The organism is Terriglobia bacterium (assembly GCA_020072845.1).
Taxonomy (GTDB): Bacteria; Acidobacteriota; Terriglobia; order Terriglobales; family Acidobacteriaceae; genus JAIQGF01.
Genome location: JAIQGF010000012.1, coordinates 57,338 through 105,974, shown reverse-complemented (window position 1 = coordinate 105,974; position 48,637 = coordinate 57,338). Strand labels below are relative to the sequence as shown.

The 48,637-nt window shown below is 61.7% G+C and carries 46 protein-coding genes and 1 pseudogene (1 of these 47 only partly in view); 20 read left to right on the top strand and 27 right to left on the bottom strand.

The annotated features are described in order from the left end of the window. The 3 genes from LAN70_14085 to LAN70_14075 all read right to left on the bottom strand — a co-directional run. Positions 1-461: GAF domain-containing protein (locus LAN70_14085; GenBank protein MBZ5512280.1), on the bottom strand; the 461-nt coding region annotated here is incomplete at its 3' end. A gap of 108 nt (positions 462-569) precedes the next feature. Further along, the gene (tatC, locus tag LAN70_14080) at positions 570-1,394 is read right to left on the bottom strand and encodes a twin-arginine translocase subunit TatC (protein ID MBZ5512279.1); all 825 of its coding nucleotides are present in this window, start codon (positions 1,392-1,394) and stop codon (positions 570-572) included. Beyond that, positions 1,387-1,803 (bottom strand): TatA/E family twin arginine-targeting protein translocase, encoded by a 417-nt coding sequence (locus LAN70_14075; protein MBZ5512278.1) that lies wholly within the window; start codon positions 1,801-1,803, stop codon positions 1,387-1,389. Before LAN70_14075 ends, tatC begins: the two co-directional genes overlap by 8 nt. 194 nt (positions 1,804-1,997) lie before the next feature. Here LAN70_14075 and LAN70_14070 point away from each other — a divergent pair, with 194 nt between their 5' ends. Then, positions 1,998-2,663, top strand: a complete 666-nt coding sequence (locus tag LAN70_14070; protein ID MBZ5512277.1) for a hypothetical protein — start codon at positions 1,998-2,000, stop codon at positions 2,661-2,663. A gap of 2 nt (positions 2,664-2,665) precedes the next feature. On the opposite strand, the gene LAN70_14065 is transcribed toward LAN70_14070, so the two are convergent. Beyond that, entirely contained in the window at positions 2,666-3,715 is a 1,050-nt protein-coding gene (locus tag LAN70_14065; GenBank protein ID MBZ5512276.1) for a site-specific DNA-methyltransferase, read from the bottom strand. A gap of 426 nt (positions 3,716-4,141) precedes the next feature. Between LAN70_14065 and LAN70_14060 the strand changes: the two genes are divergently transcribed. Further along, positions 4,142-4,786: a hypothetical protein gene (locus tag LAN70_14060; protein ID MBZ5512275.1), complete on the top strand. Its 645-nt coding sequence runs from the start codon at positions 4,142-4,144 to the stop codon at positions 4,784-4,786. 216 nt (positions 4,787-5,002) lie between these two features. Next, a complete protein-coding gene (locus tag LAN70_14055; GenBank protein ID MBZ5512274.1) occupies positions 5,003-6,610 on the top strand; it encodes a S41 family peptidase in 1,608 nt (535 codons plus the stop codon). Positions 6,611-6,739: 129 nt separating this feature from the next. Here the strand turns inward: LAN70_14055 and LAN70_14050 are convergent, their stop codons facing one another. After that, the gene (locus LAN70_14050) at positions 6,740-7,270 is read right to left on the bottom strand and encodes a response regulator (protein ID MBZ5512273.1); all 531 of its coding nucleotides are present in this window, start codon (positions 7,268-7,270) and stop codon (positions 6,740-6,742) included. A gap of 215 nt (positions 7,271-7,485) precedes the next feature. Here LAN70_14050 and LAN70_14045 point away from each other — a divergent pair. Beyond that, positions 7,486-8,550: pseudogene (locus LAN70_14045) on the top strand (NADH:flavin oxidoreductase/NADH oxidase). A 196-nt stretch (positions 8,551-8,746) separates the two neighbouring features. On the opposite strand, the gene LAN70_14040 reads toward LAN70_14045, so the two are convergent. From LAN70_14040 to LAN70_14020, 5 genes are all read right to left on the bottom strand, one after another. Next, positions 8,747-11,902, bottom strand: a complete 3,156-nt coding sequence (locus LAN70_14040) for an efflux RND transporter permease subunit (protein ID MBZ5512272.1) — start codon at positions 11,900-11,902, stop codon at positions 8,747-8,749. After that, positions 11,899-13,074, bottom strand: coding sequence for an efflux RND transporter periplasmic adaptor subunit (locus LAN70_14035; protein ID MBZ5512271.1), 1,176 nt, complete (start codon positions 13,072-13,074; stop codon positions 11,899-11,901). The genes LAN70_14040 and LAN70_14035 overlap by 4 nt, the downstream gene beginning before the upstream one ends. Positions 13,075-13,262: 188 nt before the next feature. Next, complete coding sequence (locus LAN70_14030; GenBank protein MBZ5512270.1) at positions 13,263-13,871, bottom strand: TetR/AcrR family transcriptional regulator; 609 nt, start codon at positions 13,869-13,871, stop codon at positions 13,263-13,265. A 112-nt stretch (positions 13,872-13,983) separates the two neighbouring features. Beyond that, complete coding sequence (locus LAN70_14025) at positions 13,984-14,241, bottom strand: hypothetical protein (protein ID MBZ5512269.1); 258 nt, start codon at positions 14,239-14,241, stop codon at positions 13,984-13,986. 133 nt (positions 14,242-14,374) lie between these two features. Further along, a complete protein-coding gene (locus LAN70_14020; protein ID MBZ5512268.1) occupies positions 14,375-15,004 on the bottom strand; it encodes a CPBP family intramembrane metalloprotease in 630 nt (209 codons plus the stop codon). 185 nt (positions 15,005-15,189) lie between these two features. Here LAN70_14020 and LAN70_14015 point away from each other — a divergent pair, with 185 nt between their 5' ends. Together LAN70_14015 and LAN70_14010 are read left to right on the top strand one after the other, a co-directional pair. Continuing rightward, positions 15,190-16,794, top strand: a complete 1,605-nt coding sequence (locus tag LAN70_14015; protein MBZ5512267.1) for a tetratricopeptide repeat protein — start codon at positions 15,190-15,192, stop codon at positions 16,792-16,794. Positions 16,795-16,796: 2 nt separating this feature from the next. Then, positions 16,797-18,185 carry a nodulation protein NfeD gene (locus LAN70_14010; GenBank protein MBZ5512266.1) on the top strand — a complete coding sequence of 463 codons (1,389 nt, stop codon included), beginning with the start codon at positions 16,797-16,799 and terminating at the stop codon, positions 18,183-18,185. Here the strand turns inward: LAN70_14010 and LAN70_14005 are convergent, their stop codons facing one another. Genes LAN70_14005 through LAN70_13995 form a run of 3 tightly spaced genes read right to left on the bottom strand, consistent with a single transcriptional unit; the run spans position 18,186 to position 18,953 of the window. After that, positions 18,186-18,350: a hypothetical protein gene (locus tag LAN70_14005; protein ID MBZ5512265.1), complete on the bottom strand. Its 165-nt coding sequence runs from the start codon at positions 18,348-18,350 to the stop codon at positions 18,186-18,188. It lies immediately after the preceding gene. Beyond that, on the bottom strand, positions 18,351-18,548 hold the full coding sequence (locus LAN70_14000) for a hypothetical protein (protein MBZ5512264.1): 198 nt from the start codon (positions 18,546-18,548) through the stop codon (positions 18,351-18,353). It abuts the gene before it with no gap. A 27-nt stretch (positions 18,549-18,575) separates the two neighbouring features. Next, positions 18,576-18,953 (bottom strand): hypothetical protein, encoded by a 378-nt coding sequence (locus LAN70_13995; protein ID MBZ5512263.1) that lies wholly within the window; start codon positions 18,951-18,953, stop codon positions 18,576-18,578. An 84-nt stretch (positions 18,954-19,037) separates the two neighbouring features. Here LAN70_13995 and LAN70_13990 point away from each other — a divergent pair, with 84 nt between their 5' ends. After that, on the top strand, positions 19,038-19,307 hold the full coding sequence (locus LAN70_13990) for a hypothetical protein (GenBank protein ID MBZ5512262.1): 270 nt from the start codon (positions 19,038-19,040) through the stop codon (positions 19,305-19,307). 25 nt (positions 19,308-19,332) lie between these two features. On the opposite strand, the gene LAN70_13985 is transcribed toward LAN70_13990, so the two are convergent. Then, on the bottom strand, positions 19,333-20,232 hold the full coding sequence (locus LAN70_13985; GenBank protein ID MBZ5512261.1) for a phosphatidylinositol kinase: 900 nt from the start codon (positions 20,230-20,232) through the stop codon (positions 19,333-19,335). Positions 20,233-20,488: 256 nt separating this feature from the next. On the opposite strand from LAN70_13985, the gene LAN70_13980 reads away from it, so the two are divergent. The 3 genes from LAN70_13980 (at position 20,489) to LAN70_13970 (ending at position 22,359) form a co-directional block, all read left to right on the top strand. After that, the gene (locus tag LAN70_13980; protein MBZ5512260.1) at positions 20,489-20,824 is read left to right on the top strand and encodes a hypothetical protein; all 336 of its coding nucleotides are present in this window, start codon (positions 20,489-20,491) and stop codon (positions 20,822-20,824) included. Between the two features lie 37 nt (positions 20,825-20,861). Further along, positions 20,862-21,647 carry a slipin family protein gene (locus LAN70_13975; protein ID MBZ5512259.1) on the top strand — a complete coding sequence of 262 codons (786 nt, stop codon included), beginning with the start codon at positions 20,862-20,864 and terminating at the stop codon, positions 21,645-21,647. A gap of 79 nt (positions 21,648-21,726) precedes the next feature. Continuing rightward, positions 21,727-22,359, top strand: a complete 633-nt coding sequence (locus LAN70_13970; GenBank protein MBZ5512258.1) for an SPOR domain-containing protein — start codon at positions 21,727-21,729, stop codon at positions 22,357-22,359. Between the two features lie 197 nt (positions 22,360-22,556). Here the strand turns inward: LAN70_13970 and LAN70_13965 are convergent, their stop codons facing one another. Next, positions 22,557-23,489 (bottom strand): hypothetical protein, encoded by a 933-nt coding sequence (locus LAN70_13965; GenBank protein MBZ5512257.1) that lies wholly within the window; start codon positions 23,487-23,489, stop codon positions 22,557-22,559. Positions 23,490-23,751: 262 nt separating this feature from the next. Between LAN70_13965 and ftcD the strand changes: the two genes are divergently transcribed. The 3 genes from ftcD (at position 23,752) to LAN70_13950 (ending at position 27,359) form a co-directional block, all read left to right on the top strand. Continuing rightward, positions 23,752-25,236, top strand: coding sequence for a glutamate formimidoyltransferase (ftcD, locus tag LAN70_13960; GenBank protein MBZ5512256.1), 1,485 nt, complete (start codon positions 23,752-23,754; stop codon positions 25,234-25,236). Between the two features lie 145 nt (positions 25,237-25,381). Next, entirely contained in the window at positions 25,382-25,627 is a 246-nt protein-coding gene (locus LAN70_13955; GenBank protein ID MBZ5512255.1) for a glutaredoxin family protein, read from the top strand. Between the two features lie 130 nt (positions 25,628-25,757). Then, positions 25,758-27,359, top strand: a complete 1,602-nt coding sequence (locus tag LAN70_13950; protein ID MBZ5512254.1) for an AMP-binding protein — start codon at positions 25,758-25,760, stop codon at positions 27,357-27,359. A 325-nt stretch (positions 27,360-27,684) separates the two neighbouring features. On the opposite strand, the gene LAN70_13945 is transcribed toward LAN70_13950, so the two are convergent. Continuing rightward, positions 27,685-28,089 carry a carboxypeptidase-like regulatory domain-containing protein gene (locus LAN70_13945; GenBank protein MBZ5512253.1) on the bottom strand — a complete coding sequence of 135 codons (405 nt, stop codon included), beginning with the start codon at positions 28,087-28,089 and terminating at the stop codon, positions 27,685-27,687. A gap of 89 nt (positions 28,090-28,178) precedes the next feature. Beyond that, a complete protein-coding gene (locus tag LAN70_13940) occupies positions 28,179-28,643 on the bottom strand; it encodes a RidA family protein (protein ID MBZ5512252.1) in 465 nt (154 codons plus the stop codon). 205 nt (positions 28,644-28,848) lie between these two features. On the opposite strand from LAN70_13940, the gene LAN70_13935 reads away from it, so the two are divergent. After that, on the top strand, positions 28,849-29,418 hold the full coding sequence (locus tag LAN70_13935; protein MBZ5512251.1) for a class IV adenylate cyclase: 570 nt from the start codon (positions 28,849-28,851) through the stop codon (positions 29,416-29,418). A 141-nt stretch (positions 29,419-29,559) separates the two neighbouring features. On the opposite strand, the gene ahcY is transcribed toward LAN70_13935, so the two are convergent. The 3 genes from ahcY to LAN70_13920 form a co-directional block, all read right to left on the bottom strand. After that, positions 29,560-30,837 carry an adenosylhomocysteinase gene (ahcY, locus tag LAN70_13930; protein MBZ5512250.1) on the bottom strand — a complete coding sequence of 426 codons (1,278 nt, stop codon included), beginning with the start codon at positions 30,835-30,837 and terminating at the stop codon, positions 29,560-29,562. A 93-nt stretch (positions 30,838-30,930) separates the two neighbouring features. Then, positions 30,931-32,118 (bottom strand): methionine adenosyltransferase, encoded by a 1,188-nt coding sequence (metK, locus tag LAN70_13925; protein MBZ5512249.1) that lies wholly within the window; start codon positions 32,116-32,118, stop codon positions 30,931-30,933. Positions 32,119-32,332: 214 nt separating this feature from the next. Further along, on the bottom strand, positions 32,333-33,118 hold the full coding sequence (locus LAN70_13920) for a helix-turn-helix domain-containing protein (GenBank protein ID MBZ5512248.1): 786 nt from the start codon (positions 33,116-33,118) through the stop codon (positions 32,333-32,335). A 237-nt stretch (positions 33,119-33,355) separates the two neighbouring features. Here LAN70_13920 and LAN70_13915 point away from each other — a divergent pair, with 237 nt between their 5' ends. The 3 genes from LAN70_13915 to LAN70_13905 all read left to right on the top strand — a co-directional run bounded on the left by LAN70_13915 (position 33,356) and on the right by LAN70_13905 (position 38,030). Next, positions 33,356-34,408, top strand: coding sequence for a sensor domain-containing diguanylate cyclase (locus LAN70_13915; protein ID MBZ5512247.1), 1,053 nt, complete (start codon positions 33,356-33,358; stop codon positions 34,406-34,408). Between the two features lie 383 nt (positions 34,409-34,791). Further along, the gene (locus LAN70_13910) at positions 34,792-35,286 is read left to right on the top strand and encodes a hypothetical protein (protein ID MBZ5512246.1); all 495 of its coding nucleotides are present in this window, start codon (positions 34,792-34,794) and stop codon (positions 35,284-35,286) included. Continuing rightward, positions 35,283-38,030, top strand: a complete 2,748-nt coding sequence (locus LAN70_13905; protein MBZ5512245.1) for a VWA domain-containing protein — start codon at positions 35,283-35,285, stop codon at positions 38,028-38,030. Before LAN70_13910 ends, LAN70_13905 begins: the two co-directional genes overlap by 4 nt. 182 nt (positions 38,031-38,212) lie before the next feature. Here LAN70_13905 and LAN70_13900 read toward each other — a convergent pair whose 3' ends face one another. The 3 genes from LAN70_13900 to mtaB form a co-directional block, all read right to left on the bottom strand. Then, positions 38,213-39,619 (bottom strand): DUF4412 domain-containing protein, encoded by a 1,407-nt coding sequence (locus LAN70_13900; GenBank protein MBZ5512244.1) that lies wholly within the window; start codon positions 39,617-39,619, stop codon positions 38,213-38,215. Between the two features lie 149 nt (positions 39,620-39,768). Then, complete coding sequence (locus LAN70_13895) at positions 39,769-40,293, bottom strand: hypothetical protein (GenBank protein MBZ5512243.1); 525 nt, start codon at positions 40,291-40,293, stop codon at positions 39,769-39,771. Positions 40,294-40,362: 69 nt separating this feature from the next. After that, positions 40,363-41,706 carry a tRNA (N(6)-L-threonylcarbamoyladenosine(37)-C(2))-methylthiotransferase MtaB gene (gene mtaB, locus LAN70_13890; protein ID MBZ5512242.1) on the bottom strand — a complete coding sequence of 448 codons (1,344 nt, stop codon included), beginning with the start codon at positions 41,704-41,706 and terminating at the stop codon, positions 40,363-40,365. Between the two features lie 116 nt (positions 41,707-41,822). Here mtaB and LAN70_13885 point away from each other — a divergent pair, with 116 nt between their 5' ends. After that, positions 41,823-42,272, top strand: coding sequence for a response regulator (locus tag LAN70_13885; protein MBZ5512241.1), 450 nt, complete (start codon positions 41,823-41,825; stop codon positions 42,270-42,272). A 140-nt stretch (positions 42,273-42,412) separates the two neighbouring features. On the opposite strand, the gene LAN70_13880 is transcribed toward LAN70_13885, so the two are convergent. The 4 genes from LAN70_13880 to LAN70_13865 all read right to left on the bottom strand — a co-directional run bounded on the left by LAN70_13880 (position 42,413) and on the right by LAN70_13865 (position 47,004). Continuing rightward, positions 42,413-42,724 carry a zinc-ribbon domain containing protein gene (locus tag LAN70_13880; protein MBZ5512240.1) on the bottom strand — a complete coding sequence of 104 codons (312 nt, stop codon included), beginning with the start codon at positions 42,722-42,724 and terminating at the stop codon, positions 42,413-42,415. A gap of 248 nt (positions 42,725-42,972) precedes the next feature. Further along, a complete protein-coding gene (gene rpsU / locus LAN70_13875; GenBank protein ID MBZ5512239.1) occupies positions 42,973-43,170 on the bottom strand; it encodes a 30S ribosomal protein S21 in 198 nt (65 codons plus the stop codon). Positions 43,171-43,364: 194 nt separating this feature from the next. Then, positions 43,365-46,472, bottom strand: a complete 3,108-nt coding sequence (locus LAN70_13870) for a TonB-dependent receptor (protein ID MBZ5512238.1) — start codon at positions 46,470-46,472, stop codon at positions 43,365-43,367. A 289-nt stretch (positions 46,473-46,761) separates the two neighbouring features. Continuing rightward, the gene (locus tag LAN70_13865) at positions 46,762-47,004 is read right to left on the bottom strand and encodes a hypothetical protein (protein ID MBZ5512237.1); all 243 of its coding nucleotides are present in this window, start codon (positions 47,002-47,004) and stop codon (positions 46,762-46,764) included. A gap of 292 nt (positions 47,005-47,296) precedes the next feature. Here LAN70_13865 and LAN70_13860 point away from each other — a divergent pair, with 292 nt between their 5' ends. After that, positions 47,297-47,812 carry a gamma carbonic anhydrase family protein gene (locus LAN70_13860; protein ID MBZ5512236.1) on the top strand — a complete coding sequence of 172 codons (516 nt, stop codon included), beginning with the start codon at positions 47,297-47,299 and terminating at the stop codon, positions 47,810-47,812. Between the two features lie 82 nt (positions 47,813-47,894). Continuing rightward, a protein-coding gene (gene hisS / locus LAN70_13855) for a histidine--tRNA ligase (GenBank protein ID MBZ5512235.1) crosses the window boundary here: on the top strand, positions 47,895-48,637 show its 5' portion. It continues 622 nt past the right edge of the window; only the first 743 of its 1,365 coding nucleotides appear in the window; it begins with the start codon at positions 47,895-47,897; its stop codon lies off the right edge, out of view.

Here is a 48,637-nt window from a genome sequence, read left to right as displayed (position 1 = left end):
CTGCAAATCAGGGCGCCGATTACATCGGCCACTCGCTTTAGCACTTCAACATCGTCTTCCATGAAGTTGTAGGCTAGGGCGGAGTGCATTTCCAGCACGCCCACCGGTCTGCCTGCCACGCACACCGGAGCGGCCACCACCGCAGCGATTTTCGCCCGCCCGCAGGCTTCGGCATTGATGATGCCGCGCGCATCGGAAGCAGTGTCTTCGCAATCCACCACCGCGCCGCTGCGCAGACATTCCTCGCGGATCGCGGCAGCGGGGTGAGGCGCGCTGTCGGGTGGCGGCGTGTTTCCGACGCTGGCCTGCAACACATTGGCGCGGCCGTGGTTCAGGGTGACGGCACATCCGTCGGCACGGGTCGCCGTACACACGTATTCCAGCATTAGCTGCAATGCCTTGCGGTCTTGCTCAGCCTGCAAGCTTTCCGCGGCCTCCGCCTTGGCGCCACCGGCTTCCATGCGGCTCAGGGTAGGTCATTGGACGTTTATTATCAATATCAATGACCTCCTGGCTTCAGCCACAACGTAGCTCTTCCTGCGCCTTGTTCCTTGAGCCTTGCGCCTTGCCTACTCGCTGCTGGCAGCTTCCGCTTCCTTTTCCTTTTCCTTGCGGGCTTTCCGCCGCGCCGGACTCACCAGCCAGGCGATCAGGATGCTCACGACATAGAGCACCACCATGGGCGCCGCGAACAGGCACATGTTCAGGATGTCGGTGGTCGGCGTCACGATGGCCGCGATGATGAAGATCACCAGGATCGAGTAGCGCAGGTTGCGCCACATCCACCCTGCGCTGATCACGCCCATCAGCGAGAGGAAGAACACCAGGATCGGCATCTCGAAAATGATGCCCAGCCCGAGGATGATGGTCAGGAACAGGTCGGTATATTCGCCGATCGTGATCATCGGCTGGAATTGCGCGCCGTAGCCGATCAGGAAATCCAGCGCCGCCGGGTACACCATTTTGTAGCCGAACAATCCGCCGGCGATGAACAGGCCCACCGACGAAATCATGAAGGGCGTCACGTAGGTCTTTTCGTGCCGGTACAGGCCGGGCGCGATGAACGCCCACACCTGGTAGAGCACGAAGGGCGAGGCGAGGAACACGCCGGCAATGAAGCCGACCTTCAGGTACATGTTGAAGGGCTCGGTCGGATTCAGGTACACCAGCTTCTGGTCGAGATGATGGTTGCGCAGCGCCTCCATGATCGGCACCTGCATGTAGCCGTAAATCTTTTCGGCGTAGCCGAAGCAGATGCCGAAGCCGGCGGCCACGAACACCAGCGACCAGATGATGCGCCGGCGCAGCTCCTCGAGGTGATCGAGGAAGCTCATGCTCGCCATTTTTTCGGAGACGGCCTTGCGCGCCGCGGCGGCGGGATCGAACTCAGACATCGGCGGCCTTGGCGGGATGATCGGCGGGCGCAGGCGCAGCGCCCTGCGCAGTGGCCGCATCGTGCACCGAGGCGGCATCGGGCGCGGGCGTCACAGCGGCGTCGAGCGTCGTCGGGGCATCGAGCGCGGGCGCGGGGTCGTGCAGAGCGACGGCGGCGACCGTGGGCGCGGTGTTGGCCACGCTTCCTTGCGGCGGCAGGATCTGCGGCTCGGACGCGCGTTTCACGGTCTCTTCCAGCTCCAAATTCCTGATTTCGCCTTCGATTTGCGACTTGAACTCGTTGCTGGCCTTCTTGAATTCGCCCATGGCTTTCCCGATCTGCCTTCCGATTTCGGGCAGCTTCCGCGGCCCGAAGATAATCAGGGCCAGCAGGAAGATGAAAATCATTTCGGGTAAGCCGAGGTTCATGGCTCACATAATACTGCGCGCTGTGTCTTTCGGTCTATCGGTCAGTCGGTGTTTCGGCGGTCGGCGGTTGGCAATCCGTGCCCAATCCGCCTCTTGGCGCTAAATACAAGTCAACCTCTTAGTAAACATCGAGATAGGGGATGGCAGCTTAACATTGTCGCAACTTGCTCGCGCCGCAGGCATATGTCGAGTGGATGAACGCGCATCTCGGTTTCAACCCGAGATCGCAGGGGCACTCGAATGCCCTCGCCGACTTCGTCGTTGCCGATCTCCGGGAATCGTGCCGCGCACTGGCAAAAGACCTTGCTTCGGAAAAGTTAAAGCCCGTCAAGAACGCCGATGTCCGCACTCGGGTTGCGTCACGAAACGTCGATCTGACATTTGTTGAACCGAGTTTGGGTCCGGGAACCGTTCGGGCCGCTGTCGAGAACAAGACGATTATGACGGCGCACGGAAAGGCGAGATGGAATCGCTACGGCGATTTAATCGCTTACTGTAATCATGTCCACAATCACCGGCCCGATTGCATTGCCGCCGCCATCGTGATCGTCAACTGCTGCCCAGTGTATGAAAATCCCGATGCATCTGCGAAGGGCTTGGTGCGTCCGCGGTTCGACATGCAAAAGGTGGTGAAGGACACAATAAAGATATTTGCGGACATTCCGCTCCGCTCATCGGCCGATGATCCGAATGACCAACCGGAAGCCCTGGCCGTGATAGTCGTGAACTACGATGGAAAGAACCCCGCCAAGCTCATAACAGACGAACTCTCGCCGAAACCGGACAGTCCAATTCGCTACGAAGCATTTCTGCAAACGTTTTGCAGTTTGTATAGGAAGCGATTCGGTACGGGCCGCTAATTTCAGTGTGTCGGCTGTTCCCGTCGCTTAGACGAGGATGATTTTCCTCGCAAGTGGGTGTTGACCTGAACGGCCCCGAACAGCCGGTCGGTACCGTTTGCCAGCCGTGTGACGGCCATGTCGAAATAATGTTCGTCCACTTCGACGCCGATGCTATTGCGGCCCGTCAGAGCTGATGCAAGGCTGGTTGTTCCAGTGCCAAGAAATGGGTCGAGCACCGTGTCACCAACAAAGCTGAACATTCTGACTAGTCGAGTCGCTAACTCAAGCGGAAACGGCGCAGGGTGATCTCTAGTCGAAGCGCCTGTGACGTCTGTCCATATCTGCTGGAACCATTTCTGATGGTTCGCGGCGGAGATGACGCTTAGTATCCTGGTGCTGACGGACGGTTTGCGGTATGCGCCATACTTCCGCTGCATGAGTACAAACTCAACATCATTCTTCACGACAGCGTTGGGTTCATACGGTTTTCCCAGAAACCCGGAGGAACCATTCTCGACCTCGTGCTTGGCGTTAGCGATCTTGTACCAGAAGATCGGTGCGAGATTATCGAAGCCGATGGCACGGCAATGCTCTTGAATGGAAGCATGCAGCGGCACGACCATATGACGACCGCCGTTATTGCGGCGCGACAAGCAAACATCACCAACTACTACGATGAGCCGACCGCCGGGTACGAGTACGCGCCGACATTCCTGCCAGACTTTGTCGAGTTCCAAAACAAACTTCTCGTAGTCGTTTATGAAACCGAGCTGGCCTTCTGACTGGCGGTATTCCTTCAACGTCCAGTAGGGAGGCGATGTTACGACCAGGTGCACGGACTCGGACGCAACCTCCGCAAGTCGCCGGCGTGCATCGCCCCGGTGGAGATCGTGAACGGTCGGAATTCGCGGAATGATGGAATCTATCAAGGCCGTCAGCCTTGGATTTTTTGCAATGCGTGGGAGGTCGGTTTGCGGGTCTCGGATGTTGTTCAGTTCTAATGGGAGGAATCTTTCGTGGGCGCCGCTGCCGCCACAATCGTGCGGGTGTATTGGCGTGGTCGTGATCATGGGGGAGCGCTGACCCACTTTAGCACTTCCTAAGTACACAGCAGGAAGCCAGAGGCTATGTCAGCTTTAGCTTACGCCCAAGAATCTCCCGTGCGCACCGATTTGATGCTCTCTTACTCATCCGCCGCTTTCTTGTCAAGCCCCCAAAACCCGAAGTTTCCCCGCAAGCTATTGAAAACGCCTGAGAAATATCGCCGCCGTATGTGGCGGGTTTTCCCTCCCAATTTGCTACGCTTAAAGTAGGGACTACTATGTCCGGCTCTTTGACATCGTGGCTTCCACCGCAGGTTGGTCGCACATCCATCGCCGACCACCAAGCACCAGCCGCTGACCACCCGCTCCCCCAGGTTACCTGCCGATTCCCCAGGTTACCTGGAGCTAACTCATTGATTCCACACACCATCCCCCGGGAGGGGGGTATAACCTATGCCCGTTGCCAAACTCGATAACGCTCCCCGCTGCCAGCACACCAAGCTCAACGGCGCCCCCTGCGCCGCACCTGCCCGCCGCGGACGCAACTATTGCGTCTTCCACGACGCCGCCCACGCCAAGCAGCCCGACGACACCCTCCGCATGGTCGAGGACGCCATGAGCCTGCAATACGCCCTCTTCCAGGTCATGCGCCTCCTCACCGACAAGGCCGTGGACACCAAGCGCGTCGCCCTCATGCTCTACGCCCTGCAGATCGCTGCCTGCAACCTCAAGCGCCTCCATGAGGAAACGCAGGAAATCGCCAACTCCGCCGACATGGCCGGCGAAAAATCGCTAATGAAGGAATTACTCGAGGTATTGCAAATCCCGGAAACCGAAGCCGAACGCATGGCGGAAGAGTCGGCCGCCGAGCAGGAGCGTGAGAATCCGTCGTCTCAGACCCACACCATCAAGGCCTGCGCCTGCGACACTGGTCAACCAACCGCTAATTCTAGAGACGTGTCATTCCGAGCGAGGACGCGCCGGCAGGCCCGCGCGCCCGGTGGAGCCTGTCCTGAGCGCAGCGAAGGAGCGACGCGGGCTGCCGCCGCGCGTCCGAGTCGAGGAACCTGCTTTTCAGTGGCACGCATGAGCTCTTGAAAAAGCAGATTCCTCGCTCCGCTCGGAATGACACTCCTTTGCGGTTGTGCCTGGCGCCTGAAACTTGCCGCCTGGAACCTTGCGCCTCTGGTACTTTCGTACCTTTCGGGGGACAAAATGCCCGTAAATGCCCCGAAAAGCCCGTGTTATACTGCGAACAGCTCACGGTGAGGACATCGTTCGCGTCTTCGTCGCACCGGAAGGATTTCTATCAACATGCTCCGTGGCGCTCGCCGATCCCTTCTCCTGGTCGTCCTGGTCATCCTGGTATGTGGCTTCCTGGGCGCGCTGTTTGGTCAGCGTGTCAGCCCCTCGCAGCCGTCCTCCGACACCGACGTGCGCGACAGCCTGCGCTCGTTCTCCCAGGTCTATGACGTGGTCGAGCAGAACTACGCCGAGCCGGTGAACGCCGACAAAGCCATCTTCAACGGCGCCATTCCCGGCATGCTGCGGGTGCTCGATCCGCACTCCAACTTCTTCGATCCCAAGTCGTACTCGCTGCTGCGCGAAGAGCAGCGCGGCAAGTACTACGGCGTGGGCATGTCGGTGGGACCGCGCAACAACAAAGTCATCGTGCTGATGCCGTTCGTGGGCACGCCGGCATATAAAGTCGGCATCCATCCCGGCGACGTGATCGCCGCCGTGGACGGCAAGCCCACCGACAACCTGAGCACCAGCGAAGTCGCCGACCTGCTCAAGGGACCCAAGGGCACGCAGGTGCGCATCACCATCCTGCGCGAGGGCGCCCCCAAGCCGATGGAGTTCACCGTCACGCGCGACGAGATTCCGCGCTACAGCGTGGACCTGCATTTCCTGATCCGCCCGGGCATCGGATACCTGCACGTCACCGGCTTCCAGGAGACGACCGACAAGGAAGTCCAGGACGCACTCGATCAATTCGGCGAGTTGAAGGGCCTGATCCTCGATCTCCGCCAGAACCCCGGCGGGCTGCTGAGCGAGGGCGTCGGCGTGGCCGACAAGTTCCTGCCCAAGGGCGCGGTGATCGTGTCACACCACGGGCGCTCGTCGCCGGAGAAGGTGTATCGCGCCAGCCACGGCAACGGCGGACGCAACTACCCGATCGTCGTGCTGGTAAACAAGGGCACGGCGTCGGCCGCCGAGATCGTCGCCGGCGCCATTCAGGACCACGACCGCGGGCTCGTCGTCGGCGAGAACACCTTCGGCAAGGGCCTGGTGCAGACCGTTTATCCGCTGTCGGAGAACACCGGCCTGGCGCTGACCACCGCCAAGTACTACACCCCCAGCGGGCGGCTCATCCAGCGCGATTACAGCAGCGTCTCCCTGTATGACTACTACTACAACCGCGACAACGGCGAGAACGGCAGCGCCAATCGCGAAGTCAAGATGACCGACAGCGGCCGCGCGGTGTACGGCGGCGGCGGCATCACCCCCGACGTCAAGGTCCCGGCCATCAAGACCAATCACTTCCAGGACACGCTGCTGCAGCACTACGCGTTCTTCAATTTCGCCAAGCACTACCTCATCAACCGCCACATCCCCAAGACCTTCGAAGTGGATGACCAGGTGATGCTGGAATTCCGCAGCTTCCTCACCGACCAGAAAATTGCCTGGTCGGAAGCGGAGCTGGCGCCGGTGAACGATTGGATCCGCGCCGGCATCAAGAGCGAAATGTTCATTGACGAGTTCGGCCAGGTCGAGGGCCTGAAGGTCCGCGCGGAAGCTGATCCGCAGGTGCAGAAAGCGCTCGACCTGCTGCCCAGGGCAAAAGAACTCGCCGACAACGCGCGCCGCACCATCGCCGAACGCAACAGCGCGCGCAACAATCCGCCCAGCAATCGGTAGGAAAACAGTTGCCAGTTGCTAGTTTCTAGTTGTTAGGCAAAACGAGATCAATGAAGAAAGGGCACGCAAAAATCCATGCCCTTTTCGTTTTTCTGTTTTTTTCTCCGCGTCTCGGTGGTGAAATGCTGGTCAGGCTGCGACGTGAAGATCGGCCACGCACTTCCTGACCTCCTCCAATACCTCCTTGTCGTTCCACTTGCATGCCACTCCGTGCGCGCCCAGATACTGCAGGTACTGCTCCGAGAAAGGATGCCGCGCCGCCGAATGCATCACCACGCAGGGCGTCCACAACTGCCCTCGGCGCAGCAGCTTCAACAAGCGCTCGCAGTTCAGATCGGGCGGATGATCGCCCACCAGCAGGACATCAAAGCGGCTGGCGTCCATCAATTTCAGGGCCTCGTTCAGCTCCCATGCGGTGGTAGTTTCATATCCTTGTTCCTCCAGTACACGTTCCAGGGCGATGAGTACGGATTCATCACTGTCCACGATGAGAATTTTCTTGTTCTGCGTGCGCATGGCACTTGCCTCCTGTTCAGGGAGTTCACACACGTAGCGGGCAGCAGAAAGCAGAACCGGGACCCGCAGAAGCGGCCCGCATAGCACACAAGGATTACGGGAGATGGCGCAACTGAGACAATCGCGCTGAAAGATGGTGCTCATGGGAACTTCTATCCCAAGCTGCAGGACAGGTACCCGGCTAGGGTTAGCTTACTCCCCCCGGCCGCCGTTTTCAGCCATTACTTTGGTACCGGCAAGGGGCGCCATTCCCAAATTAGTGACGCGGTTCCGGCTTGGTTTTCGGTTGTCGTTTTCGGCTTTCCCTTTCCAATTCCCCGATTCCGCGGTCCGGCAATTCCGCAATTTACAATGCTTCCATGTCCGACCTGTTCGCGCCTTTCTCGCTTCGCGGAGTCACGCTGCGCAACCGCATCGTCGTTTCCCCCATGTGCCAGTACTCGAGCCACGACGGATTTGCCAACGACTGGCATTTCGTCCACCTCGGAAGCCGTGCCGTCGGCGGCGCCGCGCTGATCTTCACTGAAGCCTCCGCGGTCACGCCCGACGGGCGCATCAGCCCCGACGATCTCGGCATTTACCAAGACGGACACGTCGAATTTCTCTCCCGAATCGTCAAGTTCATCCATGCCCAGGGCGCGCTTGCCGGCCTGCAATTGGCGCACGCCGGGCGCAAGGCCTCGACCGACGCACCCTGGCGCGGGGGCAAGCCGCTGGACGAAGCGCATCGCGGCTGGCGTCCCATCCTGGCGCCCAGCGCGATTCCGTTCGGCGACGGCTACCAGGTTCCCAAAGCGATGGACGAATCCGACATCCGCGCCGTCGTCAGCGCCTTTGCCGCCTCGGCGAAACGCGCTCTGGACGCCGGTTTCGACGTGATCGAAATTCACGCCGCGCACGGATACCTGCTGCACTCGTTCCTCTCGCCGCTCTCGAACCAGCGCGCCGACCGCTACGGCGGCTCATTCGCGAATCGCATCCGCCTGCTATGCGAGGTGGTGTCGGCGGCGCGCGGAGTGTGGCCGCAAGACAAGCCGCTGTTTGTGCGAATTTCGTGTACCGATTGGGAGGAAGGCGCCTGGGACATCGCGCAGTCGGTGGAACTGGCGCGCCAGTTGAAGCCGCTGGGCGTGGACCTGATTGATTGTTCCAGCGGCGGCATCGCGCCGCACATCAAGATTCCCGTAGGAGCGGGATACTAGGTGGAATTTGCCGAGCGCATCCGCCGCGAAGCGCCGATCGCCACCGGCGCGGTGGGCATGATCACCTCCGCGCAGCAGGCGGACACCATCGTGCGCAGCGGCCAGGCCGACGTGGTGGTGATGGCGAGGGAATTTCTGCGGCAGCCGTACTGGCCCTTGCGCGCGGCCAAGGAACTCGGCCACGACTTCCCGTGGCCAAAGCAGTATGAGAGAGCGAAATAGGCGTTGGCCAATCGGCTCGCGATTTCAGCCGTCCCTACGGGACTCTGATCTGAAGCCGCATGGTTCCCGGCGCTGAAGCGCCGGGCTACTGTCATTCGCCCCTGCGGGGCTGGCGAGTCTTTGACCTCAGTTTGAAAAACCAGAGCCAAAGCACAGCCGCTGATTTTCCTGAAGCCTGACGCCTGAAGCCTGGAGCCTAATCCGCCATCACCGGTTCCTCGCGCTCGTCGGCCGCCGCTTCCGCTTCCGGTTTCTTGAATTTCCTGCGCGACCACTGCTGCGCCCGGTCGAGGTAGATGTAGAACACGGGCGTGATGTACAGCGTCAACAACTGCGAGAATACCAGCCCGCCGACCACGGCCAGCCCCAGCGGCCGGCGCGACTCCGCCCCCGCGCCGATACCCAACGCGATGGGCAACGTGCCCATGAGCGCGGCCATGGTGGTCATCATGATCGGGCGGAAGCGCACCAGGCAGCCATAGTAGATGGCGTCGGCCGCCGTCTTGCCGGCATTGCGCTGCGCGTCGAGCGCAAAGTCGATCATCATGATGGCGTTCTTCTTCACGATGCCCACCAGCATGATGATTCCCACAAACCCGTACAGATTCAGGTCGAGGTGAAAGAGCTTGAGCGTGAGCAGCGCGCCCACGCCCGCCGCCGGCAGACCGGACAAAATCGTGATCGGGTGAATAAAGCTCTCGTACAAAATCCCCAGCACGATGTAGATGACCAGGATGGCCATGATGAGCAGGATGCCCATGCCCTTGAACGACGACTCAAACGCCTGCGCCGCGCCCTGGAAACTGGTGGTGATCGAGTCGGGCAGCACGCGGCGCGAAACGCGGTTGATCTCATCGACCGCGTCGCCCAGCGCCACGCCCGGCTTCAGGTCGAAGGAAACCGTGACCGCCGGCAACTGCCCGAGGTGATTGATCGCCATCGGCCCCAAGTCGCGCCGCAGGTGGGCCAGCTCCGACAGCGGAACCAGTTGCGGGGTGCAGCCGGTCTGGGTTTGGCAAGAGCGCACGTAGAGCAGCGACAGCGCCGAAGGATCCATCTGGTATTCGGGCTTCAATTCCATGACCACGCGATAGGCATTGTTGGGCGCGTAGATGGTGGAAATCTGGCGCGAGCTGTACGCGGTGTAGAGTGCGTCCTCGATCTGCGTGGCGGTCACGTTCATGGTGGCAGCCTTGTCGCGATCGATCACGAGGTTCACCTGCGGATTTTTCATCAGCAGGTCGCTGGTCACGTCCTGCAGGATGGGGCTCTTGCGCAGCTCGGCTTCCAGCTTGGGGGCGTAGTCGTACAAGTCCTTGGTGTCGGGGCTCTGCAGGGTGTACTGGTACTGGCTCTTGGTGAGCTGGCCGCCGATGCGGATGAGCGGCGGATTCTGCAGGAAGCTCTGGATGCCGGGAATTTTCGCCACGATCGGACGCCAGCGCTGCATCATGGCGTCCACGCCCGGGCGCTCGCCGAGCGGCACAAAGCGCGCCACCATGAATCCCTGGTTGGTGGCGCCGCGCGGCACCGCCGCGAAAAACGTGCTCACGTACTTGCCGTCGGGCGAGTCCAGGATGGCGCGCGCCACCGCCACCTGGTGCGCCTTCATGTCTTCGAAGGAAATGCCCTGCACCGCCTCCGTCATGATGTAGATCTGGCCCTGGTCCTCGCTGGCGAGAAAGCCCTTGGGGATGGTGACGAACAGGTAGCCGGTGGCGACCAGCACCGCCGCCGAAACCGCCATGACCGTGAGCTTGTGCCGCAGCACCACCTGCAGGGTTTTGTCGTACAGGTGCAACATGCCGTCGAAGAATTTCTCCGACAGCAGGTACAGCTTGCCATGTTTGATCTCGGCGTAAGGCCGCAGGATGCGGCTGCACAGCATCGGCGTCAGGCTCAGCGAGACGACGCCCGACACCAGGATGGCCGCCCCGATGGTCACCGCGAACTCGTGCAGCAGGCGGCCCACGATGCCGCCCATGAACAGCACCGGGATGAACACCGCCGCCAGCGACAGCGTCATGGAGACAATGGTGAATCCAATCTCGCGCGATCCGCGCAAGGCCGCCTGCATCGGCTTTTCGCCGTGCTCCATGTGGCGCACGATGTTTTCCAGCATCACGATCGCGTCGTCCACCACGAAGCCCACCGAGAGCGTCATCGCCATCAGCGACAGGTTGTCGAGCGAGTAGTTGAGCGCGTACATGACCGCGAACGTTCCCACCAGCGAGAACGGCAACGCCAGGCTGGGAATAAAGGTCGCCGACAGGTTACGCAGGAACAGGAAGATGACCAGGATCACCAGAATGAGCGACAGGAAGAGGGTGAATTTCACGTCGTCCACGGACGAGCGGATCGTCTTCGAGCGGTCGTACAGGGTGTCCAGGGAAACCGAGGCCGGGATCTGCGAGCGGAACGACGGCAGCAGCGCCCGGATGCTGTCCACTACCTCCACCGTATTCGTCCCGGGCTGCTTCTGGATGGCGAGCACGATGGCGCGGTTGAGATTGTGATCGGGACCGGCGTACCAGCTCGCCGTCTTGTCATTCTCCACGCTGTCGAAGACGTTGCCCAGTTCGCCCAGGCGCACCGGATTGCCGTTGCGGTAGGCAACAATCAGCGGCCGGTACTGGTCGGCATTGGTGAGCTGCCCGTTGGCCAGCACGGTGAATGCCTGCCGGTTGCCCCAGAGCGTGCCCGTCGGCAGGTTGACGTTGCCGCTCTGCACGGCCAGGTTCACTTCGTCAATGCCGATCTGGTGGGCCGCCAGCTTCTTGGGATCGAGCTGCGCCCGCACCGCGTACTTCTGGGCACCATAAACCATCACCTGCGCCACGCCGCTGACCATGGAGATGCGTTGCGCCATCAAGGTCTCGGCATATTCGTCCACGTCGGAGAGCCGCAATGTCGGCGAGCTGACCGACAAATACAGTACCGGCTGGTCGGCCGGGTTTACCTTCTGGTACGTCGGCGGGGCGGGCAGGTCCTGCGGCAGGTCACGGCCCGCCTTGGCGATCATCGCCTGCACGTCCTGCGCCGCCGCGTCGATATTGCGGGTCAGGTTGAATTGCAGGGTGATGGACGAGGTCCCCAGCATGTTGGTGGACGTCATCTGGTCCACCCCGGCGATGGTGGAGAACTGCTTCTCCAGCGGCATGGCCACCGCCGACGCCATCGTGTCCGGGCTTGCTCCGGGCAGCGCCACGCTCACCTGGATGGTGGGGAAATCCACGTTGGGCAGATCGCTCACCGGCAGCGCGCGATAGCCCATGATGCCGAACAGAAGGATAGCCAGCATGACCAGCGTGGTCATCACCGGGCGCCGGATAAAAAGTTCCGCGATGCTCACAGTCCGTTACCCTGCCGAGCTGCCGGCTGCGTCGCCGCTTCCGTATTGCTGGCCGCGTTCGCCGGTTTCGACAACGCCACTTTCCTTCCGGGCGTCAGCCGTACTTGGCCGTCGGTGACCACCTGTTCGCCGGCGCGCACGCCCGAAGTAATCACCGAATCGCTGCCGACAACTCGCGACACCGTCACGTTGCGCAATTCCGCGGTGTTGTCCGGCTTGACCACGAAAACGTATTGCCCGTTCTGTCCCGTCTGCACCGCCGCGCTGGGAATCAGCACGGCGTTCTTGTCGGTGCTCAGCGTCAGGCTGACATCGGCGAATTGTCCCGGCCACAGCCGGCGATCATGGTTGGCGAAGGTCGCCTTCAGCTTGATCATGCCCGTCGCCGGGTCCACGGTGTTGTCAATGAAGGTGAGTATGCCCTCCGCGGGCTTGGGTTCGTTGGGCACCCGCACCATCACCGCCAGCTTGCGGCTGGCCTGGGACCTCTTGATCTCCGGCAGGTACATCTCCGGAACCGCAAAGGTAGCGTAGATGGGCTCGACCTGGTTGATGCTGAGGATCGGAATGTCGTTCGCCTTGACCACGTTGCCCCGGTGCACCAGCAGGTTGCCGGTGCGCCCATCAATCGGCGAATAAATGGTGGTATAGGTCAGGTTGACCTTGGCCGTCTCCACCGCCGCGCGATCGGCCTCCACCGCCTGCTTCAAGGCGTCGGCCGCAGTCGTGATCTGGTCGTACTGCTCGCGCGATACTACCCCCTCTTTGAACAGCGCGGCATAGCGCGTCGCCTGCGCGTGCGCATTGGCCTCCTGCGCCAGATCGCGCGCCAGGTTGCCCTGCGCCTGCGCCAGCGCCGCCTGGTAGGGCCGCGGGTCAATCACGAACAGCAGGTCGCCGCGGCGCACGTCCTGCCCTTCGGTGAACCCCTCCTTGGTGATTTCGCCGGCGATCATGGACTTCACCTGCACGTTGGAATACGCCTCCACCGTGCCCACCGCTTTGACCTCCAGCGGAATGTCGCGCTGCATCGCCGCCGCCACCACCACCGGCGCGGCCGCATCCACCGGCGGTCCCGCCTTGGTCTTGCCGCACGCGGACAGCAGCACGAGAGCGGAAAATGTGACCAGCACCGCGATCCGAGAATTTCTAGTTATGAGTAGACAATTCATGATTCAGAACCTGAAAAGCCTTTACACAGCATGGTGACTCCCGGCAAACGCGAGGTCTTTCGGCTCGGTCCCAACGCGCTCAAAAGCGGGGCGCGTTGGCCCTCGCTCAGGATGACACACGTTAGGAGTCAATTCCTACGCTCTCGCACTCCTTAAGTCTTCAATCTTCAATCGTCAATCTGCAATATTCAATCCTTTTCCATCCCATGCAACCACACGTCCACCAGGGTTGCGCTGACGTGCTGCGGATCGAAGGTCTGCACCCGCTTGCCCCCGAACAGCTCCTGAATCTGGAAGTGATACCAGACCATGCCCAGGAAGCCGCGCGCGGCCAGCAGCGGGTCCACGTCGCGGAAGCGACCGGCCGCGATCCCGCGCCGGATGTAATCGGCCAGCAGTTCCAGATATTGCGCCACATGGGTGCGGAAAAAGCGGTGTGTCAGCTCGTGGTTCTCGAGCGCGGTGTAGAGCAGCAACCGGCTGAGGGTGACGTCGCGGCTCAGCATTTCTTCGGCGATCGCCGTCAGCAGCTCGCGGTCGCTGCCGCCCGCCGCCAGCTTGGTTTCCAGGCGCGCCCGTCCGCCGCGCACCCGGATCTGGTTCTCGATCACCGCCCAGTACAGCTCTTCCTTCGTCGGAAAATGGCGAAAGATGATCGCCTCATTGACGTGCACTTGCTGAGCGATCTGGCGCGTTGTCGTCCCTTGGTATCCCTGCCGTGCGAACAGCTCGGTGGCCAGTTCCAGGATCTGCTGACGTCGCTCCTCCGCCGGAATTCTGACCTGGGAGGCCGACATTGTAAGTACCCGCTTACTATTTATCCGAGGTACTCAGGGAAGTCAATCGGAAAGCGGGGTTAGCTCACAAACGGAGAGGGCCACCGTTGTCGGGCAGGGCGCTTCGGAGGCATCAGACGACCTTCGGATCGGTCGGGTCGGAAACTGCCGGGAGTCTCTTGGCCGGCGCTTCGCCACACAACTTGCGCATAAAGCTTTCCCATTCGGAATCTGCACCCGACGTCCGCTGGTGCCAGGCGCGGAAGCTCCACCATCCCTCCGAGTCCCACCACTCGCGGAAGCTTTCCACCATCTCGGCCGGCAATTGGATCTGCGCGCGCCACTTCTGACCTTCGTCGCAGCGCTGCTCGCGGTCGTCGTCGGACATCATGTTCGTCCCCCCAGAACCTGCCTCCATTGAATCGTGGCTTGGTGCGGAGAGCCAGATATCGCGCGTAATCGGAAGTTGCCCGGAGGTAACGGTCAACCAGGGGGAAAAGGCGCCGGCGAGCGGCCCCCCGGTGCTACCGGACCATAAAGTGCAGATACGAAATCCCCACCCGCATGTGCCGTAGCCAAGCATCCGGCACCGTCACTGCCAGTGACAATCCCAGCAACGCGTGTGCGATTCCCAGCGGGTAAAGGTTGCGGTACCGCCGGAACAGCGACAGAAAAAACACCGCCGCCAGCAGCGTTCCCGCCATCAACACCGGGTTGGGAAGGTGCGCGAAGCAGAACAGCGCAGCCGCTCCCCACAGCGCGCGCCGGCTGTCGCCGAGCAGTTCCTCGAGGTTCAGGAAGAAGAATGAATTCAGGATGAACTGCTGCATCAGCGCCCAGATGGCGTAGCCGCTGGAATGCCACAACAGAGGGTGCGTGCCGAATAAGCCGCGCAGTGTTCCTGCCTTCCAGCCGATCAGCACAATGACCGAGGCCGCAGCCAGGGCAACCGGGATGGCGATCAGGGAATTCACGAATCCCCGCGTGCCCAGGCCGAGTTGGCGCAGGGACCGCCGGTTGAGCAGCGTCGCCACCACAATCCACACTGCGGCCGCCAGCGCAAAGATGCGCTGCGTGGGGCCCTCGGTCCACAGCGAAGCCTCCAGCAGGCTGTAGGCCACGACCATCTGGCTCCATCCCCAGGTTGGGTTCATTTGAGCTGTAACCAATCTTAAGCGCTCAGGGACGCTGCGTACGCGCTCGCTGCTGGCGTTTCGACCTCCCCTGTCGTGGCGGGGTTGCGGCAGCCGTGTTCAAATCGAGAGTTGCGGCATGGGGCTCTGCGGCGTCCTCCGGTCACCGATTTACCCGGTCGGCTGCGGCTATAATCGGAGGTGTCTTGAGCTCTCTTTCGCGATATTCCGCACTGCTTCTTCTCGTCCTGGCCGCCCTGGGCGCCGCCGCCCAGATGCGTCCCGCCAATCCCTCGGCCCAGACCCTGCTGGTGCTGCCGTTTGAAAACGAGTCTAAGGCGCCCGGCCTGGAGTGGATTAGCGAATCCTTCCCCGAAGTGCTCGGCCAGCGGCTGGCCTCGCCGCTGCTCTACATCGTCTCGCGTGACGACCGCAGTTACGGCTTCGACCGCGCCGGCATCCCTGCCAACGTCCATCTTTCGCGCGCCACGCTCTACCGCATCGCCGAGCAAATGGATGCCGACTATGTGGTGCTCGGCGCCTACAACTTCGACGGCCAGGCGTTCACCGCGCGCGCGCAATTGCTCGACATGAAAGCGCTCCGCCTTTCGCCCGAGCAAAAGCAATCGGGCGCGCTGGTGAAGCTGATTGACGTCCAGACCGCGCTCGCCTGGGACCTGCTGCGCCTGGTGCATCCCGAACTGCTGCCCTCGCGCAACCAATTCATCACCGCCGCGCCTTCCATCCGGCTTGACGCATTCGAAAACTACGTGCGCGGCGTGGTCGCCACCTCGCGTCCGGTGAAGATCAAGTTCTTCCGCGAAGCCATCCGCCTCAGCCCGGACTACACGCAAGCCATGCTGCATCTCGGGCGCACCTACTTCGACGGCCGCGACTACGAGCAGGCGGCGACGTGGTTCGCGCGTGTTCCCCGCAGCGATCCCGCGGCGCGCGAAGCCAGCTTCTATCTGGGCCTGGCCGGCTATTACATGGGCGACTTCGCCAAATCGGAAGACGCGTTCGCCTTCGTTGCCTCCCGCCTGCCGCTCACCGAGGTGTACAACAACCTCGGCGTGGTCGCCGGGCGCCGCGGGAAGCACAGCGAGATCGAATACCTGCAGCAGGCAGTCAAAGCCGATCCCAGCGATCCCGACTATCACTTCAACCTCGGCATTGCGCTCTACAAGGCAAGCGACCTCGCCGGCGCTGCACGCCAGTTGCGCGAAACCCTGGCCCTGCGTCCCGCCGATTCGGAAGCCAAGGCGCTGCTCGAATCGATCGCCCCGCTGGCGACCGCGGCGGCGTTGCGCACCTCGGACCGGCCCGCGGCGACCGGCAAAGTCCCTCTCCAACGCATCAAGCGCAACTACGACGAGACTTCATTCCAGCAACTGGCGCTGGAGATCCAAAACGCTGCCGAGCTGCGCTTGTCGCAGACCGACCCGCACACGCACGCGGAATTCCACGTCACTCGCGGGCGCGAATACCTGGCGCAGGGATTCAAGGTGGAGGCGGAACGCGACTTCCGGGAGGCGGTTCAGCTTGATCCCACCAACGCCGACGCGCATGTCGGCCTGGCATGCGTGCTGGAGGACATCAACGAGCCCTCCGCGCGCGCCGAAGCCCAGACCGCGCTCCGCCTGCAGCCCATCTCCACCGACGCGTTGCTGGTGCTGGCGCGCCTTGATCTGAAAACGAACCAGGCGCAATCCGCCGAACAGATCGTGGACCGCGTGCTGGCGCTGGAACCGAACAACTCGGCCGCATTAGCGCTGAAGCGAACGATTTCGGATAAACTCGGAACTAGATAGCCATGACCGCCAAACTGCATTGCCGATTGCCGATTTTCGATTGCCGATTGCAAAGCCGCCTCTCTCCGCCAATCGACAATCGACAATTGACAATCAGAAATGGTTTTAGGACGCTGTTCGCAATCCTGATTTCGTTATTGTTCCTGACGCCTATCGCGCGCGCGGAAGTTCTCCGCCTCGACATCAACGACACCATTCACCCCATCACGCTGGAATACATCACCCGCGGCATCGAAGCCGCCAAGGCGCAGCACGCCGACGCCATCCTGATCCGGCTTTCGACGCCCGGCGGCCTGGCCGAATCGACGCGCGAAATCATCCAGCAGATCGTGGCTTCGCCCGTGCCGGTCATCATCTACGTCGCGCCCAGCGGCGCGCGCGCCGCCTCGGCCGGGTTCTTCATCCTGGAGGCCGCCGACGTCGCCGCCATGGCGCCCGGCGCCAACACCGGCGCGGCCCATCCGGTCACGCTCGGCGGCGGCCAGCCCGACAAGATCATGGCGGAAAAAATGGAGAACGATTCCGCCGCCCTCATGCGCTCCGTGGTCGCCAAGCGCGGCCGCAACGTCGAGGTCGCCGAAAGCGCCGTGCGCCAGTCCAAGTCCTTCACCGACCAGGAAGCACTCAAGGACCACCTGATTGACGTGGTCGCCCCCAACCAGGAAGACCTGTTGAAGCAACTCGATGGCCGCGAGATCACGCGCTTCAACGGCGACAAGGTCACGCTCCATCTGGTGAACAAGCCGGTGCGCGATTTCGAAATGACGCTCAAGCAGAAGATCCTCGCCTTCCTCATGGATCCCAACATGGCGTTTGTGCTTCTCGCCATCGGACTGCTGGCGCTCTACGTCGAGTTCAACCATCCCGGCGCCATCGTCCCCGGCGTGGTCGGATTCTTCTTCGTTGTCCTTGCCGTCTTCGCCTTGAACATCCTGCCGGTGCGCTATACCGCGCTGGCGCTGATCCTGGTGTCGTTCGTCTTCTTCACACTGGAGGCGAAGTTCGCCTCGCATGGCGTTCTCACCATCGCCGGCATCGTGTCGCTGGTCTTCGGCGCGCTGTTGCTGGTGGACGCGCCCATCCCGCAGATGCGCGTGCGTCTCTGGACCGCGCTCGCCGTCGCCGTTCCACTTGGCCTGATTACGACGTTCCTGATGGGAATCGCGCTCAAGGCCCGCCGCGGCAAGATCACCACCGGCGCGCAGGGACTGGTCGGCGAAATCGCCGTCGCCCGCACCCCGCTGACCCCGCAGGGAAGGGTCTTCGTCCACGGCGAACTGTGGAACGCCATTTCCTCCGCCCCGTGCGACGCCGGCGAGCAGGTGCGCGTCCGCGCCGTGGCCGATCTGCATTTGGAAGTCGAGCCGGTGAGGGTCACGACCGCAAAATAGTTACCGCCGCAGCCGCCCGTCGTCGCCCAATGCGAACAAGCCCGACTGCGCAATGCGCTCGGAGAACGCGGCCTGTTCCATCGTCAAATAGAGCCCGTCCGGCTGCCGGTGTTTCGCCCGGAATTTTCTGGCGTGTTCTTCTGACCAGAAGAATACGGTCTGCATTCAATAGTCGTGAATGATGTTGGGGCCGTGGAAGCTCTGCCAATTCATGTCGGGTTCAAACAACAAGGGCGATGCGCCCGGCGAGAGGACCCGCCAGCGCAGATCATCATCAACTTCGATGGCGATCGGGAGCGAGCAATGACGGCAACTCGACTCGATGCGGACCCGCAGTTGCTCTCCCCGCAGGCGTCCTTGCACGAAGGACGTGGCAAACGCGTCCTCCGCTCAAGCCCCAAAAGTCTTTTCTCCGGTCGAGAAGGTCAGCCGATGTGGCGTCCGCGAGGTCGTCACCGGAAATGCCCAACCCACGTTGCCGCCGGCATCGCGCACCAGAAAGAACAGATGCTGTTCCAGGTCGGCGAGAATCCGCGTCACTTCGTGGAGCTCGAGGCCGGTGGTCTGCGCGATTCGGCCGGGGCGCAGGGGGCGGCGTTGCCGCGGCAATTCGCGTACCACGAAGTCGCGGACCAGATGGTGCCGGCGCGTCATGAATGCCAGGCGCGCGGTCATGCGCGCCGGAAGATTGTGCATGGCTTGCACGAATCCGTCTTCCGGCAGGGTGAGGATGTCGCGGCCGACGCCGTGCAGGATTGGCGCGCTCATCGTCGCCCCTTTTTGCCGGCAGGTGCGCTCCGGACAACGAAAGCGCGGTTGCCATCGGCTGTAGTGATGTGGTACATATGTACCATGGTAACACAACCGGAACGGCCGCGCGAGATCCAGCGGGTGCAAACGGGGATCCGGATCGAGAAACGGCTTTTGAAGGTTCTCAAGGCCGTCGCCGAACTGAAAGACTTGGCGGTCGGCGACCTGCTGGAAGGAATCCTGCTGCACGTTTTCGAGGGCAAGACGCCCTTCTCCGGAGCAACGCTCCGGCAGATCGGCGAATTCAAGAAGATTTACGGGTGCGACTTAAAGGCGTCCGACAGTCACCAATTGAAGGAGCGCCGGCGATGAATGCAACCAGCGGCAAAGGCCGGTTTCATGGTTTCGGCTGGTTGATGGGCCCCGTTTTCGAACGAATCTGCGGGACCGGGCTCGGCAGAGCGCGGGAACGCGCGGCGGGGTAGCTGGATGCGGATTGGCGCCAGTTCCGAAACGGGTCGACGGCTGAGTGTTTCAGGTCGGCGATGATGCGACGAAGACGCCGCTGCCGGAGTATCAACTGACTGACCAGTTGCGCAAGACCAAGTGCGTCCTGGTCATACCAGACAGGAGATGTGCTGTCAGCAATTTCCCAGATTTCCTGAGCGTCCAGCGATTCCACGCGCGTAAGCCACGGTTCAAAGCTTTCCCAGCCGGTTACCTGCAAATAGACCTCACGCCAGTCATAGAGGCCGTACCGCGGCGAGTCAGGGAAATCCCAGTGCGTTGCGTTGAAGCAGTGTCCTTGATCAACAAAAACTGCCGAGTACCAGGCGCTTTCAGGCGTGGCAACGAAGACGGCCTGGCGTCGATCGGTATTGCATGTCCACTTGTCGAAGGCCACAGCGCCGATGAATGCGGCGAGGTTCTTGACTCGTGGCAAGCACGCAGCCGGAAGGAGATCGGTAACCATGCCTTCCTGCGGATTCACCGCGAACCGCGAGCCGAAATGAACGCCTTCGCGGCACGCAGCCCGGCCGCTCGGTAGTTCGAAAGACAGTTCAGGAGTCGAACGGATCAACCAGGGCGAAATTTCGACTGCGGCGACCTCCGGCACCGGCAGGCCGATCCGCTGAGCTAAGCGAGACGCGATCCAGTCATTCGCCAGCATCCGCACACCCTGTGGGTTGTTAGTGAATTTCACAACATAAAGGTGAGAATCGCTCGCTCGAAGAAGCTGTGCTTGCGATCCGCCCCGCATTCTGCGCACATGCTGCACGGCCGTCAGTGGCTTCATGTTCTAGATATCCGGTGGACACGAGATGCAAGTGGCCGGCCACGGACCGCAAGACGTTTCGCGGCCGAACTCGCAGCGGGTCGCAAGGTGGAATGCGCTTGTCCGGCAAGATCTGTCTTATGCGCGCAGAAAGAAACCCACGGCGCAGTTCTTGCAGCCTTGCCTTGGCCAATCGGCGGGGTTGAGTCGGTGGTGGAAGAGCGCGGCACGGCATACGAGAGATAGCACGCATCGAGTGGGAAGGGGCGGAGTAAGGATGCCTGGATATGAGGTGTTGTGCCGTTTTGGTGAGCGTTCCAAAATAGTCAAGAATGCGAGCATCCTGAAATTCGTCCCGCAGGGAGTGGCTCGCCGCCCGCGCCCGCTGGATCAGGCCGGCGGCAGCGTCGAAAGACCGGCCTGGCGAAATCCTGGAATTGTGAAACGGCAAGCCGATGGCCAATGGAAGTTCTGGCGCATCATGTTTAACAGCACAATTCCCTCAGCGACGGACGGAAAGCCGATCCAACCGGCCATCGTTACTCCCAAGGTTGCACGGCGGCGAATCGCCGACATCCAGCCGGGCGAATGCTGCTACAATTCGCGCAGATGACTTCATCGTTTGCGCGCTGCGGAGGCGGAGCAAAGATATGAATCCGCTCACATTCATTCCAATCGCCATCGTTGTTCTCTACATCCTCAACTCCATCAAAATCCTTCCCGAGTACGAGCGCGGCGTCATCTTCCGCCTGGGGCGGTTGCTGCCCGAGCCCAAGGGACCCGGCATCTTTCTTGTCTTTGCGCCCGTGGACAAGATGGTCCGCACCTCCCTGCAGCAGGAGGCGCTGGAGGTCCCGCCGCAGGACATCATCACCCGCGATAACGTCACCCTGAAGGTGAACGCCGTTATCTTCCTGCGCGTGGTGGATCCGCGGAAAGCCATCGTCGAGGTGAAGAACTACCTCTACCAGACTTCGCAGTTCGCGCAGACCACGCTGCGCTCGGTGCTGGGCGAGGTCGAACTCGACGAGCTGCTCTCCCACCGCGACAAGCTCAACCTGCGCATCCAGAGCATTCTCGACCAGCACACCGCGCCCTGGGGCGTGAAGGTGGCCAACGTCGAGGTCAAGCAGGTGGACATGCCGGAATCCATGCTGCGCGCCATGGCCAAGCAGGCGGAGGCGGAACGCGAGAAGCGCAGCAAGATCATCCACGCCGAAGGCGAGTTCTCCGCCGCGCAGCGCCTGGTCGATGCGGCGCACCTGCTCGCCACCGAGCCGACCAGCATCCAGTTGCGCTACCTGCAGACGCTGACCGAGATCGGCGTGGAAAAGAACACCACCATCGTCTTCCCGCTGCCGATTGACCTGTTGAAAGGCTTGCAAGCGCTGCTGGATCAGCGCACCAAGGAACCTAAACCCGCGGCGGGAGCGTAGCAGGCTTCGGGCTTCAGGTGTTAGTGGCGGACATAAGACGGAAGGCGTGGCGAGTCGAGTTCCAGTTTTCGGAGTGGAGATGACCAATCAGGATGACGAAGTCACGCTCGGCACAGGCCGCCTTCTGGGCCTGTTTTTTGGCCTGGTGATCGTTTGCGCGCTGTTCTTCAGCCTGGGATTTACGCTGGGACGCCGCTCGGAACCGGTTGCGGCCGCGTCCACCACCGTCCCCGCCGTCGTGGGCGCCGAAGCGAAGCCATCGTCGGCGCGGGCCGAGGCCACAATCAAGCCCGACTGCGCCACTCCGGGCGCGTGCCCGGAAACGGCGCCCAAGTCCACCACCGACGAGCTGACCTTCTATAAAGCGGTGGAGCAGAACGAGCCCAAGGCAAAGCTGGAGCCGCCGGCACCGCCTGCGGCTGCGCGAGTGACCACCCGAACGGCGGAATCCAAGCCGGTAACGCCGGAAATGCACCGTTCGGGGATGCTCGGCTCCGGGTACATGGTTCAGGTGGCCGCGGTCTCCAAGCAGGACGACGCCGAAGCGCTGGTGCAAGCGCTGCGCAAGAAGAGTTATCCCGTCATTACCACCAGCGGGCCGAATGACAAGTTTTATCATGTGCAAGTGGGACCGTTTGCGGAGATGAAGCAGGCGGAAGCGACCCGCTCCAAGCTGATCGCCGACGGGTATAACCCGATCCTGAAGAAATAGCTGTCAGCTCTCAGCTTTCAGTTGTACGAGTTCACCTGCAACTCTGCAGGCGGAGAGGGGCAGAGTGTCATCGTTTCCGCTGAGAGCTGATGGCTGACGGCTACTTCTCAGGATGACGCCCTTCAGGTTTTCGGAATCAACCCGGAAGCAGAGTTAGACCGCGGACATCAAGACCCACAACCACAACTCGCAGCTCTCTACTTAATCACCGACGCGAACAGGTCGGACTGCACCAGCGACTGGAACTTTTTCTCGTCGGACTTGAAGTTCAGCTTCAGGTTGGCGCTGTCGGAATTCACGGTGACGCTGTCCAGCGCGGTCTTCTCCACGCCCTGCGCGTTCATCTTGCGGAACAAGACGCCGGCCTGGACCAGCGACGACAGGGTGGCGGCGGTCATGGAATCGGACGTCACCACGCTCAGGTTGAAGTTCACGCCGTTGTTGAATTCCATGGTGTAGCGCGAGCCGAGCAGGCGCTTGCGCACCATCTCGTAGTCGGCGAGCTTGGCGGCATCGCCGAGGGTGGAGTGCAGCAGGTTCTGCGTGCCCTGCGCGTCCAGGACGCTCCATACCGGCCCGGAATCCACGGCAGCGATGTTGTCGGTGACGGCGGAATTGCTGCCCAGGGCGGGGGCTTCACCGTCGCGGGCGTCGAGAGCCGCCTGCACCGCGGCGTGCTCCCCGAACAGCATGGTGAAGTCGTCGAGGAAGGTCATCTCCTGCCCGCCGGGCATGGAATACAGGTCGCTGGTGCGGTACTTCAATGGCTTGATCTTCTTGACCTTCATGCGCGCCAGGATCTTCTTGGTGGGAAAGGTTCCCTGCGCCAGTCCGATGATCTGGACCTCTTTCTTGGTGCGAAACGAGGCGAAGGTGAGCTGCTCGACGTCGTTGTCGGGATCGATGCCGAACCCGCGCAGCGCAGTTTCGAACTCCTTGAGCTGGTCGGGCAGCACGCGCGCCTTCAGGGCCAGCGCGGTGGGCGAATTTTTCAGCGCCCGGTAATCGACGGAGATGATCTGCTGGATGTCGGCGGGAATGACCACGCGCGCCGACGTGCCCAGCGGCATCGCCACCAAGGGCAATCCGGCCAGCAGCAACAGGCAAAGACAAAGAATAATCCGCTTCATGCGACCTCGTGGGAATGGTCCCATCCCGATGGTGCTTTCCTGCTTTTGGTTGGAACCCGGTTCTGCTGACATTGTAGCGGAAATTCGGGGCAGGCAGGCAGGTTGCTTCCCTTAGCCCAAAGTGACGAAGTCACCTTAGTACAGGGGCGACGGGTTCTCGGTTTACGGTTTACGGTTGTCGGTTTTCAGTTTGCGGTTCTCGGGTTACGGCGCAACCGAAAACCGATAACCGAAAACCGACGACGATGTATCCTAATCGGCTATGTCCACGCTGGTTGAGTGTGTACCGAACTTTTCCGAGGGTCGCGACCAGGCGAAGGTTGACGCCATCATCGAGGCCATGAAGGTCCCCGGAGTCTACCTGCTGGACCGGGAAATGGACGCCGACCACAACCGCTGCGTGATCACGCTGGCCGGCGACCGCGAGCACATCGGCGAGGCCGCCATTCGCGGCGTCGGCAAGGCCGCCGAACTGATTGACCTCACCCAACACCAGGGCGCGCATCCGCGCATGGGCGCCGCCGATGTCATTCCCTTCATTCCGATTGACGGGGTCACGCTGGAAGACTGCGTGGCCATCGCGCGCAAGGTGGGCGAAGAAATCTGGCGGCGGTTCCAGATCCCCGTCTATCTCTATGAAGCGGCCGCGACCCGGCCCGAGCGGCAGAACCTGGAATACATACGGCGCGGCCAGTTCGAGGGCATCCGCGACGAGATCGCGACCAATCCGGCGCGCCAGCCCGATTTCGGCGAGCCGCGGGTGCACCCGACGGCGGGCGCAACCGTGGTGGGCGCACGCAAATTCCTGATCGCTTACAACGTTTACCTCAACACGCCGGACGTGGAAATCGCGCAAAAAGTCGCCAAGACAGTGCGCTTCTCCAATGGCGGGTTGCGCTACGTGAAGGGCATGGGGATTCCGGTGCGCGGGCTGGCGCAGGTTTCCATGAACCTGACCGACTTCGAGCAGACCCCGATCGCGCGCGTCTTCGAGTACGTGAAGCGCGAGGCGGCGCGTTATGGCGTGCTGCCGGCGTTCAGCGAAATCGTCGGGCTGATCCCGAAAAAGGCGCTGGAGGACGCCGCCGAGTGGTTCCTCCAGGTGGAGAATTTTGATTCGTCGCTGATCTTGGAAAACCGGCTGGCGGCGGTGATGGGCGGCAAGATATCCGTCGGCGGGCTGCGCTCCGGCGTGGAGCCGTTCGTCGAACAACTGGCAGCGCCCACCGCCACACCGGGCGGCGGAAGCGCGTCCGCTGCCGCGGGCGCCATGGCAGCGGCGCTGGCGCACATGGTGGCCGGCATGTCGCGCGGCAAGAAGAATTACCTCCAGCACGAGCGCGAGTTGAGTGAAGCCATCGCGCGCCTGGCGCAGTTGCGGGAAGAGATGAAGGCGGCGATTGATGCCGACGCGGCGTCGTATGACGCGGTGGTGAAGGCCTACAAGCAGGCCAAGGATTCCGCCGGAAAAAATGGCGCGATCAATGAAGCTCTGCGGCAGGCAACGAATGTGCCGCTGGCGGTGGCGGAGCGCGCGCGCGAGGTAGGGCGGATTGCGGAGAGCCTGGGTGCGATCACCAATCCGAGGATGGCATCGGATTTGACCGTATCGAAGGCGCTGGCGCGGGCGGCGATGGAGGGTGCGATCGCCAACGTCGAGATCAACCTCGAGTCATTGCAGGCGGAAGAGCCCATGTTCGCGGAAGAAGTGCGGCAGAAGGTGGCGGAGTTGAAGACCAGTGGCTAGTGGTTAGTGGTCAGTGGTCAGTGGCCAGATCGCTTGCGGCAGCCGAGGGCGGCTGCCGCGGCAGAGCTTTGATGCTGGTCAGGTGCTGCCCCGGCGAGGGCGCCGGGGCCTACAGAACAAGTTTCTTATTGTTCGGCTTGAGCGCATGGATACGCACGAGGTCATTCTCTATTCCCGCAAAGGTTGTCATCTGTGCGAAGTGGTGAAGGAGTCGCTGGAGGGGCTGACCCATCGCGCTCGGTTCACCTGGCGCGAGGTGGACATTGACCAGGATGAGGAGCTGCGGCAGAAATATAACGACGAAGTCCCCGTCGTCTTCATCAATGGGCGGAAGGCGTTTAAGTACAGCATGGATGAAGAGGAGTTCTTGAAAAAGCTGGCAGCGCGGTAATTCTTGTATTTGGTAATTTCGTAATTTTGTAATTTGGTAAATTCGTAGTTTGCTGATGTACTGCGGCTCTCGCAACCTGCGAGTATGACTTCAATTGCCAAATTACGAAATTACTAAATTGCCAAATCAAATGTCTTCTTCATCGCAGTTGAATCCTCAAAGGCTGCGGACGGAGTTGTACGCCGATCCGGCGGGCGTGTTCGTGCACAACGCCATCCTGAGCGCGTGCCGCAAATACGCCGCCAAGACGGTGTTCCTTGACACGTCGTACACGGCGGCGCGGCGGATTTCCTACGGCGAGTACGGCGAGACGGTGGAGCGGCTGGCGCGCGGCCTGGTGGCGGCGGGAGTGAAGCCGGGGGATCGCGTCGGCATTTTTCTGCCGAATACCTGGGAGTTCGCCGCGACCTATCATGCGACGACGCTGGCGGGCGCGATCCCGTCGCCGCTGAATCCCAGCTACAAAGAGCGCGAGGTCCGCTATCAACTGGAGAATTCCGGCGCCAAAGTCCTGATTACCGACGGCGCTCTGATCGCGGAAATCAATCTTCAGGGACTGCCGGGCCTGGCGCGGGTGTACACCGCGCGCCACGCGGCGGCGGGCGCGAGCGACTTTTCCGAGCTGCTGCGGCCGGTCACGGCGCCTCTGCCTTCGCCGGAGAAGCCGCCGGAGTTGACCCTGGCCGCGCTTCCCTTCTCCAGCGGCACCACCGGCCTGCCCAAAGGCGTCATGCTCACGCATTCCAACCTGGTGACCAACGTCTACCAACTGATCGGTCCCCATGCGGCGCCGTTCACCGGGCAGGAAACCGGGCTGTGTTTTCTCCCGCTGTACCACATCTATGGGCTGAACGTAGTGCTGAACCCGTGCCTGATGCTGGGTTGCACGGTGGTGCTGATGCCGCGCTTCGATCCGGTTCGCGCCCTGCAGTTGATCGCCGAGGAAGGCATCACGTTTATGCCACTGGTGCCGCCGGTGCTGAACATCTTCTGCCAGGCGGCGGAGCGCGGCGAGTTCCCCCGCGATCACCGCATCAAGTGGGTGAAATCGGGCGCGGCGCCGCTGGCCCCGGAACTGGCCAAGCGCTTCACCGCGCTCACCGGGGTGAAGATCGCGCAAGGATACGGCATGACCGAGGCGTCGCCGGTGACGCATGTGGGATTCGAGCACGGCCCGCTGTACAACCCGATTTCCATCGGGCAGCCGGTGGCGCTCACCGATTGCCGCCTGCTCGGCGAACTGGAAACCGAGGTCGGCGCCGGTGAGATCGGCGAGTTGGTGATGCGCGGGCCGCAATTCATGCTGGGATATTGGAACGCGCCGGAATCAACCGCGGACGTGGTGCGCGACGGCTGGTACTACTCCGGAGACGTGGCGCGCATGGACGAGCAGGGCCTGTATTACATCGTGGACCGGCGCAAGGAGATGATCAAGTACAAGGGATTTCCGGTGGCGCCGGCGGAGGTGGAGAGCGTGCTGCTGGAGCATCCGGCGGTGCGCGACTGCGGCGTGGTCGGCAGGAAGGACGAAGCGGCGGGCGAGATTCCCTGCGCGTTTATCGTGCTGCGTGAGGGGTTCCCGTCCAGCGAGAAGACGCAGGCAGAAATCTGCGGCTACGTGGGCGAGCGCCTGACCGGCTACAAACAGCCGCGCGAGGTGCGCTTCGTCACCGCGATCCCGCGCAACCCGTCGGGGAAAATCTTGCGGCGGGAGTTGCGGAAGATTTTGTGAAGCGAGTACCTAGTACCGAGTACCGAGTACCTAGTACCGAGTACCGAGTACTGAGTACCGAGTTTCCAGCACGAACGTAAGGTAGGCTGCTCGGTACTGCGTACTAGAACTGGTTTCAAAAAATAGATCTTCGCCTCAGGAAAAATGTCCCTCAGGGGCTAAAGCCCAGCATTCTTGCGGGCTCGGCGGCATGGCTCCCTCGGCTTCGCTCGGGACAGGTTCCGCCGTGCCCTTCCCAAGAACGACTTTTGAAACAGTTCGAATAGCGAGTTCCCAGTAGGAACGTATTCTAGGCTGCTCGGTACTGGGTACTCGGTACTGGGTACTATTTTGGTTTCTCTGCCGGCTTTTTTTCTTCCTGCTTCGGCTTGTCGTCGTAAATCGAATACTGGCCCTGCGGGCGTTTGAGCTTGATCGTGATTTCCTGTGTCGGCTGGTTGATTTCGAAATCCTCGCCGTAGGTCTGAAACCCGCGCACCAGCACCTGCACGCGTAACTTGCCGAAGGGCGCGCCGTCAAAGCTCGCCTTGCCGTCAGGATCGGTCTTGAGTTGGTAGCCGGCGTGCTTCTGGCGTCCATCCTTGGAAACCGGATGCAGCACGATCGAGGCATTGCGGATGGGCTTGCCGTTCTCCGCCCTCACCACCAGAAAATTCAGGGTTGCAACTTTGTCGTCCGCGTGGAGCGCGAGGGCAAACAACAGTGCAGCGATGAACGCGAACCGTTTCATGGTGGCTCTATTGTAAAGCCTTCATCTCTCAGCTATCGGCTGTCAGCTAACCGCGCTTTGATCGAAGCTGAGAGCTGACAGCTGAGAGCTTATTTTTTCACCGCGATGCCATTCATCTCGAAGTGTCCGCCGCGCAACAGCGGGCCGGAACCGACGAAGGCGCGCGCCGGGTAGTCCTTTCCGAAATAAGTTTTGTAGACGTCGTTGAATTTTCCATAGAGCGAGAGGTCGGGACAAAAGACCTGGACGAAGACGAGGTCGTCCATGGTCATGCCGGTCTCGGCGAGCACCGACTTGAAGCCGTCGAGCAGGATGCGGACCTCCTGCTCGATGTCGTCGGGCGGCTTGCCGGTCTTGGGATCGACGCCGATGCGCCCCGCGATGTAGAGGGTGTTGCCGGCCAGCACAGCGTCGCTGAAGGGCGCCTGGACCGGCTTCGGCAAATTGATGTAGCGGCGGGCGGATTGCGCTCCGCCCTTCTTGGGCGCGGCTTGAGCGGAGAGGGCTGTCGCTGCGAGGACGCTGATCGTGATCAGGACAAAAGCTTTCTTCATGTGGAGCTCCTTGGTCGAGCAATTAGCGATTAGCAATTAGCAATTAGCTAAAGCAGATTCCCTTCGACTTCCCTCAGGGCAGGCTCTCGCTGCGCTCGGAATGACAAAGCCTGACCGGACCCGGCCTGCGCTAATTGCTAATCCCTAAGTCCTTGGTTCCCCGGCCCGACATCTTACGGCAAAGCGGGATGGTATGCTTCCGGCAATGGCGTCGCCGAAGGAAGTGGAAATCAAGTTCGCGCTCGATGACCTGCGCGCCCTCGAGCGCAAGCTGCGCGCACTGCGCTTCCGCCGCCAGACCGCGCGCACGCACGAGATGAACACTCTGTACGACCTGCCGGGCGCGGTTCTGCGCCAGCGCGGCGAGCTGCTGAGGTTGCGCAAGTACGGCGACGGATGGACGCTGACACACAAGGCGCCCGGCCTCGCGGGGCGTCACAAAACGCGCGTCGAGACCGAAACTGGGGTCGAGAACGGCGAGCGCATGCACGGAATCCTTAGCGCGCTGGGATTCGCGCCCAGCTTCCAGTACGAGAAATTCCGCAGCGAGTGGAGCGACGGCACCGGACACGTGGTCTTGGACGAAACCCCGATCGGCAATTTCGGCGAGATCGAGGGCCCGCCGCGCTGGATTGACCGGACGGCGCGCGCGCTCGGCATTGCGCCCTCGCAGTACATCACCGACTCGTACGCACAGCTCTTTGCCGATTGGAAGACGCGCACCGGCAGTCCGGCGCAAGAGATGACGTTCAGCGCGGTCAAAAGGAGAAAGTGAAATTGTGTGAAGAAAACGCGCTCGAGGGCGAGCGGGCTACAACTTCATCGCGAGAGAAAGAAAAGCCCGGCCAAGGGCGGCCGGGCTGCATTGGTTGCGAGTTTGTTTTCCTGAAGCCTGACGCCTGACGCCTGAAGCCCTTTACGTTCCCTCGTCCCAGCTCGCCAGGTACTCTTCCTGCTCGGGAGTGAGGCGATCGATCTTGATGCCCACGGATTCCAGCTTCAGCTTGGCAACACGCTTGTCGAGCTCGACCGGAACCACGTAAACCTTTTTCTCCAGCGAATTGTGGTTCTTCACCAGGTAATCCACGGAGAGCGCCTGGTCGGCGAAGCTCATGTCCATCACCGAAGCGGGGTGCCCCTCGGCGGCGGCCAGGTTGATGAGCCGGCCTTCTCCCAGCAGGTTGATCTTGCGACCGTCCTTCAGCGAGTACTCCTCGATGAAGTTGCGCGTGGTGCGCTTGGACGACGACAGCTTTTCCAGCGCCGGGATATCAATCTCGACGTTGAAGTGTCCGGAGTTGCTGATGATGGCGCCGTCCTTCATGAGTTCAAAGTGCTCGCCGCGGAGGACGCTCTTGTTTCCGGTGACAGTGCAGAAGACGTCGCCGAGCTTGGCCGCTTCCGACATCGACATGACGCGGAATCCGTCCATCACAGCTTCCAGCGCGCGAGTGGGATCCACTTCGGTGACAATGACCTCGGCGCCCTGGCCACGCGCGCGGCTGGCCAGGCCGCGTCCGCACCAGCCGTAGCCGGCGACGACGAACTTGGATCCGGCCAGCAGGAAATTGGTGGCGCGGATGATGCCGTCAATGGTGGACTGCCCGGTGCCATAGCGGTTGTCAAACAGGTGTTTGGTGTCGGCGTCGTTGACGGCGATGATGGGGTACGCGAGCACGCCTTCCTTGGCCATGGCGCGCAGGCGAATGACGCCGGTGGTGGTCTCCTCGGTGCCGCCGAAGATGCCATCGAGGACGTCCTTGCGCTTGGTGAGCGCGGTGGTCACCAGGTCGGCGCCGTCGTCCATGGTGAGGTGCGGCTTATGGTCGAGCGCCGCCATGATGTGCTGGTAATAGGTCTGGTTGTCCTCGCCCTTGATGGCGAAGACGGGGACGCCGAAGTCGCGCACCAGGCAGGCGGCAACATCGTCCTGGGTGGAGAGCGGGTTGGAAGCGCACAGCACCACCTCCGCGCCGCCGTCGCGCAGCGTAATCGCCAGGTTCGCCGTTTCCGCCGTCACGTGCAGGCAGGCGGAGATGCGCACGCCCTTCAGCGGCTGCCCCTTGATGAAATCCTTGCGGATGATTTGCAGGACCTTCATCGACTGGTTGGCCCAGTCAATGCGCTTCTTGCCGAGATCGGCCAGTTCCATGTTCTTGACGTCGCAGGCGGCGTTAGCAGGTGTGGTTGACATAGTCTCCTGAACAGTTTCGAGTTTCAGTTTCAGTGTCAGTTTCAGAGCACGGGCGCATACCCCGAAACTCGAAACTGAAACTGAAACTTGTTTTTATTTCCTTGCGGCGTGAATCGCCCCGTGAGACGCGCCGGCGGCCTGCTCGCGCAGCGCCTTCGCCTTATCCGTCGCTTCCCAAGTAAAGTCTTTGTCGTCGCGCCCGAAGTGCCCGTAGGCGGCCGTCTTACGGTAGATGGGACGGCGCAGCTTCAGCGAGTCGATGATTCCGCGCGGCGTCAACTGGAAGTTGGCGCGCACCAGTTCCTGCAGCTTCTCATGCGCAACTTTGCCGGTGCCGAAGGTATCCACCAGAACGCTGACCGGATTGGCGACGCCGATGGCGTAGGCGAGCTGGACTTCGCAGCGGTCGGCGAGCCCCGCGGCCACGATGTTCTTGGCGATGTAGCGCGCCATGTAGGCGGCGGAGCGGTCCACCTTGGTCGGGTCCTTGCCGCTGAAGGCGCCGCCGCCGTGACGTCCCATGCCGCCGTAGGTGTCCACGATGATCTTGCGCCCGGTGAGTCCGGTGTCGCCCATGGGGCCGCCGATTACGAAGCGCCCGGTGGGATTGATGTGGTACTTGGTGTCGGCATCGAGCAGTTCGGCGGGAATGGTGGCCTGGATCACGTGCTTCAGAATGTCGGCGCGCAGTTCTTCATTGGTCACGTTCTCCGCGTGCTGGGTGGAGAGCACGACCGCGTCCACCCGCACCGGCCGGTGGTGATCGTCATACTCGACCGTGACCTGCGACTTGCCGTCGGGGCGCAGATAAGGCAGCGTGCCCTTTTTGCGTACTTCGGAAAGTTTGCGGCAGAGCTTGTGGGCGAGAGAGATGGCGAGTGGCATCAATTCGGGGGTTTCGTTGGTGGCGTAGCCGAACATCATGCCCTGGTCGCCGGCGCCGCCGGTGTCCACGCCCATGGCGATATCGCCCGACTGCTTGTTGATGCTGGAGATCACCGCGCAGGTGTTGGCATCGAAGCCGTACAGGGCGTTGTCGTAGCCGATGGAGGCCACCACGCCGCGCACCAGCGTCTGGAAATCGACGTACGCCTTGGTGGTAATCTCGCCGGCAATGACCACCAGGCCGGTGGCGGTGAGGGTCTCGCAGGCCACGCGGCTGTAGGGGTCCTGTTCAAAACAGGCGTCGAGGATGGCGTCGGAAATCTGGTCGGCGATCTTGTCCGGATGGCCTTCGGTGACCGATTCCGAGGTGAACAAAAAACGATTCTTGGTCGTCAAACAAACCTCCTGCTGGTGTTAGGCGCTACGGGCGGGGACGGACCGCAGGAACTGAATTTTAATCTTATCCAAAGTAGCAGAGCGCTCCTGTGGCCGCAACGCTTTTTGCGCTCGGGGAACACGTCCATTAACCCACCCGAGGGCGGAGTTGCGCACGAATTTCACAGTAAACGGTGTGTTTTGAGCGGTCAACCGCAATCCAGGAGGCGGTTAGTTACGGTCGTAACCCGGCGGAGGTGAATTCCATGGTCTTGACCTTGCCGTCCGGGATCAGGGGTGGTAGGAGTTTGTCGTTGTAGAACACATCGAAGCCAGTGGCTTTGCCGAGCTTGAGCACGACGCTCTCCTGCGCGTGCACGGACTTCTCGGAGTCCTTCGGCAATACGGCCGAGATCACCGGCTTGCCGTCGGCCACGATGGAAATCCAGGAATCTTCCTTGGCCTTCACCCGCACCACAAAACCATCTTTCGCCGGGAGCGGGTTCGTCCCCGGGCGTGACGCATCGGTAGAGGCTGCCGGCTTGGCTGCCGGCGGCGAGGGCTGTTGCGCTGCCGCGCGCACATGGCGCAATTTCGGCAGACCGTTCCTGGTGTAATACCGCCAGCCGCTGAACAGCAAGACCGCGACCACCACGACCACCGCGATCGGGCCGAGGGGCAGGCGCATGGGCTCGCTGTCCTCGACGTCGGGAAGGAAGATGTCACGATCCGGGGCGACGGCATTGGCGCCGGGTTCCTGGCGCGTGGTCTTGCCGGCGGCCTGGGCTTCGCTGAGCGCCGTCAGGTAATCGGCGACCGCCTGTTCTTCGTCGAGGCCGAGATAGCGCGCGTAGGCGCGCACGAATCCTTTGTTGAAGATTCCGCCGGGTAGCTTGTCGAAATCCTGCTCCTCGAGGGCCCGCAGCGACCGGGTCCCGATCTTGGTCGCCTCGGCTATTTCTTCCAGCGTGATGCCGCGCATCTCGCGCTCGCGCTGCAGTCGATCACCAAACGATCCCACGAATACATCCTCGAGTCAGGGAAACGGCCGCCCAAAATGGGTGGAGGAAAGCGCCGCCATCATAGGTTTGGCGCTTGGCAGTGTCAAAGAAAAAACCGTAAACTCGCACCTGGAAACGGCTTGCCTGCCTGCGGCCCGCGGCCGAGGGGTGACCAGGGTAACCGTTCTGGCGATTGAATGGCGGCCAATAAACCTTATAATGCGCCCAGCGAATTCACCGAAGCTGGGACTCCCCCTATGAGCGAGGCCGCTGCCACCGACCGTAGACGGCATGTGCAGGAGCTTTCCATCTTCCATGAAGTCGCCAAGGCCCTGACCTCCTCGCTCAATCTGGATTCCATCCTGCAGACCATCATGGAGAAAGTGGCGGAGTACTTCCGTCCCGACACCTGGTCGCTGCTCATGGTGGATGAGTCCGCCGACGAACTGTACTTCGCCATCGCGGTGGGCGACGCCGCCGACGCGCTGCGCACCGTGCGCCTGAAGATGGGCGAGGGCATCGCCGGATGGGTGGCCAAGCACGGAGAGCCGCTCATCGTGCCCGACGTTTATACCGACCCGCGTTTCGCCAAGCGCATCGACGAAATGACCAAGTGGCAAACGCGCTCCATCATCTGCATCCCGCTGAAGGCCAAACACCGCGTGCTGGCGGTGATCCAGCTCATCAATGTGCCCATGTCGAGCTTCAGCGACAGCGAGATGTTCTTCCTGCGCGCCATCTGCGACTACGCCGCCATCGCCATTGATAACGCGCGCGCGGTGGAGAGAATTCAAGAGCTCACCATCACCGACGACTGCACCGGCCTGTACAACGCGCGCCATCTGTACAAAACGCTGGAATCCGAGGTGTATCGCTCGGCGCGCTTCGGCTACGAGTTCACCGTGCTGTTTATTGACCTGGACCATTTCAAGCAGGTCAACGACACGCACGGACACCTGGTAGGCAGCAAGCTGCTGGCGGAAATCGGCTATACCATCAAGAGCCACCTGCGCCTGATTGACTACGCCTTCCGCTATGGCGGCGACGAGTTCGTCGTCCTGCTGCCGCAGACCGGGAAGGATTCCGGGCTGATCGTCGCCCGCCGCCTGCTCGATTCATTCCGCAAGAGTAAGTTGCTCAAAGACGAAAACCTGAACCTCAACATCCGCGCTTCGATCGGCGTTGCCTCCTATCCGGAAGACGCCAAAAGCGCGCACGAAATCATCCGCCAGGCCGACGAGATGATGTACGAGGTCAAGAACACCAGCCGCGACAACATCGCCGTGGCGCAGCACGGCATGATGAAGTAAATCCATTTGTGATTTGATGATTTGTGGTTTGAGTCTGTAACAACCCCCCCAGCCTCGCAATCGACTCATTGTTCCATAAGCCAGCCTGTGGACCCGCGTCACATTGTGTCCGAGTTGCCGACAAACCTGAAACTATGAGTTAACCATTCAGCTCATTACAAGTAGGAGCCTGCAAAGCATGTAACCGTCGCAGCCTTGACACGAAAAGGTTCTCGTGCCAGACTGCGTCGCTAAAAGGGGTAGCTGCGCGATGAGTAATCGACAGCCGAACGACACCCTAACTTCTGGCGCACAATCGCGATCCGCGCTTCCCAGGTGCTTGCCAGCTCGCGTGTCTGCACGCTCACAGGAACTCTCCCCGCGGATACAATAAAGGCGGTCCTATGTCGAAGGTTCATATTGCTTCCTCAACTGCGGGATACACGCATTCGCTGCGCGTGACGATCTCGCTTGCTTCGGGAACGGTAAAGGTGTTGAAGGCGATGCGTGTGGCGATGAGAGCGGTGGCACCGCCGCCGTCGCCGCCGACTGAGGATAGTTCTGGCTATTGGTTCGAGATTCGGGACAAAAACGGCAAGCTGCTCTATTACCGTCCGCTCCCGCACGGCGATCCGGAGAGCATCGAGGTCTTCGACGACCAGAAGCGGGGAACGATCCGGCGCATTCCCGCGACGAAGCCTGAGCGAAAGATCGAGTTGATCGTTCCAGATTTTCCGGATGCCGCGGAGTTTACGCTGCACGGTCCAAAGATTCGAGCGGACCGGACGAAGCCAAGCGCCGTTCTGAATCGGCTGCCGATGGAGCATCTGCGTGGCCTGGCCCAGGGAAAGGCCGCAACGGACGGCGGGCCAAGTCACGAGCGTGGAGGTGCGAGATGAGCACATCCGACGGATATGTGGTTGGATTGACGAAGCTCGTCGATCATGGACCAAACTCGCAGCGGTTCAACCTCGTGATTATGGGGGACGGTTATAGGGCGTCGGAGCTGTCGCAGTTTGCGACGGACACGGACAATTTTATCAACACTCTGCGCGCGACGAATCCGTACCCGGACCTTTGGTGCGGGTTCAACGTGTTCCGCATCGACGTTGTTTCGACCGATAGTGGAGCGGATGACCCGGGCACTTGTGGAGATGGATCGACGGGCTCTGGCGCGACACCGAAGACATACTTCGACTCAACCTTCTGTAGCGACGGCAACGTGCGGCGGCTGCTGAGTTGCAACGACGATACGGCACAGGACGTAGCGAATACATATGTCCCCGAGAATCACGTGACGATGGTGATTGTGAATACGAGCGAGTATGGAGGCTCGAGCGACGGAAGGGTGGCAAAGCTTTCGACGAACGCGTCGTCTGCCGAGATCGCGATTCACGAGATGGGGCACTTGGCATTCAGCTTTGCCGATGAGTACGACTGCAGGACCTGTACATCCACGGAGACGGGGCATGACAACTTCTCGGGAGGCGACCCGTCACAACCGAACGTTACAACCAATACGGACCGCAATACGATCAAGTGGAAGGCCCAGCTTACCTCGACGACCGATCCGCTGCCGACGACGAGCAATCCGGACTGTACCAAGCGGGATACGCAGGCGAATCCGAAGACAGCAGATTATGTAGGTGCTTACGAGGGAGCGGATTACTTCCATTGTGGCTGCTATCGGCCATCGTTCGATTGCCGCATGCGCGAACTGGGCGTTCCGTTCTGCGCGGTGTGCCAAGCGGTGATTCGGTCGACGCTGCAGCCGTTCCTGCCGGCAGAGTCTCTGATCCTGACGACTCCCAGTATTGCATTCACTAATGTTCCTGAGGGACTGGGCGGCGTGGGAGTGACGACGTATCGCGCGATTGTGTTTGAGGTTGTGACCTGCGGGACGAGGACGTTCCAGATTACTGCGGGGCCTAGTGGAGGGTTTGGAACGCCGCTGGGGACTCAGGTTGCGGTCAGCGCGAACGATGCCGATCCGATTGCAGACGCGCGAATCTGGATCTCATACACGTCAACGACCGCGGGCTCGTCGAGCCACGGAACGGTGACGGTCCGGTGTGTGGAGACAGGGCAGAGCTGGACCATCAACATCGACGCTAACACGGTGGCAAGACCGAAGAGCGCGGTGGCGCTGGTTCTGGATCACTCAGGCAGCATGGCCGATCCTGCGGGTGATGGCAACACGAAGGTGGGCAAGCTGCGCGAGGCGTGCAACATCTTCATCAACACAATGCTCGATAACGACGGTTTGGCGCTCGTGCGGTTCGACGACACGGCACAGACGCTGATGGGAGTGACGGCTGTGGGTCCTCCGGTGCTGGGCGCCGGACGCATATCGGCAAGCGGGCACATCTCGGGGCCGGAACTCGATCCGGCGGGGAATACTTCGATTGGAGCGGGAGTGGCGGCGGGGAAGGCAGCGCTGGATGCGGCCCAGGCGAGTGCCTCGCCGCCCTATGACGTGACGGCGATGCTGGTGCTGACCGACGGAGAGGAGAACACGGCGCCGATGCTCGCCGATGTTGGCAGCAGTATCACCGCAAACACGTTCGCGATTGGACTCGGGCAGCCGGAGAACATCAGCACGGCGGCGCTGAACACGCTGACGCAGAACCACAACGGGTATCTGCTGGTGACCGGGACGCTGACGCCAGACAAGTCGGCGCGGCTGAACAAGTATTTCGTGCAGGTGCTGGCTGGGGTGACGAACGCAAACGTCGTACTAGACCCGCATGGAGTGCTGACAGGAAGCGCGGTTCATAAAATTCCGTTCCAAGTTGCCGAGACGGAGTTTGGGCTGGATGTCTTTGTGCTCACCCCGACACCATGGGCGCTCGATTTCGAGTTGGAGACACCAGACGGAGAGGTGATAACACCGGCTTCGGTTTCGACGCTTACGAACATTCAGTATGTACAGACGGCAGGAGTCGCGTATTACCGCCTATCGCTGCCGGGAATTCCAGCGACCCCCACGGGCAGCCACGCTGGTGGGTGGAACGCGGTCCTGCGGCTAGGCAAGAGGGGCAGTGGCATCCAGTCGAGCTATGTGGCTGGGGGCGCGGCGGCAGCGAGCGTGAGCTACGACCTAGTTGTTCATTGCTATTCAAACCTCGTGTTCAACGCTCGCGCGGTGCAGAGCGCCTTCACGCCGGGAGCATCCGTGAGTGTGTATGCGAGCCTGCTGGAATACGCGGTTCCGGTGGAGAAGCGTGCGTGGTGCTGGGCAGAGGTGATGCGGCCGGATGCAAGTACCTTCACTCTAGCGATGCCGGAGGGAGACCCGGGACAGTTCAGCGGACAGTTCGTCACTACACTCTCCGGGTTGTATACGGTGCGCGCACGGTCGGTCGGGTCGACGTTTCAAGGAGTGGCATTCCAGAGGGAACAGACGTTGACGGCTGCGGTGTACGCGGGCGGCGATAACCCTTCGACAGGTGGTGGAGAGACTGGCGGAGCGGGGAACGCAACGCAGTTCTGGTGCCAATTGCTTGAATGCCTGCTGAAGGGGCAGGTGCTGGATAGCGAGCTAATCGCGCGGTTACAGAAGGCCGGCGTAAATCTGAACGCTCTACTCAAGTGCATTGAGAGACCGTGCAGCAAGAGCGGCAGTCAGAAGCCTCCGCGATAAGGATGTTAGCAGGCTGCTGATTCCGCCCGAGTAACGGCCCACACAGAAGTTATCGGCCAAGTTCCAGTTTCCGGAGCGCTGAAATCTCTCGACCAACAACACTGCTTCGGAATCCGGTTACGAACACCCAGCGCTCGACAGACGCTCTCTGCGGCATAGGCCCGATCTCCCAAGCTCCCAGATTATCCCGGCTTCTTGCGAGCCGCGGGCTTTTTCGCCGGCGCCGGTGTCGCCTTCCTCGTGGGCTCGCGGTCTTTCTTCACTTGCTCGGCGACTTTGTCCGCCTCCTTCTCGAAAGCAGCCATGACGGCATTGACACCCATCCGGTCGCCATCGGCCGCCAGCGGCGCCTGTTTCATTGCCGGTAGTGGCTTGCCGACGCGATAGATCGTAATCGCGAGCAACGCCTGGTACTTTGTTTTATCCAGCGAGACGCCGCGTAGCGTAGCAGGTAACACCACTCCGCCTGAGTCCGGATCTTTCACCTGGCTGGCATCGGTGTAGAGGATGTAGTCGCAGTCTTTCGACTTAGCTTCGGCGGCGATGGACGAATCGCTGTCGGCATCGAGCGGAACCGCTTCCATCTGCCGCAGGGTGACCTCGCTCATCAGGTTGATGCGGAGATTTTCGATGGGTAGATTCTGCTCGCTCTTGTCGTTGATCTTCACCACCCCGACGCGCACCACGCCGCTGGATTTCGGCGCAGCGGTGGGAGCAGGTGCAGATGGCGTCGGAGGAGGTGGCGGTTCAGGCTGGGAAGCAGGTTCCGGAGCAGGGGCTGCCGCAGGCGGCATCGGACGTCCGCCCATCATGCCCGCGGCCATGCCGCCGATGTTCAGCAACTCCTGATAGTTGCTGACCACCTTGCAGCCTGCCGGCATTTCGAACAGCGAAGCATCGAGCGGAGCGTTGGTCAGCTCGACCACCTCCGAGACGGTGCTGAAGCTGTGTCCCTCGGCTTGCATGGTGGTTGTCACCTTCAACGGAAAACCGGGAAAGCCACCGCCGGTGTGCTTGAAACGCACCGTGTCCTGGCAGGCGGAACGGCCGCCGGCGCCCGAAGGCGGAGGCATCATACCCATCGAGCAGTGGAGAGCCGGTGCGATGTCGGCGTACCAGCCGTCGGCCTCGGTATGCAGGCTGGTCTTGGAACAGGCGTCGGCGCTGGATTCGGCGTTCATCGTGCTCTTGAAATGGCGCGCGTTGACCCCTAACATCTTCTGCCGCTCGCCGGTGTCGACGGTATTGACGTTGAAGGTGATCGTGCCACCTTTTCGGCTGCTCCCGGCTGCGGCTGCAGGAGCAGCAGCCCCTTCGCCGGATTCTCCGCCCAGCGGCATCACCATGCAGGTATTCGCCTGCGGGTTGATGGTGATAATGCGCTTCTGGTCACACTGGGTCAGGGTCACGAGACCGGGCGCCATGCCCATGCTCGCCGCCTCGTTGCGCTCGCGGGCGCCTTTGAGGTACACCGTGCTTTCCGTGCCATGGCCCATCATGGTGTTGCGAGTTTTGATCTTGGTATCGGCCGCAGCCGATAGCGAGAGCAGAGTCAGGACGGCGACAGCTAGGAACTCGCGGTTGCGCATGCGTCCTCCACGGGGCCAGAGATGCCGGCAGAATTTCGGAGCGGAGGAGATTCTAACCAAGAATCGCCGATCCGATCAGTGATTCTCTGATCAAAGAAGGGAGGGAATCTCAAACCACGGTCGCGAAGAGTTCTTCGGCACACTGACCATCAAATACGCTCCAGGTGAATCAGCAACTTACGGCTGCGAGCTTTCATCGCAGGCGTACCGTTCCGAGTAGCCTCACGTAGAATCTCTGCCACTCTGGGTCGAATACTTGGCTCAGCCTGCGCCAAGTCAGCCAGTCCCTGAAGAGCAAAAGTCTTGACAATGGAACTGCGGTCTTCCAGATAACAGTTCAACGAAGATATCGCGACTTGCCGCTCCTTGGCGTTCAGCGGGAGCCGTGGAATCATGACCGCCAGGTGCCAGCGCAATTCTTGTTCCTGGGCCTCGGTCATCAAGCCTAGCAGTTCCTTCTTGTAGGGCTGGAGGAGTTCAGGATGCTTCCGCGTGACCTTCTCGGTCGCGTCTGCGGCCCGCATCCGTACGAGCTGATCTGCGGACCACAAACCTGCGATCAGCCTAGAAAAAAGCTCTGGATCGTTGGACACCATTGCCGCCACTTGGTCAGAGCGGCCGATCGTCCGTCGATCCCCTCCTTCCAGGAGAGCAAGGATGTCTTTTCGCAGCATTGAGAGGAGCCCCTGGCTGTACAGTCGGCAAACAGGACAACTACGGGAACGAGCTTGATTGCCGAAATTTCAAACCACGGTCGCGAAGAGCACTTCCGCCCGCACGCCCTGCACCTGCGCCCCCACCCACTGGTTCGCCGCGTGCCGTCCCGCCAGGCGCATTTTCAGATAATTATCGGTCAGCGCTTCGGTGGAATGATCGTCGCCGACGCTGAGCGTGATCGCCGGCAGTTCGCGCCCGACGAATGAATTCATAAACCCGCGCTTCTTCTCCGCCGCCAGCGCGCGCAGCACGCGATTGCGCTCGCGCGCCACCTGCACCGGCACCGGATTGGGCATCGCCGCCGAGCGCGTCCCCGGCCGCGAGGAATAGGTGAACACGTGCAGATAGGTGAGCGGCAATTCTTCGATCATGCGCCGCGTTTCTGCAAAATCAGCCTCGGTCTCTCCGGGGAAGCCGACCATCACGTCGGCCCCGATGGCCGCCGCCGGCATGGCCTGGCGAATGCGGCGGATCTTCTCCGCGTAGTGCCACGGCCGGTACTTGCGGTGCATGGCGCGCAGCACGCGGTCGCTGCCCGACTGCATGGGCACGTGCGCGTGCTTGGCGATGCGCTCGCACCCGGCGGCCAGTTCGATCAGTTCCGGCGTCCAGTCCATCGGCTCCACCGAGCTGAGGCGCAGCTTTTCCAGCTCGGTGCGCTCCATGATGGCGCGCACCAGGTTGACGAAGCGGTCCGGCTGGGCAAAATCCCGGCCCCAGCGACCCAGATTAATTCCCGAGATCACCACCTCGCGAAAACCGCCGCGTACCAGAGCGCCAACTTGCGCCAGAACTTCGGCCATCGGCAGCGACCGGCTAGCGCCGCGCACTGAAGGAATAATGCAGAACGAGCAGCGGTTGTCACACCCGTCTTGCACCTTCAAATTCGGCCGCGTCTTGTCCGCGCCGCCATCGAAGACCGGCGCCGCCAGCAATTCGGTGTGCGCGAAGATGTCACCGACGATGACTTGCGGCGGAGGAGTAGCGCGGCCGCCCTGGGCCGGAGAAATCATCCCTAACGGAACGAATCCCTCCCCTCCGCACACCACGTCTCCGACCTGCTGTTTGTGGGAGTTCCCGATCACCCACCGCACGCCGGGCAGGGCCGCCAACTCCTGGGGCGCGCGCTGTGCGTAGCAGCCGGTCACAAGAATCTTGCATTCCGGATTGCCGCGATAAATCCTGCGGATGGCGGCGCGCACGTCCTGGTCCGCCGACGCGGTTACGGTGCAGGTGTTGAGAACAACCACCTGCGCTTCCTCCGGCTGCGGGGCGCGCTCCAATCCTCGCTCGCGAAGCTGGCGTTCGATGGCCGCCCCGTCGGCTTGGGTCGCGCGACAGCCGAAGTTCTCCACATAAAAGCTCGACACGAGTGGTATTATACGCGCAGGTTTTCGCGCCAAATTTGCGGGCATCTGCTTGCAACGAGCGCTGGCGCCTGGTGCATCGCAACGCTGCGGCAAGCCGGGCCGTGGGGGTCGATTACATGAAGCGCCGCATCCTTCTGGTGGATGACGAACTCGCCATTCTGCTCACCCTCAAAGCCATTCTCGAGATGAACGGCTTCGAGGTCGAAACCGCCTTGAGCGGATGCGAAGCGCGGCAGAAGCTGGACGCCGGCGTCTTCCACATGGTCATCACCGACATGCGCCTGGAGACCGAAACCACCGGCTACGACGTCATCCGCGCGGCCAAACAGCAGCCCTACAATCCCGCCACTTCCATTCTGACCGCGTACCCGTCGCTGGGCAGCGACTGGAAAAGCAAGGGCGCGCAATCTCTGCTCGTCAAGCCGGTGAATACCCAGGACCTGTTGCGGCAGATCGAGGCGCTGCTGATCGCGCACGAAGACCAGAAACGCACCGCCGCCGCCGCCGCCAACAAAGCCGTTTCCGGCTCGCGGTCCACGCGCCACGAGGCCAAGAAGGCCGGATAAGCAGGCGTAAGTTTTTCCCGGAAAAATGGCTGGGGAGGGAAAGAGCGGTCGCGCGACCACGCGCGAGCACACCTCTTCGATTTCGGACACACAGGTCTGGTGTCCTACTTAAGTGGCCCGGTCAGAGACTGGTCAGAAAGTCAGGCGCTTGCGGCCGAACTTCGTTTCGACGACTGAAAACACTCCCGGCAAAATACCGGGCGTCCCTGCGTCGGCTTAAAAGGCACCGTGGTTTCTTTTCCGCACTGCGAACAGACGGTCCGGGTCTCCACCTTGGGATAACTGCCGGGGGTGGCGGTCCCCAGCATACTGGCGCGCTTTGCTTTGCACGGCTTGCAACGCTTGGGCTCGTTCTTGAACTGTTTGTCGTGGAAGAACAGCTGCTCCCCCGCGGTAAACACGAACTCGGCGCCGCAGTCGATGCACTTCAAGACCTTGTCCTGGAATTCCATCGAACCTTGCTCCCTTCAGGGTCCCCATCCCGCGCCCCTGCTTGCGCGAAACAGGATCAGCCTTTGGTCCCACCCACGAGCTTGCTGACTTCCACGTGGGGCCTTGCCGGAGCCGCCAGGTACGGCGGCCCTTGCGACACAGCGAATAATGCCAGTGCTGAGTATGAATGCGAAGGCCCCCGCAATGACGCAGCGGGTTATAAATAGAGCGGGCCGCTTGGGGGGATACTGCGGCCCGCGTTACTCGATTAGTCTTGCTCCTTGCGCGCTTTCTTCCGGCTGCGTTTGCGTGCCAACGCTTCCTTCGCGCGTTTTTTTTCGCCCGGCTTGAGGTAAAAGGAGTGCCGCTTGACCTCCTTGATGATGTCCTCCTGCTGGACCTTGCGCTTAAATCTGCGTAGGGCGTTTTCTAACGATTCGCCTTCCTGCAAGCGTACTTCCGCCAAAAACGAAACACCCCCAAACCAGCCCAGTTGGACCAAGGTACTTATCCCAAGCTTTTGGTGTCAAAGTCAAGCTCCATTTGAAGTTAGCGGCTCAAAATGAAACAAAAGCAAGCAATTAGCAGTTAGCGATTGGCAATTTGCAGCACCCGGGGCGACCTACGCTTTCCTTCCGGTTGAACGCTACTGGCTAATCGCTAAAAGCTGATCCTCACCCCAAACTGCACCTGCCGCGGGGCATAGGCGCTGGTAGGCGACAAGAAACCCCGCGTCGCCCGGAACGACGCTGGATACTGCTTGCCGCCCACGGTGACGTCGCCCAGCACAAAACTGGCCGCCGTATTCAAGAACCCATCATCAGAAATCTCCACCCGCCGATTCGCCCGGTTCAACAGATTGAAGCTCTCCGCCAGGAACTGCAGCTTGTAGCGATCGCGCACCAGAAACACGCGCGCCACCCGCAAATCCGTGGTGGCGTAATCCGGCCCGGTAAAGGAATTACGCCGATACCCCGGCAGGCGATCGTTGTAGGTGTTGCCGTCAGCGTTGGCGTCGCCCACGATGCGGGCGCTCACCGGCCGGCCGCTGCCGATGGTAACTACGCCCGCGAAGCGCCAGTCGTTCAACAACCAGCGCAGCGCCGGGCGCTCGCGATGAAACGGGCGCGGCTCCGCCGTCCACGCCGCCACGAAGCGGTGCCGCTGGTCGGTGGTGCTCGGCCCCCATTCCAGGTTCGGCAAGTAGGAGTTCTGAACCGTCGCCGGCCTGCCCACTACCAGCGCGTCCTGGCCGTCGTCCATCGCGCGCGCCCAGGTGTACGCCAGCCGTATTCCGAAGCCGTGGTGCATACGCCGCCGCAGTGAGACCGTCAGCCCGTGATAGATGCTGGTGGCGCTGCTCTCGAAGACATTCACCGAACCCAACTGCGGCATGGGGCGCTGCACATCGCCCAGACACGGCGGAAAGGGGCAGCTCAGAGTTTGCGTTGTGTCCCAGGCGGCGAAGGAATCCACGGTGTAGTAGCCGAGCAGGTTCACGCCCGACTGGTCATACAACGGATAGGTCACCGGCGTGGGTGGCGGCAGGTTGACGTCGCGCGCGCGGATCAGGTGCATGCCGTGCACGTACAGGTAATTCACGCCGACGGCGGTACGCGTCCCGATCTCCTTCTCCACGCTGAGGCTGGTCTGCTGCACCACCGGGATCTGGAAATTGCGCGCGAAGGCCGACACCTCCGTCGTCATGTGGCTGAGCAGTTCCGGCGGCGGCGCGCATACCGTGGCCGAGGTCGCGCACGAAACCAGTGGGGCCGGATACGCCGGGAACAGCGGCCGGTCCTCCTGGCGCGCGTTGCTCAGCATCAGGTTCATCCGCCGGTCGCCGTTCTCCGTCTCGATCGCCGAGGTGTACATCGAGGGAATGCGGGTGTAGAACAGCCCGTACCCGCCGCGGATCACGAGCGGATGGCGCTCGCCGATGGAGTACGCGAATCCCACCCGCGGCGCAACGTTGTTGCGGTCCACCGGCACGCGGCCGGAATCACGGAAGTAGTAGTTCGAGACCAGATTGTCGGTGCGGAACGCCTGGAAATCGTAGCGCACGCCCAGCGTCAGCCCAAAGTGGCCGGTGACGCGGATGGTGTCCTGCACGAAGGCGGCGTACTCGGTGGTATCGGGATGCGACACCGCCGTGCCGAAATTCTGAATGTAGTAATGCGGCACCATGTGGGCGTACGCGCGCAGCGGCGTGATCCGCATCCCGTAGGTCTGCGGGGCAAACGTCCACGGGTCCACGGTCACGTCGTCGAAGATGTACTCTCCGCCGAACAGCGACGGGAAAAAGTTGTAAATCCAGGTGCTGATGAGATCGCCGCCGAACTTGAACGAATGCCGCCGCCCGGAAAACGCCAGCGTCTCGGCGGCATGCAGGCGGTGCTCGCGGGTTGCGCGCGGCAGGATGGAAGAGCGCCCGAATCCATCGACGGCGCCGTAAATGCGGGTCAGCGGAAAAGCCGAATTGGGGTACGACTGCTGAAGGTCGCGCGAAAACTGCAGCCGTAAATGGCTGGTAAGGTTGTTGGTGAGGCCGCTGGCTAGCGTCACAGAAGCGGTCTCGGTGGCTACGTCCTCTTCGCCATTTTCGCTGAGCGCATAGGTGGTGATGGGGCTGGCCGGATCGAAGAAGACGTTGTTCGCGCCGTAATAGCGCGAGGTGTTCACGCGCGCGCTCAGGTGATGCCGCGGCGTGATCGCCACGTCCAGCTTGGCGAAGGCGGCGTTGCCCAGCAGCCGCGAACGGAACTCGCCGCCCATTTTCGACAGCGCCGCGGCGGTCGCCATCACCAGCGAGTAGTCGCTGTACTCGAAGTCGTTCACCGTCGGCATCAGTACCGGGTAGCCATTGAGGAAGTGCACCACCGTCGGCACCTGGAAGATGTGTTGGTCGAAGCCGGCAAAGAAAAACGCGCGGTTCTTCTTGATCGGGCCGCTCAGCGTTCCGCCGAACTGGTGCTGCCGGTCCTGCGGCTTGAAGCCTACGTAATCCGGGGTGGCATTGAAGCCGCTGTCGCGCAGGTAATAGAACCCGGTACCGTGAAAATAATTGGAACCGCTGCGCGTGACCACGTTGATCACCGCTCCGCCCGCCCGTCCCAGCTCGGCGCCGTAGGTGTTCGAGGAAACCCGGAATTCCTGCACCACCTCGTTGCTGAACTGGTAGGGCGCGCGATAGCGGCCTCGCGCCTGCGCGAAGAAGGCGTTGTTGTTGTCGGCGCCGTCCACCAGGTAGCTGGAGTACACGCCGCGAATGCCGCCATACGCCAGATCACCATTGGTGGCCGAGGTGAGCGAGCGCGGATCCGTGGTCATGTTCGGCGTGAGCAGCGCCAGGTCGGCAAACCGCCGCCCGTTCAGCGGCAGGTCGGAGATTTCTTCTTCACTCAGGACGGTGGAAATGGCGCTGGTCTCGACGGCGACCATGCCCGCCTCGCCCGCGACTTCCACGGTCTGTTGCGCGGTGGGCAGCCGCAGCCGCAGCGTGAGTTCGACCGTGCCCCCGACCTCCACCAGCGCGGCCTGCTGCAGCGGCGACATCCCCGGGGCTGCCACCCGTACGGTGTATTCCCCCGGCGTGAGCAAGGGCACGCTGAAGCCGCCTTCGTCGTCGGTAACGGTGGCGCGCGTCAGCCCCTTGGCGGTTTCGGTAACCAGCACCCTGGCGCCCGCCACCCGCGCTCCGGCGGCGTCTTCAACCATGCCGCGAATCGCCCCGGTGGCCGAGTCCTGGGCCGCGGTGGTAGGGGTCAATAGAAGGGGGATGGCGATGCAGGCAAGAAGAATGATGGAGCGCGGTCGCCCTCGAGTGCGCACAATCGGCCATGCCGTTGATCGAGCGCAGCCTTGCGCCGGGTGCGAGTTGGCTTCCGCCTCTGCCAACCTGTTCACCGTGGGGGAAACAGGTTTCTATAGCACGCGCGGCACCGCCCCGAGCCGAAATCGTCTTTCCAATCTAGACTTGTTCCCGAACTGGAACCAAGAGGTCTTGAAGCCGGTTCCCCACCCTCAACCGGCTCCGGCAAATTTCCAGATTACAAACTCAAACTACAGTTGGACACGACGCGCTCGTCTCCCGGACTGATTCCGGCTGCTTGCGCAACCCGCGCGCCTGCGCGTCGGCGTCGGCGGGCATATGCTCCACCTGCTCCTGCAACGCACCCGACAACTCCCGCACCAGGTCGCCATACAAGTGCAGCAACCGCCGGTCCTTTAAGTAGCTCAGCGCAGCGCCGCTGGCGGCGCCCAGAAAGAATATTCCGAGATCAATCAGCGTCTGGTCCATGGCTACGGTTGTACTGCGCCCACCACTCCGGCCCAAGCGATTCGCAGCATTTTTGCCGGTGCCTCTGCCCGCTTTGGTTCCCTTCCCAATCTGGATGTACGCGGAATCAGCCCCAGAGGACAGAGAGGAAGAGAAAGCAGAAGCACAGAATCAACCACAGAGTTCACGGAGGACACAGAGAAAGAGAAAGCGGAAGAAGGAAGAACCAGAAAATCCGCTGCCTTGCCTCGGTGTCCTCTGTGTCCTCTGTGGTTAATCCCCCGGCTTGTGCTATGTTCTTTTCTTTCGCGCCATGATCCGAAGCTATAAAGGCATCACCCCGCGCGTTCCCGCCACCGCATTCGTGGACGACTCCGCCCAAGTGATCGGCGACGTCACCCTGGGCGAGCACGCCAGCATCTGGATGAACACCGTGCTGCGCGGCGACGTGCACTACATCAAGGTCGGCGCCCACTCCAACATCCAGGACAACAGCGTGCTGCACGGCATGAAGGAGGAGTGGCCGGTGGAACTCGGCGAGTGGGTCACGGTCGGCCACTCGGTCACCCTGCACGGCTGCGTGATTGAGGACCGCTGCCTGATCGGCATGGGATCCATCATCCTCAACGGCGCGCGCATCGGTAAGGGCTCAATCATCGCCGCCGGCACGGTCATCCCCGAGGGCACGCACGTCGAGCCGGGGTCACTGTGGATGGGCGTCCCCGGCCGCTTCCGCAAGAAGCTCGGCCACGACGACGAGCAGACCATCATGGCCTACGCCAAGCGATACCTGGAGTACAAGGAAAGCTATCTGCGGGAGAGGAAGTAGCGATTAGCGATTAGCTGTTAGCTGTTAGCTGTTAGCGGTGTTCTTGCCGTCGACCATCGACCGTCGACCGTCGACCAACGACATGATTAAGTCCGTCCGAGGAACCCGCGACCTGCTGCCGCCGGAAACGGCGCTGTGGAATTTTGTCGAGGCCGCCGCCCGCGACGTTTTCCGCGCCTACAACTTTCAGGAAATCCGCACCCCCGTCCTCGAGGACCTGTCGCTGTTCCAGCGCTCCGTCGGCGAGGAAACCGACATCGTGTCCAAGGAGATGTTCGCCTGGGAAGACCGCGTGCGGCACCGGACGAGTGAAGAAGTTGGGCGGGCAGTCGTGGAGGAGTTCCGAGACGCGAAGACTGACGCCGAGAAAGCAGCGGGTTTCATGCGCGCCGTGAAGGGCCAATGGCTGGCGCTGCGTCCTGAGAACACCGCCGGCGTGGTGCGCGCCTACATCGAGCACAAACTGTGGGAGCGCCCCGGGGTGCAAAAGCTGTTCTACATCGGACCGCAGTTCCGCCGCGAGCGCCCGCAGAAGGGGCGCTATCGCCAGTTCTACCAGATCGGCGCTGAGGCCATCGGCCCGCCCGCCGCCGGCAGCGAATCGCCGGCGCGCGACGCCGAAATTTTGGAAATGCTCGCCACGTTCCTTGACCGGGCCGGCATCCAGGGCTGGACGCTGGAACTGAATACCGTGGGCTGCGCCAACGACCGCCCGCGCTACCACGCAGCCCTGCGCGCCGCGCTTTCGCCCGTGGTCGCGAAAATGTGCGCCGACTGTCAGCGCCGCGAAGTCACCAACCCGCTGCGCGTCTTCGACTGCAAAGT

Bases quoted from the DNA above. Each gene is read 5' to 3' on its own strand.
- tatC (MBZ5512279.1), bottom strand. From the start codon at position 1,394: ATGTCTGAGTTCGATCCCGCCGCCGCGGCGCGCAAGGCCGTCTCCGAA.
- LAN70_14075 (MBZ5512278.1), bottom strand. From the start codon at position 1,803: ATGAACCTCGGCTTACCCGAAATGATTTTCATCTTCCTGCTGGCCCTG.
- LAN70_14070 (MBZ5512277.1), top strand. From the start codon at position 1,998: ATGAACGCGCATCTCGGTTTCAACCCGAGATCGCAGGGGCACTCGAAT.
- LAN70_14065 (MBZ5512276.1), bottom strand. From the start codon at position 3,715: ATGATCACGACCACGCCAATACACCCGCACGATTGTGGCGGCAGCGGC.
- LAN70_14060 (MBZ5512275.1), top strand. From the start codon at position 4,142: ATGCCCGTTGCCAAACTCGATAACGCTCCCCGCTGCCAGCACACCAAG.
- LAN70_14055 (MBZ5512274.1), top strand. From the start codon at position 5,003: ATGCTCCGTGGCGCTCGCCGATCCCTTCTCCTGGTCGTCCTGGTCATC.
- LAN70_14050 (MBZ5512273.1), bottom strand. From the start codon at position 7,270: ATGAGCACCATCTTTCAGCGCGATTGTCTCAGTTGCGCCATCTCCCGT.
- LAN70_14035 (MBZ5512271.1), bottom strand. From the start codon at position 13,074: ATGAATTGTCTACTCATAACTAGAAATTCTCGGATCGCGGTGCTGGTC.
- LAN70_14030 (MBZ5512270.1), bottom strand. From the start codon at position 13,871: ATGTCGGCCTCCCAGGTCAGAATTCCGGCGGAGGAGCGACGTCAGCAG.
- LAN70_14025 (MBZ5512269.1), bottom strand. From the start codon at position 14,241: ATGATGTCCGACGACGACCGCGAGCAGCGCTGCGACGAAGGTCAGAAG.
- LAN70_14020 (MBZ5512268.1), bottom strand. From the start codon at position 15,004: ATGAACCCAACCTGGGGATGGAGCCAGATGGTCGTGGCCTACAGCCTG.
- LAN70_14010 (MBZ5512266.1), top strand. From the start codon at position 16,797: ATGACCGCCAAACTGCATTGCCGATTGCCGATTTTCGATTGCCGATTG.
- LAN70_14005 (MBZ5512265.1), bottom strand. From the start codon at position 18,350: ATGCAGACCGTATTCTTCTGGTCAGAAGAACACGCCAGAAAATTCCGG.
- LAN70_13995 (MBZ5512263.1), bottom strand. From the start codon at position 18,953: ATGAGCGCGCCAATCCTGCACGGCGTCGGCCGCGACATCCTCACCCTG.
- LAN70_13990 (MBZ5512262.1), top strand. From the start codon at position 19,038: ATGGTAACACAACCGGAACGGCCGCGCGAGATCCAGCGGGTGCAAACG.
- LAN70_13985 (MBZ5512261.1), bottom strand. From the start codon at position 20,232: ATGAAGCCACTGACGGCCGTGCAGCATGTGCGCAGAATGCGGGGCGGA.
- LAN70_13980 (MBZ5512260.1), top strand. From the start codon at position 20,489: ATGCCTGGATATGAGGTGTTGTGCCGTTTTGGTGAGCGTTCCAAAATA.
- LAN70_13975 (MBZ5512259.1), top strand. From the start codon at position 20,862: ATGAATCCGCTCACATTCATTCCAATCGCCATCGTTGTTCTCTACATC.
- LAN70_13970 (MBZ5512258.1), top strand. From the start codon at position 21,727: ATGACCAATCAGGATGACGAAGTCACGCTCGGCACAGGCCGCCTTCTG.
- LAN70_13965 (MBZ5512257.1), bottom strand. From the start codon at position 23,489: ATGAAGCGGATTATTCTTTGTCTTTGCCTGTTGCTGCTGGCCGGATTG.
- ftcD (MBZ5512256.1), top strand. From the start codon at position 23,752: ATGTCCACGCTGGTTGAGTGTGTACCGAACTTTTCCGAGGGTCGCGAC.
- LAN70_13955 (MBZ5512255.1), top strand. From the start codon at position 25,382: ATGGATACGCACGAGGTCATTCTCTATTCCCGCAAAGGTTGTCATCTG.
- LAN70_13950 (MBZ5512254.1), top strand. From the start codon at position 25,758: ATGTCTTCTTCATCGCAGTTGAATCCTCAAAGGCTGCGGACGGAGTTG.
- LAN70_13945 (MBZ5512253.1), bottom strand. From the start codon at position 28,089: ATGAAACGGTTCGCGTTCATCGCTGCACTGTTGTTTGCCCTCGCGCTC.
- LAN70_13940 (MBZ5512252.1), bottom strand. From the start codon at position 28,643: ATGAAGAAAGCTTTTGTCCTGATCACGATCAGCGTCCTCGCAGCGACA.
- LAN70_13935 (MBZ5512251.1), top strand. From the start codon at position 28,849: ATGGCGTCGCCGAAGGAAGTGGAAATCAAGTTCGCGCTCGATGACCTG.
- ahcY (MBZ5512250.1), bottom strand. From the start codon at position 30,837: ATGTCAACCACACCTGCTAACGCCGCCTGCGACGTCAAGAACATGGAA.
- LAN70_13915 (MBZ5512247.1), top strand. From the start codon at position 33,356: ATGAGCGAGGCCGCTGCCACCGACCGTAGACGGCATGTGCAGGAGCTT.
- LAN70_13910 (MBZ5512246.1), top strand. From the start codon at position 34,792: ATGTCGAAGGTTCATATTGCTTCCTCAACTGCGGGATACACGCATTCG.
- LAN70_13905 (MBZ5512245.1), top strand. From the start codon at position 35,283: ATGAGCACATCCGACGGATATGTGGTTGGATTGACGAAGCTCGTCGAT.
- LAN70_13900 (MBZ5512244.1), bottom strand. From the start codon at position 39,619: ATGCGCAACCGCGAGTTCCTAGCTGTCGCCGTCCTGACTCTGCTCTCG.
- LAN70_13895 (MBZ5512243.1), bottom strand. From the start codon at position 40,293: ATGCTGCGAAAAGACATCCTTGCTCTCCTGGAAGGAGGGGATCGACGG.
- LAN70_13885 (MBZ5512241.1), top strand. From the start codon at position 41,823: ATGAAGCGCCGCATCCTTCTGGTGGATGACGAACTCGCCATTCTGCTC.
- LAN70_13880 (MBZ5512240.1), bottom strand. From the start codon at position 42,724: ATGGAATTCCAGGACAAGGTCTTGAAGTGCATCGACTGCGGCGCCGAG.
- LAN70_13865 (MBZ5512237.1), bottom strand. From the start codon at position 47,004: ATGGACCAGACGCTGATTGATCTCGGAATATTCTTTCTGGGCGCCGCC.
- LAN70_13860 (MBZ5512236.1), top strand. From the start codon at position 47,297: ATGATCCGAAGCTATAAAGGCATCACCCCGCGCGTTCCCGCCACCGCA.